The 57,671-nt window shown below is 36.2% G+C and carries 47 protein-coding genes and 1 tRNA gene (2 of these 48 running past the window's edge); 13 read left to right on the top strand and 35 right to left on the bottom strand.

The annotated features are described in order from the left end of the window. Positions 1-2,275, top strand: partial view of a chromosome segregation protein SMC gene (smc, locus tag L2B55_RS10010; RefSeq protein ID WP_237844609.1) — the 3' portion only. Its footprint begins 1,268 nt before the window's first position; the window shows 2,275 of its 3,543 coding nt (coding positions 1,269-3,543); its start codon lies off the left edge, out of view; the stop codon is at positions 2,273-2,275. Between the two features lie 78 nt (positions 2,276-2,353). Here smc and L2B55_RS10005 read toward each other — a convergent pair whose 3' ends face one another. The 5 genes from L2B55_RS10005 to L2B55_RS09985 form a co-directional block, all read right to left on the bottom strand. After that, positions 2,354-4,285: a peptide-N-glycosidase F-related protein gene (locus tag L2B55_RS10005; RefSeq protein ID WP_237844593.1), complete on the bottom strand. Its 1,932-nt coding sequence runs from the start codon at positions 4,283-4,285 to the stop codon at positions 2,354-2,356. 6 nt (positions 4,286-4,291) lie between these two features. After that, a complete protein-coding gene (locus L2B55_RS10000) occupies positions 4,292-5,761 on the bottom strand; it encodes an alpha-L-fucosidase (RefSeq protein ID WP_237844591.1) in 1,470 nt (489 codons plus the stop codon). Between the two features lie 189 nt (positions 5,762-5,950). Then, entirely contained in the window at positions 5,951-8,647 is a 2,697-nt protein-coding gene (locus tag L2B55_RS09995; RefSeq protein WP_237844589.1) for a glycoside hydrolase family 3 C-terminal domain-containing protein, read from the bottom strand. A gap of 202 nt (positions 8,648-8,849) precedes the next feature. Then, complete coding sequence (locus L2B55_RS09990) at positions 8,850-10,433, bottom strand: SusD/RagB family nutrient-binding outer membrane lipoprotein (RefSeq protein ID WP_237844586.1); 1,584 nt, start codon at positions 10,431-10,433, stop codon at positions 8,850-8,852. 32 nt (positions 10,434-10,465) lie between these two features. After that, positions 10,466-13,801 carry a SusC/RagA family TonB-linked outer membrane protein gene (locus L2B55_RS09985; protein ID WP_237844584.1) on the bottom strand — a complete coding sequence of 1,112 codons (3,336 nt, stop codon included), beginning with the start codon at positions 13,799-13,801 and terminating at the stop codon, positions 10,466-10,468. 279 nt (positions 13,802-14,080) lie between these two features. On the opposite strand from L2B55_RS09985, the gene L2B55_RS09980 reads away from it, so the two are divergent. Beyond that, the gene (locus L2B55_RS09980; RefSeq protein WP_237844582.1) at positions 14,081-15,319 is read left to right on the top strand and encodes an ROK family protein; all 1,239 of its coding nucleotides are present in this window, start codon (positions 14,081-14,083) and stop codon (positions 15,317-15,319) included. Positions 15,320-15,368: 49 nt separating this feature from the next. On the opposite strand, the gene L2B55_RS09975 is transcribed toward L2B55_RS09980, so the two are convergent. From L2B55_RS09975 to L2B55_RS09930, 10 genes are read right to left on the bottom strand one after another with little or no spacing between them, the layout of a single operon-like run. Continuing rightward, positions 15,369-16,700, bottom strand: a complete 1,332-nt coding sequence (locus L2B55_RS09975; RefSeq protein ID WP_237844580.1) for an alpha-L-fucosidase — start codon at positions 16,698-16,700, stop codon at positions 15,369-15,371. A gap of 18 nt (positions 16,701-16,718) precedes the next feature. Continuing rightward, the gene (locus L2B55_RS09970; protein ID WP_237844578.1) at positions 16,719-17,501 is read right to left on the bottom strand and encodes an L-fucose dehydrogenase; all 783 of its coding nucleotides are present in this window, start codon (positions 17,499-17,501) and stop codon (positions 16,719-16,721) included. 2 nt (positions 17,502-17,503) lie between these two features. Further along, entirely contained in the window at positions 17,504-18,337 is an 834-nt protein-coding gene (locus tag L2B55_RS09965; protein ID WP_237844577.1) for an amidohydrolase family protein, read from the bottom strand. 21 nt (positions 18,338-18,358) lie between these two features. Further along, positions 18,359-19,213, bottom strand: coding sequence for a fumarylacetoacetate hydrolase family protein (locus tag L2B55_RS09960; protein WP_237844575.1), 855 nt, complete (start codon positions 19,211-19,213; stop codon positions 18,359-18,361). 26 nt (positions 19,214-19,239) lie between these two features. Further along, positions 19,240-21,555 (bottom strand): beta-N-acetylhexosaminidase, encoded by a 2,316-nt coding sequence (locus tag L2B55_RS09955; RefSeq protein ID WP_237844573.1) that lies wholly within the window; start codon positions 21,553-21,555, stop codon positions 19,240-19,242. Between the two features lie 60 nt (positions 21,556-21,615). Beyond that, on the bottom strand, positions 21,616-22,380 hold the full coding sequence (locus L2B55_RS09950; RefSeq protein ID WP_237844571.1) for an SDR family NAD(P)-dependent oxidoreductase: 765 nt from the start codon (positions 22,378-22,380) through the stop codon (positions 21,616-21,618). A gap of 51 nt (positions 22,381-22,431) precedes the next feature. Continuing rightward, positions 22,432-24,639, bottom strand: coding sequence for an alpha-galactosidase (locus L2B55_RS09945; protein ID WP_237844569.1), 2,208 nt, complete (start codon positions 24,637-24,639; stop codon positions 22,432-22,434). Continuing rightward, positions 24,636-26,288, bottom strand: coding sequence for a UxaA family hydrolase (locus tag L2B55_RS09940; protein WP_237844567.1), 1,653 nt, complete (start codon positions 26,286-26,288; stop codon positions 24,636-24,638). The genes L2B55_RS09945 and L2B55_RS09940 overlap by 4 nt, the downstream gene beginning before the upstream one ends. Positions 26,289-26,296: 8 nt before the next feature. After that, complete coding sequence (locus L2B55_RS09935) at positions 26,297-27,547, bottom strand: sugar MFS transporter (protein WP_237844565.1); 1,251 nt, start codon at positions 27,545-27,547, stop codon at positions 26,297-26,299. Between the two features lie 16 nt (positions 27,548-27,563). Then, on the bottom strand, positions 27,564-27,896 hold the full coding sequence (locus L2B55_RS09930; protein WP_237844563.1) for an L-rhamnose mutarotase: 333 nt from the start codon (positions 27,894-27,896) through the stop codon (positions 27,564-27,566). A gap of 320 nt (positions 27,897-28,216) precedes the next feature. On the opposite strand from L2B55_RS09930, the gene L2B55_RS09925 reads away from it, so the two are divergent. Both L2B55_RS09925 and L2B55_RS09920 read left to right on the top strand, forming a co-directional pair. Next, positions 28,217-29,086, top strand: a complete 870-nt coding sequence (locus tag L2B55_RS09925) for an AraC family transcriptional regulator (RefSeq protein WP_237844561.1) — start codon at positions 28,217-28,219, stop codon at positions 29,084-29,086. Between the two features lie 141 nt (positions 29,087-29,227). Next, positions 29,228-30,634, top strand: coding sequence for a carbohydrate porin (locus tag L2B55_RS09920; RefSeq protein WP_237844559.1), 1,407 nt, complete (start codon positions 29,228-29,230; stop codon positions 30,632-30,634). A gap of 31 nt (positions 30,635-30,665) precedes the next feature. On the opposite strand, the gene L2B55_RS09915 is transcribed toward L2B55_RS09920, so the two are convergent. The 4 genes from L2B55_RS09915 to L2B55_RS09900 form a co-directional block, all read right to left on the bottom strand. Beyond that, positions 30,666-31,253 carry a Crp/Fnr family transcriptional regulator gene (locus tag L2B55_RS09915; protein WP_237844557.1) on the bottom strand — a complete coding sequence of 196 codons (588 nt, stop codon included), beginning with the start codon at positions 31,251-31,253 and terminating at the stop codon, positions 30,666-30,668. A 65-nt stretch (positions 31,254-31,318) separates the two neighbouring features. Next, entirely contained in the window at positions 31,319-31,948 is a 630-nt protein-coding gene (locus tag L2B55_RS09910; protein ID WP_237844555.1) for an endonuclease III domain-containing protein, read from the bottom strand. Between the two features lie 64 nt (positions 31,949-32,012). Next, complete coding sequence (locus L2B55_RS09905) at positions 32,013-32,525, bottom strand: DinB family protein (RefSeq protein ID WP_237844553.1); 513 nt, start codon at positions 32,523-32,525, stop codon at positions 32,013-32,015. Between the two features lie 126 nt (positions 32,526-32,651). Then, positions 32,652-33,692: an AI-2E family transporter gene (locus L2B55_RS09900; RefSeq protein WP_237844551.1), complete on the bottom strand. Its 1,041-nt coding sequence runs from the start codon at positions 33,690-33,692 to the stop codon at positions 32,652-32,654. Positions 33,693-33,888: 196 nt separating this feature from the next. On the opposite strand from L2B55_RS09900, the gene L2B55_RS09895 reads away from it, so the two are divergent. Together L2B55_RS09895 and L2B55_RS09890 are read left to right on the top strand one after the other, a co-directional pair. Next, positions 33,889-34,413 carry a DUF6452 family protein gene (locus L2B55_RS09895; RefSeq protein WP_237844550.1) on the top strand — a complete coding sequence of 175 codons (525 nt, stop codon included), beginning with the start codon at positions 33,889-33,891 and terminating at the stop codon, positions 34,411-34,413. Continuing rightward, on the top strand, positions 34,373-35,116 hold the full coding sequence (locus L2B55_RS09890; RefSeq protein WP_237844547.1) for a DUF6048 family protein: 744 nt from the start codon (positions 34,373-34,375) through the stop codon (positions 35,114-35,116). The genes L2B55_RS09895 and L2B55_RS09890 overlap by 41 nt, the downstream gene beginning before the upstream one ends. Before the next feature lie 52 nt (positions 35,117-35,168). On the opposite strand, the gene L2B55_RS09885 is transcribed toward L2B55_RS09890, so the two are convergent. Genes L2B55_RS09885 through L2B55_RS09875 form a run of 3 tightly spaced genes read right to left on the bottom strand, consistent with a single transcriptional unit; the run spans position 35,169 to position 37,680 of the window. Further along, positions 35,169-36,440, bottom strand: a complete 1,272-nt coding sequence (locus tag L2B55_RS09885; protein ID WP_237844546.1) for an aspartate kinase — start codon at positions 36,438-36,440, stop codon at positions 35,169-35,171. Positions 36,441-36,497: 57 nt separating this feature from the next. After that, positions 36,498-36,953 (bottom strand): GNAT family N-acetyltransferase, encoded by a 456-nt coding sequence (locus L2B55_RS09880; RefSeq protein ID WP_237844544.1) that lies wholly within the window; start codon positions 36,951-36,953, stop codon positions 36,498-36,500. A gap of 28 nt (positions 36,954-36,981) precedes the next feature. Next, entirely contained in the window at positions 36,982-37,680 is a 699-nt protein-coding gene (locus L2B55_RS09875) for a YggS family pyridoxal phosphate-dependent enzyme (RefSeq protein ID WP_237844542.1), read from the bottom strand. A gap of 82 nt (positions 37,681-37,762) precedes the next feature. On the opposite strand from L2B55_RS09875, the gene L2B55_RS09870 reads away from it, so the two are divergent. Both L2B55_RS09870 and L2B55_RS09865 read left to right on the top strand, forming a co-directional pair. After that, positions 37,763-38,347 (top strand): DUF4296 domain-containing protein, encoded by a 585-nt coding sequence (locus tag L2B55_RS09870; RefSeq protein WP_255696405.1) that lies wholly within the window; start codon positions 37,763-37,765, stop codon positions 38,345-38,347. An 11-nt stretch (positions 38,348-38,358) separates the two neighbouring features. Then, positions 38,359-40,722, top strand: coding sequence for an endonuclease MutS2 (locus tag L2B55_RS09865; RefSeq protein ID WP_237844537.1), 2,364 nt, complete (start codon positions 38,359-38,361; stop codon positions 40,720-40,722). 65 nt (positions 40,723-40,787) lie between these two features. On the opposite strand, the gene L2B55_RS09860 is transcribed toward L2B55_RS09865, so the two are convergent. The 3 genes from L2B55_RS09860 to rnhA all read right to left on the bottom strand — a co-directional run bounded on the left by L2B55_RS09860 (position 40,788) and on the right by rnhA (position 45,111). Next, the gene (locus L2B55_RS09860) at positions 40,788-43,067 is read right to left on the bottom strand and encodes a TonB-dependent receptor (RefSeq protein ID WP_237844535.1); all 2,280 of its coding nucleotides are present in this window, start codon (positions 43,065-43,067) and stop codon (positions 40,788-40,790) included. Between the two features lie 241 nt (positions 43,068-43,308). Then, a complete protein-coding gene (locus tag L2B55_RS09855; RefSeq protein WP_237844533.1) occupies positions 43,309-44,649 on the bottom strand; it encodes an MATE family efflux transporter in 1,341 nt (446 codons plus the stop codon). Next, positions 44,650-45,111 (bottom strand): ribonuclease HI, encoded by a 462-nt coding sequence (gene rnhA / locus L2B55_RS09850; protein WP_237844531.1) that lies wholly within the window; start codon positions 45,109-45,111, stop codon positions 44,650-44,652. It abuts the gene before it with no gap. A 180-nt stretch (positions 45,112-45,291) separates the two neighbouring features. Between rnhA and L2B55_RS09845 the strand changes: the two genes are divergently transcribed. The 4 genes from L2B55_RS09845 to L2B55_RS09830 all read left to right on the top strand — a co-directional run bounded on the left by L2B55_RS09845 (position 45,292) and on the right by L2B55_RS09830 (position 47,083). Then, positions 45,292-45,367: transfer RNA gene (locus tag L2B55_RS09845), tRNA-His, on the top strand. 133 nt (positions 45,368-45,500) lie between these two features. After that, entirely contained in the window at positions 45,501-45,764 is a 264-nt protein-coding gene (locus tag L2B55_RS09840; protein WP_237844529.1) for an ISAon1 family transposase N-terminal region protein, read from the top strand. Continuing rightward, positions 45,754-46,119, top strand: a complete 366-nt coding sequence (locus L2B55_RS09835) for an ISAon1 family transposase N-terminal region protein (RefSeq protein WP_237844527.1) — start codon at positions 45,754-45,756, stop codon at positions 46,117-46,119. The genes L2B55_RS09840 and L2B55_RS09835 overlap by 11 nt, the downstream gene beginning before the upstream one ends. Then, positions 46,097-47,083 (top strand): ISAon1 family transposase, encoded by a 987-nt coding sequence (locus tag L2B55_RS09830; RefSeq protein WP_237844525.1) that lies wholly within the window; start codon positions 46,097-46,099, stop codon positions 47,081-47,083. Before L2B55_RS09835 ends, L2B55_RS09830 begins: the two co-directional genes overlap by 23 nt. 209 nt (positions 47,084-47,292) lie before the next feature. On the opposite strand, the gene rplT is transcribed toward L2B55_RS09830, so the two are convergent. From rplT to thrS, 4 genes are all read right to left on the bottom strand, one after another. Continuing rightward, positions 47,293-47,637 (bottom strand): 50S ribosomal protein L20, encoded by a 345-nt coding sequence (gene rplT, locus L2B55_RS09825; protein WP_237844523.1) that lies wholly within the window; start codon positions 47,635-47,637, stop codon positions 47,293-47,295. Between the two features lie 116 nt (positions 47,638-47,753). Continuing rightward, the gene (rpmI, locus tag L2B55_RS09820; protein ID WP_237844521.1) at positions 47,754-47,954 is read right to left on the bottom strand and encodes a 50S ribosomal protein L35; all 201 of its coding nucleotides are present in this window, start codon (positions 47,952-47,954) and stop codon (positions 47,754-47,756) included. Between the two features lie 28 nt (positions 47,955-47,982). Then, entirely contained in the window at positions 47,983-48,510 is a 528-nt protein-coding gene (infC, locus tag L2B55_RS09815) for a translation initiation factor IF-3 (RefSeq protein ID WP_237844519.1), read from the bottom strand. A gap of 58 nt (positions 48,511-48,568) precedes the next feature. Continuing rightward, the gene (thrS, locus tag L2B55_RS09810) at positions 48,569-50,494 is read right to left on the bottom strand and encodes a threonine--tRNA ligase (RefSeq protein WP_237844517.1); all 1,926 of its coding nucleotides are present in this window, start codon (positions 50,492-50,494) and stop codon (positions 48,569-48,571) included. A gap of 207 nt (positions 50,495-50,701) precedes the next feature. On the opposite strand from thrS, the gene L2B55_RS09805 reads away from it, so the two are divergent. Further along, positions 50,702-52,678 carry a response regulator gene (locus tag L2B55_RS09805; RefSeq protein ID WP_237844515.1) on the top strand — a complete coding sequence of 659 codons (1,977 nt, stop codon included), beginning with the start codon at positions 50,702-50,704 and terminating at the stop codon, positions 52,676-52,678. Between the two features lie 12 nt (positions 52,679-52,690). On the opposite strand, the gene L2B55_RS09800 is transcribed toward L2B55_RS09805, so the two are convergent. The 6 genes from L2B55_RS09800 to L2B55_RS09775 all read right to left on the bottom strand — a co-directional run. Continuing rightward, positions 52,691-53,326 carry a phosphatase PAP2 family protein gene (locus L2B55_RS09800; RefSeq protein ID WP_237844513.1) on the bottom strand — a complete coding sequence of 212 codons (636 nt, stop codon included), beginning with the start codon at positions 53,324-53,326 and terminating at the stop codon, positions 52,691-52,693. A 69-nt stretch (positions 53,327-53,395) separates the two neighbouring features. Continuing rightward, a complete protein-coding gene (locus tag L2B55_RS09795; RefSeq protein WP_237844511.1) occupies positions 53,396-53,800 on the bottom strand; it encodes a DoxX family protein in 405 nt (134 codons plus the stop codon). Between the two features lie 32 nt (positions 53,801-53,832). Continuing rightward, positions 53,833-54,552, bottom strand: coding sequence for a (Fe-S)-binding protein (locus L2B55_RS09790; protein ID WP_237844510.1), 720 nt, complete (start codon positions 54,550-54,552; stop codon positions 53,833-53,835). Between the two features lie 43 nt (positions 54,553-54,595). Continuing rightward, on the bottom strand, positions 54,596-55,915 hold the full coding sequence (locus tag L2B55_RS09785) for an MFS transporter (protein ID WP_237844508.1): 1,320 nt from the start codon (positions 55,913-55,915) through the stop codon (positions 54,596-54,598). 120 nt (positions 55,916-56,035) lie between these two features. Further along, complete coding sequence (locus L2B55_RS09780) at positions 56,036-56,749, bottom strand: head GIN domain-containing protein (protein ID WP_237844506.1); 714 nt, start codon at positions 56,747-56,749, stop codon at positions 56,036-56,038. Between the two features lie 394 nt (positions 56,750-57,143). Then, positions 57,144-57,671 carry the 3' portion of a GIN domain-containing protein gene (locus L2B55_RS09775; RefSeq protein WP_237844504.1) on the bottom strand. The gene runs 168 nt beyond the window's last position, so 528 of the gene's 696 nt are visible here — the last part of the coding sequence; its start codon lies beyond the right edge, outside the window; it ends in the stop codon at positions 57,144-57,146.

Genomic DNA, 57,671 nt, shown 5'->3' with positions numbered 1-57,671 from the left:
CCAGCAAAAACAGCAAGAGCTTGATGAGTTTAACGCTGCTATAAAACGAACCAATGAGGCTTACGTTGGAAAAGAAGAAGAACTGAATAAAGCCATAGCGGAAGAAGAAGCTTTGCAGCAACGTATTGTTGAAACAGAAGCAGAACTGCAGACAACAAAGGATAAGATCTCACAGGAGGGTCGTACTTTAGATGCCAAGCAAAACGAATACAATCTAACCAAAAGTTTGGTTGATAACCTGGAAGGTTACCCTGAATCTATCAAGTTTTTGCGTAAAAATGCAAGTTGGGCTAAAAATGCTCCGTTGTTGTCCGATGTTTTCTTTTGTAAGGAAGATTATCGTATTGCCATTGAGAATTATTTGGAGCCTTATATGAATTATTATGTGGTACAGAACCATGATGAGGCTTTGGCTGCAATTAAATTATTAAGTGATGCAGCAAGAGGTCGTGCAAACTTCTTCATCCTGGATTCATTCAACAGCTTTGACGCTAATGAAAACCTTTTTACACCTGAAAACTGCCTTTCAGCACTTTCTATCATTGAATCAGAAGAAAAGTACCAAAAGCTTTGTACTTTTTTACTGAACAATGTTTTCTTGGCTGAAAAGGATGAAGAAAATACCATAAAGACAAATGCTAATAGTGAGTATGTTATTCTGAGCAAATCTGGTAAGTATTCTAAAACTCGCTTTAGCATGGCTGGAGGGTCCGTTGGACTGTTTGAAGGAAAACGTATCGGCCGAGCTAAAAACCTTGAAGTACTTCAAAAGGAAATTACCAAACTTCAGGCACTGATTACAGAATTAAAAGGCAAAACCGAGTTGCTGACTGAAGATTTACAACGTTTTAAAGCAAGTACCAAATCAGCTGTAATAGCACAATTAAGACAAGAGCTGAATAAGCTGAACAATGAACTTGTTACACTTGAAGCTCGCCAGGAGCAACATAAAAATTTCATCAGTAACTCCAACCTTCGAAAAGAAGATATTGAACAGAAAATTAACAGTTACCGTAAGCAATTGGCAGAAATAAATCCGCAAGTTGAAGAGTTAACTGTTCAAAAAGAAGAAACTTTAAAACGCTTAAATACCCTTCAATATGAATTCAACATCATTTCTGAAAGTGTAACCAAATATTCTAGCAATTTCAATAACCAAAACATTGCATTCCATCAACAACAAAACAAGCTTTCAGTAATTCTGAAAGATATTGAATATAAAAACAGTCAATCAAAGGTCGCTAGCGAACGTATTGAGAAAAACCAAACTGAATTAGCTGAGGCTAAACTTAAAATTTCCGAACTACTGCAAAATACAGATGAAGGAGATGAGAATCTTTTGGCTATGTATGAGCAGAAAGATGCTTTGGAAAAAGCCTTGACTGAAGCAGAAGAAGAATATTATAAATCAAAGGGCAAGATTAACGACCTAGAATCATTATTAAATGAGCTTCGACGAAAAAAAGATAATACAGAAGCTTTGGTTAATCAATTACGTGATAAGAAAACGCATTTAATGATTGACATGAATGCTCTTAAAGAACGCTTGTCTGTTGAATTCAATATTGAAATTGATGATTTGATGGAACAAGCGCTCCCTGAAGAAACCGAAGATGAGCTGAAACAGAAAACTGACAAAATTAAAAACCAACTAGATAATTTCGGTACCATTAACCCAATGGCGATGGAGGCATACAATGAAATGAATGAACGTTATTTGTTCATTATTACTCAAAAGCAAGATTTATTGGATGCTAAAAATTCGCTAATGGATACCATCAATGAAATTGACGGAACAGCAAAAACACAGTTCTTTGAAGCTTTTACTCAAATCCGAGATAATTTCCAAAAGGTTTTCCGCTCTTTATTTAATGAAGAAGATTCTTGTGATTTGGTATTGGTAGATCCTAATGATCCTTTGGAGTCTGACATCGACATTATTGCACGTCCTAAGGGAAAACGTCCATTAACAATTAACCAATTATCGGGAGGGGAAAAAACACTTACGGCCACGGCCATTCTGTTTTCTCTTTATCTGTTAAAACCTGCGCCTTTCTGTATTTTCGATGAGGTTGACGCGCCATTGGATGATACCAACATTGATAAATTCAATAATATCATTCGTAAATTTTCAGATCAGTCGCAATTCATAATTGTTTCACATAATAAACGCACAATTGCCAGCACCGATATTATTTATGGAGTAACCATGGTTGAACAAGGTATTTCAAGAGTTGTTCCTGTAGACTTGCGTAGCGTTGAAAATGTAGCGTAAGAACAAAATGAGCTAATAAATAGCAAAGGGCTGCTCTACATTTATAAAGCAGCCTTTTCCTTTTTTATGATAAAAAACTTATTCCTTTAAACGAACACGTTTTTTAAACCGTTCTTGTCCATTTACAATTACCTTAAGATAAAATCTCCCTTTAGGATATCTACTTAAATCATAATTAAATAAACCTTCTTTAAACTGTTGATAACGGTGTTCCTCTACAATTTTGCCTTCAGGATCAGTCAATAATTGCACTAATACGTCATCTGCTTTGTTTGCAAAGTAGTCAAGTGTAGTTTTATCTTTAGTTCTGGTTGGATACAAGCCAATTGTAGCTTGATCAGTGTTAATAGCATCAGGGTTAGATCCAACCTTAAAATTATATAACCAACCCGATCCGCAATCAGATTCAAATGCTTTTAGCATTTCATCTTTTAAATTCATCAAACGAGCAACTCCCCAGCCTCCTTTGCCATTAAACCAAAACTCCAAGCCATCACCTGCTGTATCAATAAGGGCTAAGGTATATGCACCTTCAGCCAACTTTATAGTATCTCTATAAATTGTATTAGCTTTTAATGTCCCCAGCTTTCGCTCCTTAACAGTTTTACCTTCACTGTTGAATAAAATATAGGCATTATGCTCGGGCTGATTATTCGTTAAAAAATAAAATACTACGGAATTATCATGAACAGGCACCCCATTAAAAGGCACCTTCAGGCTATTGTCTGCAACATATCCATCTTTTTTACCGTTGGTTTTAACCACTTCTGCTTTAAATTGATTTGCTCCGTTTTGAGACTCAATTAAGCCAGGCAGAGTTATGGTTTCCATTTTTCCTGGGGCAATAGCGCCTTTCCATTCAAACTGTTTTTTAGAAAAACCAACTGTACCATATTGAATCAGCAAACTTTCAATTTTATTCGATCCAACATTTTTAACAACTATTTGAGGGTTTGCTCCTACCGGATTTTGACGTTTATAAATTGCTTTAGAAGATGGAGCTATTACATCTTCTAAGGCAATATCGTTTTGTATACTTGGCTTTTTGTATTGAATCAAATAAGCACTAATTACCTCATTGGCACTAGGTTTTGACGAAATATAGTTTTGCATACTTGCTTTAACAGTATGTTGGCTACCTGGATGAACAATCAGATCAAACAAATCTGGTTGCATAAGGTTACCAGGACACCAATAAGCCCTATCAATTACCCATGTGCCAGCTTGGGGATACAAAGGGTTATCACCGCATTTTTTCCAGATTGAGCGCTTATCAATCAATTTACCATCGAACCACAACTCCCGGTATTTATTGCAAAACTCCGCACAGTTATCAGGTTCATCCATACCATGGCCGGTTTGAACAATTCTCAAACGGGCAAAAGCAGCATTTTCATTAGCAGTGAATGACACTGGTTTTAATGCCTTATTTATTGGATTATTTGCATCTCCATAGCTGAATGAATCATCGTAAATCTTCTGAATAGAAATTGGCTCTAAAACCGGCTTCCCCTTTACAATCTCAAAGTCGATAGTTACTGCCCATCCTCTGTCATTGTTAGGCTCATAACCGGTGTGTTTATATTCTACTTCAACACTATCACGTAAAAATAAGCTAAAATCTGTAACGTCAACTTCCCAGCTAAACGTCCAATCCTTCCCAAACGCCCCACCATATGGCGTAAGCATTCGCCCAATTTCGAAATCCAGCTCCTCTCCTTTTTTACCACCTTTACGAACTATACTTATACGATCCATATAGTCCCAATCAGCACATCGCAAACTATCGGGACAGCCAAATCTTACATGCATTGTTATTTTTCTAATGGGCAACTCTGCGGCTGGGAAGACTCCCCATTTTCTATATGGTTTAAACCCTTTTGCTGGGTCAGTTACTATTGTTGTTTTATTATGCGTAACTACATGGAGAGTGTCCGCTGACTTGGCAAACAATAGTGTAGTTATGCTGGCAAATAGTACAACAAGCAACGATGTAATAAATTTCCTCATTAACAATTAGTTCTGTTTTGTTGCATTAACGGTAACTCGGAATGTCCAGGCCGGTTGTCCTTTAAGTTTGGCAATTGCCTGTGTAGGTACTGTAATCAAAGTACCTTTTGTTCCCTTTTTCCATTTCAAAGGCTTATCATATCCTAACAAATGGATTGCACTATTATTAGAAGGTTGTATAGCAGGCAAGTTGATTTCTGTAGGAATTGTCGATTCTTTTTCATCTGCTAAATAAAATGCATATGCATAGTTATTCTGCTTACTTTTTGTGAATCTCCATTTATCAACTTGATAAGGACTAATTGGCTCTGTAGCATAAATACCCTCATTATTGATTTCCATCCATGCACCTATACCTTTTAAACGTTCATAAACTTCTGGCACTAAATCTCCTGATTTGTCAGGTCCAACACCCAATAATAGATTGCCGCCCTTAGCAACTATTTCAATTAAAGTGTGAATGGCCCAGTTAACTGATTTGTATCGCTCATTAGGCCCGGTGCTGTACCAACTGTCTCCCAAAGTGATGCAACTTTCCCAAGGATAAGCTGGAACGATAGTCGGAATTTGTTGTTCTGGTGTACGGTAGTTTTCAAAATCTCCATGAACTGTTCTGTCGACCATTAATATTCCCGGCTGATTTTTACGAGCCATTTCAGCAATACGCTTCATATTAACATCTTGAATCCAGCGCTTTTTTCCTAACCAAGCTTTTGTTTCTTCTGTTAATGATTCAGCAGGACGCACCTGTCCCCCATCCAACCAAAGAATATCCAATTTGCCATAATCCAAAGTCAATTCTTCTAGCTGATTGTAGGTATATTGCTGGAAATTTTTCCATCGATCAGGATATTTTGCAGGATCATAATTCACATTACGATCTAATGGAGGGAAGTATGGCCACCAATAGTTTTCACTATGCCAATCGGGTTTTGAGAAATAAGCACCTACTCCTAATCCCTGATTTCTGAATGCAGTAAATACTTCTTTGGCAATGTTGCTTTTAGGGTTCTTACTAAATACACTTCCCTTATCGGTTATCTTATAATCTGTATATTTAGAGTCGTACATGCAAAAACCATCATGATGCTTTGTGGTAAAAACCACATATTTCATCCCGGCATTTTTTGCTGCAGCAGCCCATTTTTGGGGATTAAACTGAACAGGATTGAAAACTGTCCGGATATTCTCATAAGCCTTTTTATATTCCTCATAACTTTGAGCATGAGGCCCCCTACGAATACACCAATCCTCATCTTCAGGGCAAAGGCTCCAACTTTCTACTACACCCCACTGACTATATGGCCCCCAATGAATGATAACTCCAAACTTCCAATCCTGCCATTGCTTTAAGTTTTTATTCACTAACGGATCAGCCGGCCATTTGTAAGGAAATTCTTTTTCCTGAGCAAATGAACTCGATGATGCCAAAATCAATATTGCCAAAAGCACTATTCTCAGTATACTTTTCTTCATATATTTTTAAATAAGATTAAATCATTTTTTCTAAGTAATTGACTATTACAAAGAAAGTTGAATTGACCAATATAAATTTTGTCAGATTGCCTAATTAATAAGCTATTTTAACACATGAACAAATAAAAACATTATCAAGTGTGTATATTTAATTGACTAAGAGTTCATTTTCATTAGAATCAATTCAGTTTACTTAACAACTGTAATGACATCTCTTAACCTAATATCTTTTGAAGAGGCCCCAATCATAATTCTAAACTCACCGGGTTCAACTACCCATTGCATATGTTCATTTAGCATTTTCAATAAATCAGGTGTAATTTGAAATGAAACCTCTTTTTCTTCGCCAGGTTTTAGATAAATACGTTGAAATCCTTTTAATTCTTTTATTGGACGCGCAACTGAAGAGATCAAATCACGAACGTATAATTGAACTACTTCATCACCTGCTTGTGATCCTATATTTTTAATGGTACAGTGAACTTTTGTTGATTCGCCTTTAGCTATATTCTTTGTATCAAACTTTAAATTTCCATATTCAAACTTGGTATAACTTAACCCATAACCAAATGGAAAAAGAGGTTGCCCAGTAAGGTTTAGATAATCATCAGTCCGACCTGTTGGCTTATGGTTATACACTAACGGTAATTGGGCCTCCTCAATAGGAAACGTTATAGGTAAACGTCCTGCAGGATTGTAATCACCAAATAAAACATCCGCGATGGCATTTCCACCTTCTTCACCAGGATACCATGCATCAATAACAGAGGATACATTATTAATCCATTTTGTCATTGTTATGGCACTACCACCAACTAAAACCACCGCGACTGGTTTTCCTGTAGCAGCAATTTGATTTATCATTTCTTCCTGGTGACCAGGTAAACTTAAATAAGCTCTGTCAAGAGATTCTCCTTCTTCAATACCTACGACAACAACTGATGCTTCAGCGTTTTTAGCTACAGTTACTGCATCATCAATTTTCTTTTGCCAATCATTGTCAACGCCAACATTCCAAACAAGTTTAAACCAGACAGAGCCTGAAGACTCAAAAAAATCCACCTTAATATCATACTCTTTTCCTTCTTCAAAATAATAATCAACTAATTGAGTGTGATAAGATTGATTTTTCCAATTATCTATTACTAATTTTCCGTTAAGATAAAGACGATAGCCATCATTACCATCTAGGCCAATTTTAAATTTACCTGAAGCAGGAGCTTTTAATTTACCTGTCCATTTAACAGAATAGAAATCATAATTAATATCAGGATGTGGGGAATACAACGTCCATCTGAAGTTCATTTCCTTATCAATTCGTGTAACAGCAGGTTTACCAGTCATGTTAACGTTATTAAAATATTCCCCCAACAAACCATTTTCCTTTTTCCCGTTTACAGTTACTGATAAATTTTCAGAAGGTATTGTAACCCATTCAACCGACGAACGTCCACATCCCGGAGCATAAGTTACCATAGCGGATTTTCCCAGTTTATTTTTAATACCGTCAAGCATATTAACTTTCCTATTACCTGGACCGCTATATCCTCCTAGCCGAGCTTCAACTGCGTCAACGCCGATAACAGCTAGTTTCTTTGTTGATTTTTGTAATGGCAAAAGATTGTTTTCATTTTTTAACAACACAATAGACTTCAATGCAGCTTCTTTTGACAAAGCTTTGTGAAGTGGATTCCCATTCCATTTACTAACCTCCTTTTCATCGACATATGGATGTTCAAAAAGCCCTAATTGAAACTTTACAGTCAATACTCTCTTTACGGCTTCATCAATAATTTTCTCATTTATTCGACCATCTAAAAAGGGTGGAATAAATAATTGGTAATGATCATATGCTGTTTGAAATATTACATCTAGTCCATTATTTATTGCGTTGGCTGAAGCTTCTGGATAATCTTTAGCCGTAAAATGTAAAACATTGGCTCCTCCTACCGCTGAAGCATCAGAAATAATAAATCCACTAAAATTCATTTGTTGCTTTAGCTTGGTATTTAACAACCAATTATTGGCAGTGCAAGGACTACCGTTTAAAGAGTTATATGAAGTCATCACACTACGCGAACCACCTCTTTGGAAACAAGCCTTAAACGGAGGAAGATAAATTTCTTCCAATAAACGTTCATTAATATCAATTGGGTAACTATCACGACCTCCGTCACCACTGTTTGCTAAGAAATGCTTTGGTGTTGTCACTACATCCATTTTTTCAAACGGAGTTACAAAAGCTACTCCCATCTCAGACGAAAGAAAAGGATCTTCACCATAAGTCTCTTCCACTCTCCCCCAGCGAACATCAGTAGCAACATTAACCACAGGTGAAAGTATTTGCCTGATACCTCGGCTTTTTGTTTCTCTTGCAATGGCGGTTGCCACCTGCCCCATCAATTTTATATCCCAAGTAGATGAAAGCGCAATAGACTGAGGGAATGATGTTGCTCCTTCCCTTACCAAACCATGCAATGTTTCATCAAATGCTATAATTGGAATACCTAACCGTGTTTCTTCAACAAAATATTTTTGAATAGAATTAATTTTTTTTGCTGTTTCAAGTGCTGTTGCTGAAGAACTATAACTTAATAACTGCCCAGCGGCATCACTATTACCTTTGGTACTTACCTGAAATCCAAAAATACCCGCCTTATATTTTTCATTTCCTTCCTCCAAATCACCAGGAATCATAAATAATTGCCAAAACTTCTCTTGAACGGTCATTCTGGAAATTAAGTCTTTTACTCTTTGATCAATGGAAAGCTTGGGATTCTTATAAGGAAATTGACTTTGAGCAGAACCGGAAAGTGATATAAATGAGAATGCAATTAAAATGGAGATGTTTTTTTTATTGATTATAAATGCATTTAGAAATTTCATTATAAAATAATATTAGTTAATCCCTCAAGAATCATAACATGAATTAATATGTTCTAATAATTCTTATTTAAAACTAAGCTGGCTTGTAATTGACATATTACAAGCCAGCTTAGTTTTAAAATAAAATCTTTGAGCAAGCAATACCTCCATTTTCATGGAGGTATACTAACACCCATTATTGTTTGTGAAGCTTTTCGCAATTTTAATTAACGTCCCAGAAAATTTTGGTTGTTAAATTATCTTTTGCTCTTACAGTTGAGTAGTTTTCAGTATTGTAAGTTTGTTCACTAGCTGCATACAACCATCTGTAAGGAGGTTGCTTTTGAGCGCTAGAGTTATCCATTTCAAAACTAAATACTGGCCCATTCAATCGTCTGATCTCAGACCAGCTTTCAATCGGTTGAACAACACTATAATGTATCCATTTTTGAGTGGCAATTAATTGCAATTTAGCATTATCGGTAAGGGCTAGGTCCCAATTCACTGCTGGTTTAGCCGCATAAGCAGCAATTTCAGCATCATTAGTTGGGGTAAGAGTACCTGCTACATTATTATTACTAAGTGCTCTCAAATCATAGTAGAATTTGATAGATTTAGCAATACCATCATTGTATGCAGTTTTGGCAGCAGCATTATTACCTGCTTTCAAGTATGCTTCACAAGCAATGAAGCTTACTTCGGCAGCATTCATCAATACACCAGGGAAATACTCATTACGGCTTAGTGTAGAACGATTATAGATGGCAATCTTACCTCCATCAACCAAGGTAGTTTGGGCTGAAGAACTAAGCATTGGATCCAAACCGGTGTACACCCCACCTGCATTTGCACCTGGCTCAAACATAACTCTCAAACGAGGATCAGAGTTAGTTGTCATATGATTAATCATTGCTTTACCAGCTAAATTACCATTCCAATCTTCTAAACCTGATTTGAAACCTGTTGAATTAAGAGGACTACTCAGATCTTTAACACTAATCTGAATGTTTTGTGTATTATCTGCAATTACAGGGTAAGTAGCAGAATTAGCTAAAATGGCTGCAATTTCTGATGCAGCTCTAGCTTTTAAAGATGCAACATCCGAAACTCTAGAAAGTAGTCTTAAGCGTAAAGAATTACAATACTTTTTCCAAAGAACTAAATCTCCTTTATTAACCAAATCTTGATTTTTAAAACCAGCTTGAACAGCAGCAGAAACGTTGATAGTATTCAATTCTTCTGCAAAGCCTTTTAAATCATCTAACATTTTAGTATAGATGGTTTCAGCATTATCATACTTAGGCAATGAAAGATTATAATTTCCCCCGTTAGCGCTCATTCTTCCTGCTTCTGACCATGGAATATCTCCATGTAAATCAACTACTTTTTGGGTATGATCATAGAAATAAATTGTAGAAGCAATCATGTAAATGCGTTTAGCTGCTTGATCGTTTGCAGACTGCTTATTATAAAGATTTTGAAACTCTCTAAATTGAGCCAAAAAATTATAGTAGTTATTCCAGCGATCACCAATACTTGCCGCTCCCGGAACATATTGATTAGGTGCGTTAACCCAACCTACTGCTTGTGTATAATGTGTAAGTGTTGGTCTTAAGACTACAAAATAATTCCAGTAACTAGGTAATACGTATTCGCGATTGGTTACCACAAAACCTGCAAATTGCTTTTCAACTGAAGAAGTTGAAACTTTTGAAGGATTAGCATAACTCTCTTCAAAATCAGCCTTATTACAAGCAGTGGATCCCACAGCTAATAACACAGCCAGTGTATATACTATTTTTTTCATAATAATCTTTTTTTAATTGAAATAAAAATACATTAGAAACTAGCTCTCAACATGATACCAAATGTTCTGGTCGATGGATTTGTACCTGCGTTTGTTAAAGTTTGCGACCATCTTGAACCAGCAGTAGTTTGCTCTGCATCCATATCTTTCAATGTTCTGTACAAGTAGAATAAGTTACGTCCAAACACTGAAGCTGTAAGATTTTTAGCTCCGATTCTGCCGGCAATCTTAGAAGGAATGTTATAGCCTAAAGAAACTTCTCTAAACTTCACATAGCTATTTTTCTGAATGTACAGTTCATAACGAGAAGCACTATATTGAGGGCCACCCCAGTTATAAGTATTCCAATAATAATAAGCCTGTGACATTACATTTGTGTTTTTCTGACCATCAGCAGTAACTCCATCCATCAACATACCGTCATTATACACTTTTTCTCCGTTTGGACCTTGAGCAGCATTTGTCTGAACACCTTTTCCTTCAGAATTAACGTAATAGCTTAAGCCACCATGTTCTTTATCCATGTATTTCAAACTTTCTTCCAAAAGACCACGGCTAACCATCCAGTTGATACCAGTTGGCATAACGTAACCTCCGAAACGGAAATCCAACATAGCATCTAAAGTAAATCCTTTGTAGCTAAAGCTATTCGATAAACCACCAATTACTTTTGGCATTGCATTACCAACCTTCACCATCTTGTCTGCATCTAACTTATACAAACCATCACCGTCAACAATTTTATTTCCTTTGGAATCAGTTGCAATTGGATGGGCATAAAAATCACCCATTGGCTGTCCAACAACTGATTTCAACTGAGCAGCGTTTCCATCAAAATCAGCATGTAATAATTCTGATGAACCGTTCGCCAATTTTTCAACTTTATTTTTATTCTGCGAGAAGTTAATCGCTGCATCCCACTTAAAGCTAGATGTTTTGATTGGAGTACCAGTAATAGCAACTTCAACACCTTTATTTCTCAAGGTTCCAATGTTAGTTAATACTGATGTAGCACCTGAGGTGGCTGGAAGAGTTAAAGGTAAAATCTGATCTCTGATTTGAGCATTGTAATAAGAAATTTCAAACCCAAGACGGTTCTGCAAGAATTTAGTCTCTAAACCCAACTCATACTCATGTTTTTCTTCTGGCTTAATTTTATCATTACCAAAATTAACAGGTAAGTTAGTGTATAAAACAGAGTTTCCTCCAGTTTGCTGAACCCCTAAATTATTTTGTTGATAGGCAATGTTTGCTGAATACATATCTGCATAGTTACCAACTATCCCCCAAGAGGCACGCACCTTACCATAATTAATGAAATTAGGTAATTGGAATGCTTCAGTAAACACAAAACTTGAATTTAATGAAGGGTAGAAGAAACTATTATGATCTGGATGCATGGTTGATGTTCTGTCATTTCTAACAGTTCCCTCTACAAACAAATAACCTTTATAGTTAGCATTTACAGTACCAATGTATGCGTCTTTTACAATCGCATTTCTAATAGTTGTTGCACCGTTTATAGGGTTAACAGAAGCTGCAATATCAAACCAATTTTCAACGCTCAATCCACCATTAGTTGAAATTCCAGTAGTTGTGCCCCTTTCTTTTGATGCAGTATAACCTCCCATTACACTCACTTCCAAATTAGAGGTTAATTTTTTAGCATACGTTAAAAGCACATCACCATAAATGATTGAATTCTCAAACGTATTTAAACCGAATCCACCTGAATTACCAAATGATAATGGTTGCTCTGTTGCTTGTTTATTTTCTGTTTTTTGAGATGTAAAATCAGTTGAAATACGTGCACGTAATTTTAAATCATTAATGATTTGCCAATTATTGGTCATACTTGCAATTACACGATTGCTTAATTCATCTGAATTGTGTTCGTTTACTCTCCAAACATAATCACCTATATCAGCTTTGAATCCAGGATACTTAATATTTTCACTAGGTGTAGTACTTTGATTTGATCCGGTAACAAAACGATACCCTTGACTTGTTTTATATTTATTAAGGTACCATGCTGCATTATCAAATCGTCCCATCATACCTGTAAAGTTGTTGATCATACGATCAATTGAATAAGGGCGATTATGGGTATTTTGGTTGATATAATTTACAAGAACATCAGTTGTAAAGTTCTTGCTAAGTTTAAAGCTACTATTAAGATTGGCAATATTTTTAACATTATTAGCACCTAAACTCACTCCCTGATTATCTTGACGAGTCAAAGAAAAACGCAGACTGGCATTATCAAATGCCTGTGAGATAGCAACGTTAACATTTGAATTATTTGCTGATCTGAATAAACCCTTGTAGTTATCAATTTGAGCTTCGTATGGTCTAATTTGACCATCCCAAGCTACAGTAGGTTTACCGTCGAATTTAGGCCCGAAGTTAATAGAATAGCCAAGAACACCTCTGGTTTCCTTAGTTCCATTTCCATCAAGGTCCTGATAAATAAAGCCCGTTTCATCCTGTCCACCATTGCTTACATTTAGAGGTGCACCAGGGCCTCTTACGTTTTGATATCTAGGTAAAAAAGCAACGTTATCAGAGCTATAATTAGCACTAAAATCAACACTCATTCCTTTTTTTCCTTTACCGCTTTTAGTTGTAATTAATACCACTCCATTTACAGCTTCCGAACCATAAAGTGCAGCTGCAGATGCTCCTTTTAAAATTGAAATATTATCAATATCCTCAGGGTTAATATCTAATAAACCATTACCTCTAAGGCGTTGATCATCCCAATAATTACCGTTATTAACTTCACCATCACGAATTGGAACTCCGTCCATTATGATCAATGGTTGATTTTTCCCTGTAATAGTATTAACACCACGGATTGTTATATTGGATGCACTGGTTGCTCCACCTGGGGTTGTAGCTATACGAACACCTGGGGCTTTACCGTACAATGCTCCTGCAAAGTTAGGTGAGCCTGCACGAGTAATTTGGTCAGACTTAATCGTTGATGCTGCATAACCTAAGGCCTTTTGTTCTCTCTTTATGCCCATAGCGGTAATAACAACTTCACCTAAGTCTTTAGCATCTGATTCAAGTGCGACATTAATAGTTGTCTGCCCCGTATAGGTTACTTCTTTGGTTTTATATCCCAAAAAATGAAATACTAATGTTGCTTTAGCCGGTACATTGTTTAAAGTATACTTTCCATCAACATCTGTGGATGCTGCCTGGTTTGAGTTCTTAATACTTACGACAACTCCTGGCATACCTAGCCCGTCAATTGCGGCTGTAACCGTTCCGGTTACTTTGCTTTGAGCCATAGTTACCACTGAGAACAGCAGCAACGTCAAAAGCGAAAAGCCATTTTTTAAAGTAAAGATTGATCTCATAATTAAAAATTAGATGATAAAAATTGAATGATAAATCGATTTAGCAGGTGTTTAAATGATTATTTAATGCATAACAGTTAAAGTTTTGTTTTGATGCTGAATCTGAAATTGACTAACAAAGAATTTTATTTTGATTTATGATGGTGAAATAAAATTTATCTATTAACAAAAGCTCACTTTCAGTATTTTTGTAAAACAAATAAAACACTTTTTAATTATTTAAAAAAGTTTTGTTAACATTTATTTTACTTTTTTATGTTTACCTAATTATTTAATTAAATGAAGGCGAAAATTAAAAATTCGAAGGATGTTGGATTAAAAAATAAAATTTTAAAGCAGTTATTTTTTAACAAATCACTTTCATGCCTCGATTTAAGTGAATTGATAAATAAGAGCATTCCATTTGTTACCAAAGCAATTCATGAAATGATTGAAGATGACATGGTAATTGAGCAAGGATATGCACCTTCAAGCGGAGGCAGAAGACCATTAATGTATACATTAAAACCAGATAAAATGTATGTGGTTTCAGTGGCAATGGATCAGTTGATTACACGCATTACTATTATTGACTCTTCAACTAATTATATTACCCCAGTTAGTAGTTTGGAGCTCCCCTTGTACAACAACACAAGTGCTCTTTCTCAGCTAATAGAATTTATTAGCCTCCATATAGAAAATTCAGGAATTAGAAAAGAGCAAATTGTTGGAGTCGGCATAGGTATGCCTGGGTTTATTAATACAGAAGAAGGTGCTAACTATACCTTTTTAAACGCAGGGGATCAAAGCTTACAAAAACATTTAAGTACTGCTTTATCATTGCCTGTATATATTGATAACGATTCTAGTTTAATTGCTTTAGCCGAATTTAAGTTTGGACTGGCTAAATCAAAAGATACCGCACTTGTCATAAATGTAGGATGGGGCATTGGCTTAGGGCTGATATTAAACGGACAATTATTTCGTGGTCATAGCGGTTTTGCAGGCGAATTCAGTCATATTCCTACCTCTGATAACGACAACCTATGTAGTTGCGGTAAACGAGGATGCCTGGAAACTGAAGCTTCCATGCTATTAGTTGCCAATAAAGCCTTAGAAGAGTATAAACAGGGGACAGTTTCGAGTTTGGGAGATATAAGTAACTTATCTCCGAGAGAAGTTGTATCTGCGATTATGGAGGCTGCTAATAAAGGTGATCAATATGCTGTTGAACTTATCTTAGATGCAGGTTATGCTTTAGGAAGAGGTGTATCTATTCTTATTCATATTATTAATCCAGAAGTAATCATACTTAGTGGCAGAGGGGCGGTTGTTGGAAAAATACTTTTAGCATCTATTCAACAGGCTTTGCATAAATATACCATTCCTAGGCTTGCTGAGAGCACTGAATTATGTGTTTCAAACCTTGGTTTTGAAGCTGAAATTATTGGTGCAGCTTCTCTGGTGATTGAAAATCTAGATAAAACTCCAGCAAAGTTAAAGTCAGCAACAGTTCCCAAAGGAGCTTTAATCTCCTAAAAAATAAAATAGTTAGCTGCATAGGAGTTTCTATGCAGCTAATATATAATTAATTCAATCCCCCCTGACCACGATATAGCTTTAAAGGCTTATCCAGCTTTAATTTTAAAACAGTCATGTAAGGATCTTTCATTTTTTCTGGTACATCAATAAACACTAAACCCGGTATCGGACTCCATGAAATTTTACCTACAACTTTATGCTGTAAATGTTCCGAAGTTCCAACAACCTGAATATCTTTTATCGCATTATCCAACCCTTTAATCATAACATTGCCGGTAGTTTGTCCTGATAGAAACAGATAAACCGTAGTTGAATCTTTTGATAACGTAGAAGCTCCGTAAAAATGTCCCTGTGGCAAACCTGCTACAGTACCAAAGATTGCTTCTCCATGCTTTTTATTCCATTTACCCAATTCTTTAAGGATGTTCACTTGCTCTGGAGGAATGGTTCCATCTTCCATTGGGCCAATATCCAATAGCAGATTACCACCATTACTAACAGCATCAACGAAAATCGTTATTATTTCAAATGGCGTTTTATAATTTTTATCATTTGGTTGATATCCCCAGCTGTTATTGGTTGTCATACATAATTCCCACCAATTAAATTTAGGCCTGCTTACAGGAAAATTTTGTTCAGGTGTATCATAGTCGCCATAACCCTGCAAACGACCGTTCAATATTGCCCCAGGTTTCAAGCTCAAAATATCAGTTCTAACTTTTTGGCTTTGCCATTCATCAGCACTGTGTTCCCAATCACCATCAAACCACCATAAGTCAGGTTTATACGCTTTATTCAATTCATTTATTTGTGCCTGATAAAAGCGTTGGAAACGATGCCATCGTTGAGGATCGTCAGCAACTTTGTAGCGACTGCTGTCTTTCAGAAAACCGGGATAATCAGGATAACTCCAATCAATTAATGAAAAATATGCTCCACGTTTAATACCGTATTTATCTAAAGATTCATAAAAAGGTTTAAGTAAATCTTTTTTAGCGGGAGTATTTTTCACTACACTATAATGTTTTTCCTTAGTTGGCCAAAGCGCTACTCCATCATGGTGCTTGGTAGTAATTACTGCATAACGAGCACCGCTTTCATTAATTAAATCAGCCCATTGTTGTGGATTATAGTTTTTAGCCGTAAAGCCTTTTAATTGCTTCATATAATCGGCGTAACTGATTTTTTTATTATGAAAACTCCAGCTCTCGTCAATTCCATTTACTGCATAAATACCCCAGTGAATAAAAATACCCAATTTAGCATCAGCAAACCATTGCATTTTATGACGAATCGAATCGGGATGAGTTTTTTGTTGAGCATTACCCTGTAAGATTACAAGGCAAAAAAAGCATATTAAGAGTACTATTTTCTTCATATAATTTCTGATTAACAATTATTCAATTGCACGGTCCAGGTGAACATAGCCACCATCTACATGTATTAATTGACCGGTAGTATGACTTGATTTTTCTGACAATAAAAAAGCGGTCATGTTGGCAATTTCCTCCATAGTAGTCATTCGTTTTTCAAACGGAATTTTATTCTGAATATGTGCCAATTTTTCTTCCGGATTAGATAGGGTTTGAATCCATTTCTGATACAATGGAGTAAAGCATTCTGCCACGATAACTGCATTCACCCTGATACCATATTTCAACAATTCTACAGCCCACTCACGAGTTAAAGCATTTCTTCCACCATTGGCCGCTGCATATCCAGACGTCCCACCCTGCCCTGTTTCAGCTGTTTTGGAACCAATATTAACAATGCTACCTTTCGATTTTTTAAGGTGTGGCAAAGCAAAATGGGCCATTAAATAGTAATGAACAACATTTTTATGCAATGAGTCCATAAACAACTCATAGTTACCCGATTCAAGGCCTACTCCGTCGTTAACTCCGGCATTATTTACCAATCCGTCAATGCGCCCAAATTTTGAAACAACTTCTTTTACAGCTTGTTCGCAATTTTCAGGAGTGGTCAATTCCGCAGTAACCTGAAAAGCTTTACCTCCCAGAGACGATATTTCATTAACCAATGATTGATTATCCGTCTCATTTCTGCCAATAATTACCGGAATCGCTCCTTCATTGGTTAATACCCTGACGATACCTTCACCAATACCTTTTGCCCCACCGGTTACAATAATTATTTTATCATTTAGTTTTAAATCCATTCTTAAGGTAATAAGTTATAAAATTGAGTTGCATTAGTACCCCATAATTTATCTTTTTCATTCGAAGACAAATGATGTGTTAAATTATGAAGTAACTCATAACATTGATCATAAGAAGCAGCTAGTAAACTCACTGGCCAGTCGCTTCCAAACATAACCCTATCTATTCCAAAACTTTCAAGTACCACATCAACATAAGGTTTAAAATCAATGGTCTTCCAGTTGCTCCAATTTGCTTCAGTTACCATACCTGATAATTTGCAATGCACATTGGAAAACTGGGCAAGCGCTATAATATCTTTCCTCCACTCATCAATCTTTCCTGATTTTATATAGGGTTTTGCTAAATGGTCAACCACAAATAACTGGTCTGGATACAGTTTGACAAAACTTAAAACATAAGGCAATTGCTTCGGGAACACTAAAAGATCATATGTAAACCTATATTTCTTAAGTGAACCTATTCCATTGCAAAAAGCTTTACCAAGCAAAAAATCCTCCTGTGGTTCTGCCTGAACTATATGTCTAAAACCTTTTAGCTTTTTAAAGTTGGAGAAATACTCCAAACGCGCATCAATATCCTCAGATCGAAAATCAACCCAGCCTACTACCCCTTTAATAAACTTATGTTCTTCGGCTAGATTCAACAAAAAATGTGTTTCATCTTCTGTCTGATCTGCTTGAACAGCCACACAGCCGTCAATCATATTAGCAGCTAGCAGTGGAATCAAATCGTCAGGCATAAAATCACGCTTAATAACAGACATTTCATCTGTTATCCAAGCATGATTTTTAGTATTATATTTCCAAAAGTGTTGATGGGAGTCGATAATCATGAGTTGAGATTTAAATTGCTGTTAATTAGAAAAAGCAACCACTTCTTGTTTTGAAGTGCCCAAGCCATCTATTCCTAATTCAACTACATCTCCGGGATTTAAATAAACAGGAGGATTGAATCCAAGTCCAACACCTGCCGGTGTCCCAGTTGAAATTACATCACCAGGCAACAAAGTCATAAATTGGCTAACATAGGAGATCACCGAAGGTATATTGAAAATAAAATTAGCAGTCGTTCCATTCTGCATCATTTTTCCATTTACCTTTAACCATAAGCTTAATTTGTGTGGATCGCTAACTTCATCTTTAGTAACCATCCATGGCCCCAAAGGAGCAAAAGTATCGCAGCCCTTTCCTTTATCCCAGGTACCTCCCCTTTCAATTTGAAACTCACGCTCACTCACATCATTATGTAAACAATATCCTGCAACGTAATCCATTGCATCTGCTTCATCTACATAACTGGCTTTTTTTCCAATTACAATTGCTAACTCAACTTCCCAATCTGTTTTCACTGAATTTTTAGGAATCATTATATTATCAAACGGTCCGCATAAGGCAGTTGTTGATTTCATAAACACCACAGGTTCTTTAGGCGGAGTTGCACCAGTTTCTTTAGCATGATCTACATAGTTTAAACCGATACAAACAATTTTTGAAGGACGTCCAATTGGCGATCCCAATCGTTCATTAGCGCCAATAACAGGTAAATTACCATCATTTAACTTAATAAACTCAGCTAATCTATTTACGCCATCAGTTTCAAAAAACTGTTCATTGTAATCTTCTCCAAAAGCAGACGTATCGTAATATTTATCATTGATAAACACTCCGGTTTTCTCCTTACCGGCTTCTCCAAATCGAATAAGTTTCATTTATATTATTTTTCTTAAGCTTAATATTATTCTACAATAACTTCATTAACAAACAACCAAGCAGGGCTTCCTTCACCAGCATTTCCTTTGGGAATAGGGCCATAGTTCGAAGCGATCACTTTAAGGAATCGGGCAGACCCGCTAACATTTAAAGAAATCAATTGCTCTCCATCATTTGGTATTTTGAAATCCTTTTGTTCCCCAATTTTTACAAAATCGACACCATTGTCTGAGGCTAAAACTGATATGCTAGAAGGCATATAAATCCAACTTGACGGCTTACTGAAAACACGCACAAATACTTTATTTATGGTCTCTTTCTTCATAAAATCAATAGTACCTTCAAAGTTTTGCCCACTCCATCCAAGCCACTCATCATCATTAAACCTGCTTTGACTACCCAAGATGCCATTATTCCAAGCGTGTTCACCACCTTTATTGTAATTTGCACTTGCCTGATTTGTAAGCATTGAGGGTTTACCAGTAGACTTGGTTAATAAGAAGGTCCGTTGCACCTTATCAACCAATCGATCATTATAAATAACTCCAACTATTAGCTGGGAACTTTTTGTAATGTTAATTGGCCCCCTATATGGTGTTGATTTTTTTGTGGGATTAGAACCATCTGTAGTGTAAAACACATCATAACCACTCGGAATTCCATTTACTGAAGCCATTAACGTACCTGAAACAGAATCAGTATAGGCATTTACTTTAATATCAAACAAATGTCTTGAGTAGTTAACCGAATGTTTATCCAAACGTTTAAGATGCGCTAACAATCTACTTAAAAACTGGTCATAGGGTTGTTTATTGGCTGACCAGATAACTTCGGCCAGGGCAATAGAACGTGGGAAAAACATGTATTCAGCTTGTTTATAGTTAGGCACATATTCAGTCCATAAATTACCTTGAGCACCATAAATCAATTTTCCTTCTTCTGCAGATAATTCAGCCGGAATCGGTTTATAATTGTACACCTTTGCCAAAGTTGATAAACCACCGAAAGCGGCCGGTTCAGCAGGATCATCAGACTGATAATGATCGAAATAGCAATAACCATCAGGTGTCATAATAACTTGATGTCCTTGTTTTGCGGCTTCAATACCTCCTTTTTCTCCCCTCCAGCTCATTACTGTCGCGTTAGGAGCTAAACCACCTTCCAAAATTTCATCCCAACCGATAACTGACCTACCTTTAGCATTAACAAACCTTTCAATTCTCTTAATGAAATAACTTTGCAATTCTTCCACTGAAGTTAATTTCTCGTCTTTCATACGTTTCTGACAAACAGGACATTTTCTCCAGTTAACCTTTGATGCTTCATCTCCGGCAATGTGAATATACTTGCTAGGAAATATCTCCATCACTTCAGATAAAATATCTGTCAGGAAAGTAAACGTTGAATCCTTGGTACAATACTCATCCTGAATTTGAGAAGGATATGAAAACGCCTTTCCAGTACTATCTAAACAAGTCAGTTCAGGATAAGACGCCAATGCTGATTTTGAGTGTGCCGGCATTTCAATTTCAGGAATAATGGTAATGAACCTTGATTGAGCATAAGCCACCAACTTTTTTAATTGCGCCTGAGTATAAAAACTGCCATAAAGCGTATCATTTTGTCTTGATTGATAATCATAAGTGGTATTCAATGGAGTTCCTTTACGATAAGCACCAATGGTCGTTAGTTTGGGATATTTTTTACTTTCAAATCTCCATCCTTGACTATCGGTTAAATGCAGGTGCAGGGTATTCATTTTTTGCATTGCCAATAAGTCTATTAGCTTCTCCAAAAATTCATACGGCATATAGTGACGTGCAACGTCCATCATCAATCCCCGATAAGCTAAAGCCGGTGCATCTTCAATTTCAACTGCGGGAACCTTCCATTGTCTATTACCAACGCGCTTTTCGTTTTCAATATCTGCCGGTAACAACTGTAATAAAGTTTGAACTGCGTAAAAAACTCCAATATCCGCTTTAGCTTTAATATGAATAACCTTAGGAGAAATACTAAGTTGATATCCTTCTTGCTGTATAACCTTTTCAGTTAATTCAACTTTTACTACATTGTTTTTAACAACTGCTGTCTCTTCCTTTAAAGAAATTCCTGCGGCTAATTTAAACTTGGTTACTAAAGGTTCGATTGCTGTTACTAACCCCTTATTCCTTTTATCGTAGACGATTTTTGTATGGGACGAAAAGACAAAGTTACCTTTACCGGTTTCAACTTTCTGAGGGTAGGGAATGATATTGATATTTTGACCAACAAGTTTATTAGAAACTAAAAACAGTGTCATCAAAATAAACAGTCCAAATCTGTACACTTTATTTGTCATATTGCTATTTATTAGAGCCAATTTAAATAATAATAGAATCGGGCTTGCGATATTTTGGTATTAGTTATTCAACTTAACGAAACCACCGTCAATTGGGTAATCACAACCGGTTACAAAACCTGCTTCATCCGAACATAGATACAAGGCCAATGCTGCAATTTCATCTGGAGCACCCATTCGTCCAATTGGCTGACTCTTTGATAATTTATCAAAAATCAGTTCCTCTTGTCCAGCATAATTTTTAGCTATAAATCCATCCACAAATGGTGTATGTACGCGAGCAGGAGAAATACTGTTACAACGAATTTTATCTTGAATATAATCGCGTGCAACTGACAAAGTCATTGCATAAACAGCACCTTTACTCATTGAATAAGCAAAACGATCAGTTATTCCCACTAAAGCCGCAATAGATGCCATATTTAAAATAGCGCCTCCACCATTATTTTTCATATGTGGAATAGCCGCAAACAAACAGTTGTAAGCACCTTTTACATTCACATCAAATACTTTATTAAAATCAGCCTCACTTGTAGTATCTGCTTTGCCAATGTGTGCAATCCCTGCATTGTTTACCAAAATATCAACATTGCCAATTTTATCGAACACATTAATTACTTCCTGCTGATTAGCTACATTACACGAATGCCCAAAAGCTTTACCTCCTACTGCTACTATTTCTTCAATGGTTGCTACGGAATTTTCTTCACTTAGTTCTAAAATATGAACCGTTGCACCTTGCTTTGCAAATAATACACTTATTGAACGTCCAATTCCGCTACCGCCACCTGTAATAACTGCTATTTTGTTTTGTAATGAGAACATCGAATTTTTATTTAAAATTTTCTATTATTTGAGCTTTAAAATTTGGGATAATTACTCTATAACAAACCATGTACAACTCTCTGGTTCCATGGTACAGCTTAGTTCAATTTCATAATTTCGGTTAAGCTGATATGATCTGCTTACCCCTCCCTTTTCTTTTAGATTGGCTGAAGTTGTTAACCCGGTATAATACAAAGGAACATTTATCACTCTTGTAATTTTTTCCTTCATCGGATTGTACAACATCATTAATCCCTTTGTTTTTAAATTAGGATTCACATGTAAAATTCCATCCCAATCCCTTCCATCAGCTCTACGTAAATGGATAATGTCTGAATTAAGAATTTCACGGTGTTTTTTATACCAACTAACAACATTTACTACGGTTTGCTTTGTGGTTTCTGTATCATACAATCGTGGACCGCGGTAACAAGCTTGCACTCCTGCACCATAATATTGCATCATGAGTTGTTCATAATCTTTCAAGTGTTCAGAGAGTGGTTCCAACACCGCCTCTGAGCCGCCACCCTGATAACGAGTAAGTGGAACAAAACCCCAGCCCATTGAAGGTGTTTTTTCCCAGGTACCATCAAATATATTTTGACGATTTAAAATTTTCTGATTCTCCCTTGGTAAAGAAAAATTCACTTCCCGATAGCCAATAGCTATTTTATTTGTACCATCCAAAAAATACCAATCGGGTGCATTGATATAAACACCCCTTTCATTCAGCCAGCGATACAATTCCTTCTGAATTTCCATTTGCCGCCATTGCGAATCACCTAGCCCTTTATGTCCAGGATGTGTAACGGAAGCACAAACATCACCAGGATAAGGACCGTCATTTTCCCAGATATCAAAACCGGTTTGTGTGAAAAAGTATTTTATCTTATCACGATAAGACAATCCCCATTTACTCCCAAAACATGGTGCATTGCCAAAAAAAGCGCCGCCTGGTTTTCCTGTTTTGGCACTTATTACATCATCTTCAGCACTAATTTTCCTACTACTGAACAGTGAGTAACCGCCAATCTGGACTCCTCTACTATGAGCATAATCAGCTAATGTTTTCCATTTTGCTATATTAGTCGCAGATGAATCTTCCATATCCAAGTGACTTCCGAAACTGAGAATCAATGCTTCATAGCCAGTGGCAGCACATTGATCAATTGCAGTACGAACCTGATCATCATTTCTACTTACCAAATGCATAAATATTGGATTGGCTGTAGTCCAGGGTGCCACTGTTCGATACATTTTGCGAATAGCCAATCCTCGTCTTTCCCTGTCATAACTATCCATCAGTAATTCATATGAACGAACTGAATTAAAATTTTCACCAGGCATTAATTCAATATCAGGTGCATTTTCAGGATATACTTCCAACAAACAAGGAGTTTGATAATCATAATTTACCTGGGAAGTGTATGCTGAATCTATTTTCCAATGTGTGGTTTGATCACTAATACTATACCGCATTGCATTGTTGAATGCATAATTAGTTTCAACATAAATCCCTTGTGGTTTTTGCATAACCTGCGGTTTCCCCACCACAGCACTTTCTTCCTCTACAGTTCCTAGTATTTCATTTACTACACGATTGATTTTAAATGAAGAGCTACCTTTATTTTCTATTGTAAGAGATTTTACGATTAAAGGAATACCATCATATAATTCGTAATTGACTTTTACCGACAAACCCATTAATTCAGTAGCCCCAGGCCTGTACAAAAATGAAAGCATCTTTCCGGATGGTTGTTTTTCATTGGCCGCCCAGAATTTATTGTTCCATTTTATGTAAGGCCTAATTGGATTTACCTCAATTGAAACAAACTGAAAGTCTGCCGCCGAACTGGTAAACTTATTCAACCATTCTGGCAGAAGATAAGCATTCTCCTTTTGACCAATTAGCCCCCCGACATTATATTCCTTTCCATTAATGGTCAGTCTAGCTTCAGCTTTTATTGAACGGAGCAGTTGTTGATTATTAACCAGATTAGTATAATCAATACAAGCTACATTGGGTGCAATAATGAAAGCTCTTTTAACCAAACCATTACTCAGAATAAGCTCTTTGTTGCTATCATTCTTATAAACAGCTGCCTTGTATGGCTTTGCATTTAGTAACCAATCTGTTTGATTTGAGTCATGAACCTTATCATCGAAAACAGGTAATTGCTGAATGCTTGTTTGTGCCTGCGACTGAAATACAGAAAACGACAGAAACAACAGGAATAGCTTATTCAATCGAGTAATCATAATGAAACACCTCTTTTCCATGGAATAAAGTCGTCTTGCCCTAACAGTACTGATTTAGGCAAAATCTCTCCACTTGCAGCCTTAATGCAATACTCCAGAATCTCCTCTCCCATTTGCAATAATGATTTTTCGCCAGTAATTACGCCACCGCAATCTATATCAATTATATCACTCATTCTGTTGGCAAGCGTTGTATTTGTTGACAGCTTAATGGTTGGACAAATGACATTGCCGGTAGGAGTTCCCAAACCTGTTGTAAATAAAATCAGAGTAGCACCACTTGCTGCTTTACCAGTAGTGGCTTCAACATCATTGCCTGGGGTACAAACCAAATTCAATCCCGATTTTATTACAGGTTCCGTATAATCCAATACATCAGCAACAGGGGCAGTACCGCCTTTTTTTGCTGCTCCTGCGGATTTTATAGCATCTGTAATTAAACCGTCCTTAATATTTCCAGGAGATGGGTTCATATAGAAACCACTGCCAACAGCTCTTGCCTGAGCATCATAGGCTTTCATTAATCGAGTGAATTTTTCAGCCGCTTCATAAGTTATGCAGCGATCAACCAATTCCTGCTCGGCACCAAAGAGTTCCGGAAACTCAGCCAAGAGAACTTGCCCGCCTAATGCTACTAATAAATCAGAAGTAACACCAACGGCTGGATTTGCTGAAATACCCGAGAATCCGTCCGATCCACCACACTTAACACCAATACAAAGTTTACTCAACGGTTGAGGAGTTCTTACAACCTTATTCGCTTCAATTAAACCAGTAAACGTTTGCTGAATAGCCTCGGCAATCATCAATTCTTCAGAAACAGCCGATTGTTGTTCGAAAACAAACAGAGGCTTATCAAACGCAGGGTTACGTTTTTTAATGTCCTGCTTTAGTAAATCAACTTGTAAATGCTGACAACCTAAACTTAAAATGGTAACCCCTGCCACATTAGGATGATCAGCGTAAGCAGCCAAAAGCTTGCTTAGCATTTCGCTATCTTGGCGAGTCCCACCGCATCCTCCTTCATGATTCAAAAACTTAATACCATCCACATTCGGAAACAAGCGATCATGGATAATTATGTCTTCCTCCCTCAATAACTCTTGCGCAGAAACAGCCGAAACGTTTTTATCGTCCTTATAAAGATTTATTAGCTTACTAACTGTATTACGATACTTGTGCGAAGGAGCATAGCCCAATTGGTGCAGTAAGGCATCCTTGATATAATCCAGATTTCTGTTTTCACAAAACACAGTTGGTACAAACAGCCAATAATTAGCAGTTCCTACCCTTCCATCACTCCGTAAATACCCTTTAAAGGTTTTGTTTTGCCATTTGCTTACATCAGGAGCATTCCAATGGATATCCTTTTGTTTTTTGTAGTTTTCGTTAGAGGCATGTTTAATATTATGTGTATGAATCAATTCACCTTTTAAAATAGGTTGAGTTGCCTTGCCAACCAAAACCCCATACATAATAATCTCATCACCAGCACTTAAATCCTGCATTGCAAACTTGTGCTTAGCCCCAATATTGTTCTGCAATACGTAATATTCATTCTCAAACTCAACAGACTCGTCTTTAAGCAAGTCCGTTAGAGCAACCAGCACATTGTCAGTCGAATGAATATGTAATACTTTATTTGACATACTTATTTTTAAACCTCAGTAGTTTTATTATTCAATTTAATTTTATAACCATTCCAACCATACCAAGCCACTACAATAAAGCAAGCCAATGGAACAACATAGGCAGTAGCTATTGAATATTTATCGGTTAAAAGTCCCATTACATATGGAACCAAAGCACCTCCTACGATCGACATAATGATAAAAGAAGATCCTTTTTTGGTATGATGACCTAAATCCTTAATTCCTAAAGCAAAAATGGTTGGGAACATTATTGACTCGAAAAAGAAAATTGCCATTAACGAATACACCGAAAGCCAGTCGTTAGCCCAAACCACCGCACCACAAAGCAGTATATTAATCAGAGCATAAACTGTTAGGAGCTTATTAGGAGCTATTACTTTCATTAAACCGGTACCCGCAAATCGGCCTGCGGTAAACAAAATCATAGCAACCGAAAGCAAGTAGGAAGCCTTAGTGTTATCGATTCCGCTTCCAACTTTAGTGCAATAGTTGATAAACAAAGCAGCAATACCAACTTGAGCAGCGACATAGAAAAACTGAGCAATTATTGCATTGGTAAAATTAGAATGTGCAAACAAAGGTTTTTTATCCTGTAGCTCGGAAGAAACAACTTCACTTTCCTTGATTTCAGGCAACGGCGTGCGGAAAAACAATGCTGCAATTAACAACACTACTCCAGCAATTAGAAGATAAACAAGTTGCACTGATTCCAGACTGCCGGTATTGGTTGTACCAAAAAATAAATTTGCACCTATAATTGGGCCGATAAATGAACCTACTCCGTTAAAGCACTGGGAAAGATTTAAGCGAAATTCAGAAGTTTCTGGCTTTCCTAAAACAGTAACATATGGGTTTGCTGCTGTTTCTAAGCAGGTTAAACCCGATGCTAAAATAAATACTGCTAACAAAAAGAAATTAAAACTCGATTGCTGGGCTGCCGGGTAAAACAAAAATGCTCCAAAAGCATACAATAACAAGCCCAAAATAATTCCCTTTTTATACCCAAACTTATTCATAAACAAACCCGCAGGTAGTGCTATTAAAAAGTAAGCTCCAAAATAGGCCGCTTGTAACAAGGTTGAACGGGCAGTAGTAATGTTAAGCGTTTCTTGAAAATGTTTGTTCAGTACATCTAATAATCCATAAGCCATGCCCCATAAAAAAAATAGGCTGGTAACCAAAATAAGTGGTAAAACAAAGCTTTTTGCGCTTCCTGTATCGCTTTTTACTTTTAAGGTTTGAGTTGATAATTCCATAAATAATTGGTTTAAGTTATAGTTGAAATATTTTTCTCATTTCAATCCATTTTTGTCCAGGATTAGCGGTTGGTAATGCTTGCTGATAATTCCACATTAATGTTTCCCATTCCTGCACTTTGGGATTATTATTATCCATTGCGCTCTTTTTCTCAAATGAAAACTGTTCGTTAGCTTCCAAAATCATAAACAATCGGTTTTCGATACGATAAATTTCCAAACGCTCAATTCCTGAAGAAGTGATGCTATTCAAAATTTCAGGCCACACCTGTTCGTGATACTTTTCGTACTCAGCTATTAAGGATTCATCGGGTTTCAGGTCGAGAGCTAAACAATGTCTTTTTAACATCTTATTAAAATCGGTTATTACAGATAATTAAAATACCAAGCAACAAAATTTCTGTCAGGGGTAAAACTTTAGTTTGTTTCAAAACAACAAATATTAAACTACTACCACATCAAATTACCAAACAGAATATCTGCTTTATTTAAAGCAGCAAACTATAAGTTGGCAATCACAAAGAAAACCGATTTAAGCGGAATAAATTTTATCATTTTGCCTAATGATTAAGCGATATTAACATGCCTGCTTTTGTAAAATAGTAAATTGATGTATATTTTATTGATTAACATTTTTTACTTTAACGGCCGCAAAACTTCAAGACATATATGAAACCGCAATTATTGAAAGTAGCCGTTAATCAAACCAACTCGTTTAGTGCCCGTCACGATACAGTACCCTACATGAATAATCGATGGCATTATCACTCAGAAGTTGAGCTCATTTATTTTAGACAAGGCAATGGTACTCAGTTTATAGGTGATAGTATAAAGCGTTTTCAGTCAGGAGATGTTGTGTTAGTAGGAGCATATCTTCCGCACTACTGGCGTTTTGATGATATATATTTTGAAGAAAACTCAAATATTACCGCAGATGTGCAGGTAATTCACTTTTGCGAAAACTTTTGGGGTGATCAATTCTTAAATCTGCCTGAAAATAAACTAATAAAAACAACCCTTGATAAGGCAAAGAGGGGAATTCAGATTAATAATAAAACTAAAGCGGGTGTTGGCGAACTCATTAACCAGATACTTAACACAGAGGGCCCAAAAAGAATTATGCTATTAATTGAAGCCTTGATGAACATTGGTAATAGTAACCAACAAACATTATCATCCATTGGTTTTCGTCATGATTTTGAACAGGCTGAAAATGACCGCATTCATGCCATTTATGATTACTCTCTGACTCATTTTAAACGCAAAATTCAACTGGAAGAAATTGCCAATATTGCCAATATTAGTCCTAATTCATTTTGCAGGTATTTTAAATCTAGAACCACCAAAACTTATTCTCAATTTTTAAATGAAATACGAGTTGGTTCGGCCTGTAAACTTTTGATTGAAAATAAAATCAATATAAAACAAATTTGTTTCGAAAGTGGGTTCCACAACTTTGCAAGTTTTCATAAGCATTTTAAGCTGATTACCGGAAAAAGTCCGTTAAGCTATCAGAAAGAGTTTCTGTTGAAGGTGTAGTTTTCATCCCAATTGTGGTCACTCCTTCCCCCTTGTCCCTCTTTTTTCTTATTTACAATTATCTAGATTGACGATGCGACTATTGATTAATTAACTAATTTTCAATAAATTATTAATTAATTAATAGTTATCGAAATTATCATGAAGTTACGTCTATCTAAAATTCTGCTTGCCTATTTATTTTCCCTTCTGGCAAATACCTCCTTTTCCCAAACAGTTACTAACAAATATTTTTCAGTGGGCAGCTATGGAAGAATAGGAGTTGGATTCTCCCCTGCAATTGCCGGGAATGTAGGCAGGTCACTCAATTTAAACGGAATGGGAAGTATCGGTGGTAGAATGGAAGAACAAGATTATTTGGAAATGATTGGTGCGCTACATTTCGCCCCTAAAATTAATGATCAAAAAACCCAAATAAATATTCAAACAAGATTAGCATTATACACCACCCAAGGACAGTTTATGGGAAATGTAACGAGTCAGAGCTTTGGTGGAATTACCTTTTCTTTACCCGAAATGTATGCAGAGGCAACTAACATTATGGGAAGCAAATGGTCAGTATGGATTGGAGCTCGGTTACTGCGTTATAATGATATTCACATTGCCGATCATTTTTATTTCGACGACCATTCATCACAAGGATTTGGCATTCAATATAAAAACACTTCCCTATCGTTGTTATTTCCCGGAGCTGTAGATACTACAAGTTCACTACCCCCCTATTTCTATTTAAACATTGTAAATGGCACTCCAACTTTAGGGCTAAGGCAGCGCACTGTCATAATTGGAGAACATGAATTTAAACTCAATGAAAAAAATACACTTAAGCTGTTAGGAGAATACCATCATTTAGCTGATGCAACACTTGAAGATAAAATAACACCACTAAACTATCCATCCGACTATGGTTGGGTTATCGGTCTCAAACATATCGCAACTTTGAATACACCCATCCCAGGTTCCTTTAATCAATTTGCCATACGTTATGGAAATAGAATTGCCAATGGAGGCGACGGTGGTGGCTCCAAAACCTGGCTTACCTATGGTGCTCCTAACTTGGGCACTAATAATTTTCATGAAGCTTATTCTTGGGCACTTATTGAACATATTATGTTTAATCCGGGAAATAAATTCTCTATTAACGGCTACGGACTTTATACCAAAAGCCGTGGGGCCGCCGATAGTCTCAATAAAGCCCCAGATTATTTGGGAAGATCACTGTTTAATCGTAAAACCGATTTTGCAGTTGGGGTTAGAACTTTTGTTTATTTAAAGGATTGGTTTCATTTAATGAATGAAATCAGTTTCGCCTCAAGAAAAGATGGAACACAAGATGCGGCACAAATGATAAAATTTGGAATAATTCCCACTTTCGTTCCTACGGCTAAGCGCGATCCATGGGCGCGTCCCCATTTACGATTGGTTTATACGGTAGCACATTATAATGATTTTGCTAAGAACAACTTATATTCACCCTACTTGCAACAGATCGGTAATAAAAGCTGGGGACATTACATTGGCATTAAAACCGAATGGTGGTTATATTAAATTTCCACTCTAAGATTCAATTGGACTTATCTTAAATTTTGACCGTATTCATTAGTTTACTAAAATTGGTTGGATCGATGCCTAAGTAATTGGCAAGATATTTATGAGGGACGTGCTTTAAGACATGAGGACTCCGATTAAGTAGTTTTTTAAACTTTTCCTCTGAAGAGAAACTCTGAAGCTCAACCATTCGTTCCAGTAATCCACTTAAAACATAGTGAACAGCTTTTTGATTGAACATTTCAAAGGCTGGATGCTTCTTTTGAACCGCCTGAAATTGTTCATACGTTGTTTTTAATAACACTGAAGCAGTTATAGTTTCAAAATAGTATTTTGATGGCGATTGAAGCAAGAATGAATCCAAAACGCCGGCAAAGGAATAAGGATAAGTAAAAACCAATGTTGCCTCCCTGTTTTGCTCATCGAGATAAAATACCCGCTGAACACCTTCTGTTACGAAATAAAGGTTACGTTCCGTTTCTCCAGCTTCTGATAAAATTGTTTTCCGTTTTACGTTTTCAACTTTCCAAATTCCCTGAATATCCTTCCAAGCTTCTTCCGATAAATTTACTTGCTGACTTAAAATAATGTTTTTAATATACTGGGTAAGTTCAGTCATTAATGTTTAAATAAAGTAATGCAATGTTGCCTCAAACATGACTATAGTGAAACCATGTGCTACGCTCACCTGTTGTTTTTATAATAATTACAAACCGGGTTCATTAGGCACTGCTCACATTTAGGATTAGTAGGACGACATAACTCTCTACCTAAAAAAGAAATAGCCATCCCTGCATCCCAAAGTTCAACCGGAAGAGTATCCATTATTTGCTTTTCAATTTTCTTTGGATCAGTCCCTGAAGCAATTCCTAACCTTGGCGCAACTCGAACAACATGCAAATCAACTATTACACCTTCAGCCGGTTTGCCAGCTTCTCTCAATATTACGTTTGCAGATTTTCGTCCAATTCCTGGCAATTTTACCAACTCCTCAAGGGTTAATGGAATATTATTATCCTCTTTAATAAGCTGAGAAAGTTCCATTAACCATTTAGTTTTATTGCCAAAATTGCGCACCCCGCTGATAAATGGAAACAATGCATCGGCATTGGCTCTTGATAAAGATTGCATATCAGGAAAAGCCTCAAATAGCTTTGGAGCAATATTATTGATATTCCTATCGGAGTCTTGCGCAGATAGAACAACCATTACCACTAACTGATAGATGTTTTTATATTCAAGTGGATGTTGTTTGTTTTTGTATTTATTGATTAAAGGTTTAATCGCCTCAACCCAGTCGATATTTGCTGACATAGTGGTAATATATGCTAAAAGAATTCACCTCTAAACTAAGAAACGAATTTTAAATATTGGTTGCTTATTGGTATTTCATAGGAGCATAATTTAGAAGTCTGCGCCATAATCCAATTTGGCCAATGCAATATGCTTCACGATGAGCCATATACGTAATAAGTTCATAATAAGGTATTGTCATTTCAGGCATCTCAAACAAGCTGTTCAATTTTTCCGTAGAAATATTTTCCAGTAAATCCTTCAAAACAGGAGTTACGGTTTCCCAATCTTGACGATAATCACTTAATGTAGGATAAATTTCATTATCCTGAATTCCTTTATAGCCCTCAAATAGTTTGTATGAAGCCTTAGTAATTAGCTTCTTTTCACTATCTCCACTAAATAAATTAACCATCTCTAATCTTTCATTTACCAAACTTCCGGCTAGCCAAGCTACATGATTTGCTTTGGTGTTTAACCTGTTGTGCGCATCGTTGTCGGAAATACCTTCAATAACGTTCCGATAGAGTTTAGTATGTATGTCATACAAAGAAATAATGGCATACATGCGGCTATCTTTAACTGATAAAGTTTCCATAATTATTTCGATTTGAATTTGTTAATCAATAGCTAATTTAAACACCCGTGAACCAAACCACAGGGTGCAGATACGGCAAACTAAGGTATTGCTTACGACAGATAATCTATCAATAACAAAAATTGTCTACTTACTTATCAAAACATTAAAGGGTTTCCATTCTTCAATATGATCACTAACTAACTTTAAAATTCCAAGAATTGGCAGTGATAATACCATACCTGAGGCACCCCAAATAATTCCTCCAATAATAATTGCAATTAATGAAGCCCAAGTATTTATCTTTAATTGGGCCCCTACTACCATCGGAAATATCAAGTTAGCTTCAAGGTATTGTACAAATGAAAAAATGGCAATCACACCTATTGGATACCAAATGGAATCAGTGCTTAACCAAGCTATTGAAATTGGCAATAATGAACTTATAATTATCCCAACATAAGGTATAATGGTCATAATTGCAGTAAGCATACCAAAAAGAATTGCATGTTCTATGCCAAGTAGTAATAAACCAATACTGTTCAATACCCCCACAATTATATAAACTACAATCATTCCTTTTACATAATTAAAATAAGTTTTAATTGTGCTATCTAGAATAAAGTAGAGCTTTTCTTTGAATACATCACCTGTCAATAGCTCAAGCGCTTTAACGAAGGTAGCTCGGTTGTATAGAAACAAAGCCGTAAACACCGGAGTAATGAACATCGAAAAAAACATTCCTAAAGTTGAAGAAATTGTTCCGCTTAAAAATGACCCAACGTTTTTGCTGATATTATCCATCATATTCTCCAGCCAGTTACTTTGCATATCAAGAGTAATGCCCCAATGAATAACTAACCATTGTTGCACCTCGTTAACAAGCGATTCCATTTTTTCCATAAATGCCGGTAGTGATTCATTAAATGCCTGAGCTTCCAAAACCAATATCCATACTAACATGCTTGACAAAATGAATAAAATTAGAAGTGATAAAGCGATTGCCAAGCTTCTTGGCCAGTGTCTTTCTTCTAACAGGCGACAAACTGGAAGTAAAATGAGGGCAATTAACAACCCGAAGCACAGCGGTATAAACAGTGCTTTTCCTAAATAAAGTATCAAACCCACTAATACACTTATCTGCAAGTATTTCAGTATAGTAGATGTATTAGTATTGGATGAATGCATGGAACATGTGTTAATTAACCCTAATCATTATTTAATTTAATGAAAATCAATACAATTTATCACTAAACCTCATTTTTTTATTCCAATAACAGATTCATTTTTCTCATCCTCTACTTTGTTTTAAAGCCTTTTTTTGCTTTAACACCAACGATATACCTTAAATTTCCTATGTTTGAAGTATAATCTAACTTCTTTGATGAAGCACATTACTATTTATCTTATTCTAGCAATTTTATTTAGTATAATTTCGTGTACGCAAGATAAAATCTGCAGTGATACAACTCCTAGCCCTGGAATGGTTGTTGAATTTTATTCTGATACAGCATTGCCTAAACAACCCGGAAAAAGAGACACTTTTAAATACTTTCTTCCAGACACCCTAACTATTTATGGTATTGGAGCAGTTGATAGTGCGTTAAAAAAACAAACCAATGTTCAAAAATTTATATTGCCTGTCAACTTTGATGCTACTGCTTCTGATTACGTTTTGGTTATGAAAAGTAAGGCCACTTCAACAGCGCCTAGCACCTTAAAAAGAGATACTCTGAAAGCAAAATATGAACTAAAGCGTGAATTTGTCTCGCAAGAATGTGGGTTTAAAAATGTGTTTCCGAACGCTGAAATTACCACTTCAAAAAATCGTATCAAGAACTACTCACAATTACAAAAGGACATTGTTAATGAAGCATCGACTACTCTTAGGATTTATTTTTTGTATTAGTACTTGTTTATTTTTTGAAAAAACCAGCATAGCTCAGGATGCTATTAAAACTAGAGTTCCTAATAATGACACGTTGACTTATAAACTTCCTCCTTCCTTTTCGTTTGGAATTGATATAAGTTATCCTATTCGTTATGCTTTTGACAATGATATTAAAGCATTTGAAGTTGTTGCAGATTATAGGTTAAATAACAAATGGTTCCTTGCCGGTGAAGTCGGTTATGCCGATGCTACCCACATTAACGATTACTTATCGTATCAAACTAAAGGGCCATATTTAAAGCTTGGTGGCAACCTTAATATTGTAAAATTTGAAAAACCGACCAATAATTCAGTATTCTTGGGAGCAAGAGCAGTTTTTAGTAATCTATCGACTGATGTAAATAATTATACTATTAATCAACCTAGCTGGCCTGCCCAATCAAACGGTTCTTTTTCGGTTGAAAACACCAGCGTTTACAGTTTAGAGTTCCTTTTTGGTGTAAGAATGGAATTGTTTAAGAACTTTTTAATGGGTTACACAGTTCGAGGAGCATTTCCAATTGTAAATAATAAACCGGAAGGATTTGATAATCTTTATATCCCTGGACTTGGTTTTAAGCGTAACTTCATGTTCAATTTCAATTATACTTTGAGTTACATGTTGCCATTGGGAAAAATTCAGCATAATGTACCTCTTCCTAAAAAGAACCGAAAAAAGTAATAATGAATCTAAAAGACAGGTCCCTTCTGTTACGAAAGGACCTGTCTTTTGTTTAGTTTCCTAAATCTTTAACAACCATTTGAATGGTATGTCTGCTTCTCACCTCCAATAATACATCTTTATTGATAAGAACCCTGTCTATTGTTTCTTGGTTATAATGTCGAATGGTGATCAGTTCTAGATTATCATTGTATTTTACCTTATAGTTTTTCTTCAAGGATTCAATCAACCCTAGAGTTTTACGCTCATCAAAATCAACACTCACTGAAAAACTAATTGCCGAATTATGCATAGTGTTTATTTTAACTCCGGTTGCATGAAATAGCTCAAATATATCGCTGAGGTTTTCTTCAACAATAAACGAAAAATCAAGTGGGGAAATTGAAATCAGAACCTGCTTTACTTTAAAGATAAATGACGGAATTAGGGTTTCAGGCAACTCATTGCTAATAATCGTTCCACTTTCTCCCGGCTTAATAAATGATCGAACATGCAACGGAATTTGTTTATTTTGAAGCGGCTTAATGGTCTTAGGGTGAATAACAGTAGCGCCATAATAAGCCAATTCAATTGCATCCAAATAAGAAAGCTGATCAAGTTTTTGGGTATTGTCAAACCACTTAGGATCCGCATTTAAGACCCCGGGAACGTCTTTCCAAATGGTCATTCTCTCTGCATCTAATCCATAAGCAAAAATAGCTGCGCTGTAATCAGACCCCTCCCTGCCTAATGTTGTAGTAAAATTCTCAGAAGTCCCTCCTATAAAACCCTGAGTTACAACAGTATAATCTTTTAATATATTGGGTAATTGTTCTTTAATCAATGAAGTTGATAAAGCCCAGTCAACCTTACCTTCACGATAAGTATTATCTGTTTGAATATAACTACGTGCATCAACCCACTTTGTATTTAATTCCGTTGCATTGAGATAAGCAGCTACAATTTTAGTTGAAACAACTTCCCCGATTGAAACAATCTGATCATACACATAATCAAAATCATCATGTGGTTCATCTTCTATAATCCAGTCAATCTCAACAAATGTATTTGAAATTTCATCAGTTACTTTCTCAAGACATTTTCCGTCAAATAACCCCTTAATTATATCAAAATGATATTTCTTAATTTCTTCAAAAATAGCATGTGTTTCATCTGCCTTATTAAAAAATGCTTTAGTTAAACGTTCTAAAGCATCAGTTGTTTTTCCCATTGCAGAAACAACTATCAACAATTCCTTGGGGCCATATTCTTTTACAATTTTACTAAGGTTTCTTACTCCGTTTGCATCTTTTACCGATGCTCCGCCAAATTTGAATATTTGCATTTAAGACTATTTTGTTTTATTTAAAAAACTGAGTGAAAGAATAAAAATGGATTAATTTTATGATTCTACTTCCAGGCTGCAATTTATCCATTCAGGGTCAAAAGCAGTATTATATTTCTTATAAAAGTTAATTGCGGGTTCATTCCAGTTAAGTACCTGCCAAACTATTCCATTAAAAGCCTTTTCCTTAGCTTCAACGATCAACCTGTCAAATAAAAGTTTACCAATTCCATTGCCACGCATCTTTTCAGTTACCAAAACGTCTTCCAAATACATGCGGGCACCTTTCCAGGTTGAATAACGGACATAGTACAAAGCAAAACCAACAACCATTCCATCCCGGTCTGCAACAAAAGCTTTCCAAACAGGGTTAGGTCCAAAACCAGTCTCCTCAAAATGAGCAAGAGTTACAGTTACCTGATCTGGAGCTTTTTCATAGACAGCAAGTTCTTTAACTAGTTCAAGTAAACGAGGACAATCAGTTATAAGAGCTTCACGTATTATTATTGACATTATTGATATATATATATGAGGTCCCAAATTAATTATTATTCTGCCCGGTAAGAGGCTTCTTACTGCGCTCACCAAAAATGGCGCTACCAACCCTTATCATTGTACTACCCTGCTCAATTGCAGTAAGGTAATCGCCTGACATGCCCATTGAAATTTCTGCAAACTCGGGTTTGTCTCTAAAAAAAGCTTGTTTTAGCCCTTTAAAAAGAGTGGCTAATTCATAAAACTCCTCTTTGATTTGCTTTTGATTATTGGTGTTGGTTGCAATTCCCATCACTCCTACCATGCGTATGTTTTTTAGTTGAGCGTATTCATCCGACCGCAGCAATTCAATCAGCTCATCATAACCCAAGCCGTATTTTGTTTCTTCATCAGCAATATAAACCTGAAATAAACAATCAATTACTCGGTTATTCTTTTGGGCTTGCTTATTAATCTCTTGCAAAAGTTTCAAACTGTCAACCGAATGAATTAGATTTACAAACGGGGCAATGTACTTCACTTTATTGGTTTGAAGATGTCCAATTAAGTGCCATTCAATATCTCTTGGCAGCAATTCGTGTTTTTCAACCATTTCCTGCACCTGATTTTCACCAAATATTTTTTGGCCCGCATCATAAGCTTCCTGTATTTTTTCAATTGGCTGCGTTTTAGAAACAGCTATTAGTTTGACATTTACAGCGCCTAATTGCTTTTTAAAGTCGTTGATGTTGGCAGAGATGCTCATTATATATAATTTTACGGATTCATAAAATCAAAAAACATTTCCGAATGACGGCTGTTTTTTTGATGGTTTGCAAATTTACAATATGGAAAGTGCTTGTTCAACATCATTGGGTATATCGTTAAAAAAGAAAGTAAACTTTATAACCCCTTTTCAGGTTAATTTAGTTAAGCTTGGTTCAGGTTTGCTATTGATTCTTACAATCTGGAGCTGCTCAAACAAAAACAAACCTTCTGATTTAATTCCAAAGGAAAAAATGAAAAATATTCTGATGGATATGCATTTGGTTGAGTCGAGGTCATTTAGAATTTCAAATTCTGATTCTGCCAAAAGGGTAACCAAAGCTTCCTATCAGTTCATCTTTAAAAAGTATAAAATTGATACAGCCCAATTAAGAAGTAGTTTAGAATATTATTTAAGCGAACCTGAATTGCTCGACAATATGTATGAGCAAATGATCGACAGTCTCTCAAAACGACAAACCAAATTGGTAAAAGAAGATCGTAAAGACATGAAACCTGCTGTTGATTTAAAACTTGATTCAATTAAAAAGGATTCTATTAAGCTTAAAAAACAGCTTAAAGAACGACAATTAACTAAAGATTCTATTAAAAGGGATGCCGAAAACATTAAACGGAGATTTAATGTTAAGAAGCACCCAGTAATGTAAATATTTATAAAGTGTTATACCCCGAGAACGTAGGAGAAAAACTAGGATTTAACGAAATAAGAGAGTTATTGCGCCATGAATGCCTTAGCACAATGGGTAAAAATCTGGTTGATAAAATTCAGTTTATTACCAATTATGAACTGCTTAAGAAATTGCTCTCTCAAACTGCCGAATTCAAAGAAATCCTATTGAATGACGCCCCGTTTCCTTCATCCAATTATATCGATATTCAATATCTGGTCAATAAAATAAGAGTTGAAGGAACTTTTTTATCTGAAGAAGATTTTTTCTCACTCACCTTAGTACTCACCACCGTTTTTCAAACCATTAGGTACTTTAAGGAACGTGAAGAGTTATATCCTCATTTACAGACTTTATTGGAAGGACTGGTAGTTGAGCAAAAAATTCTCAAAGAAATCGATGCTGTTATTGACCCGAAAGGAAAAATAAGGCCCAATGCTTCTCCAGAACTGCAAAAGATTATCAGAGAAATAGCTTCTGCAGAAAGCGAATCGAGAAGAAGACTGGATGCCATTTTCAAAAATGCGATTAAGGAAGGCTGGAGTGCTGATGGCAGCTTGACCATTCGTGACGGTCGATTGGTGATTCCTGTTCTTGCTGAACATAAGCGCAAAATGAAGGGACTCATTCATGATGAATCAGCAACTGGGCAAACCATTTATTTAGAACCTGCCGAAGTTTTTGAGCTAAATAATAAGGTTCGAGATTTAGAATTTGAGAAACGCCGGGAAATCATTCGTATTCTAACATCGTTAACAAATGAAGTTCGCCCCTACTCATCTTTGTTATCTACATATCACAACCTTCTGACAAAAATTGATTTCATTAGGGCTAAAGCTTCATTAGCGATTAAGCTTGATGCAAGCATGCCTATTTTGAAAAATGAACCCTATTTCAAATTAAGTAATGCCCGTCATCCGCTATTATACCTTAATTTTAAACAAAGTGGTCAAACGATAGTACCATTAAATATTAAAATTGATCTAAAGGCCCGGATAGTTTTGGTGTCAGGCCCAAATGCAGGTGGCAAGTCAGTTTGTATGAAGACCGTAGGCTTGCTTCAATTGATGCTTCAAGCAGGAATGCTTATCCCCGCCGATAACTTCTCTGAAGCGGGCATTTTTAAACGAATTTTGGTAGATATTGGAGATGACCAGTCTATTGAGAGTGATTTGAGTACCTATAGTGCGCACCTAACCAAAATGAAAACTTTTGTTGAGATGGCCAGCTATCATTCTTTGATCATGATTGATGAGTTTGGAACCGGCACTGACCCTCAGTTTGGCGGTCCAATAGCTGAAGCCGTTTTACAAGTACTCAATCAAAAAAAGGCAAAAGGCGTAATTACAACCCATTATTCAAATCTTAAACTGTTTGCAAATAATACCGATGGGCTAGAGAACGCATCCATGTTATTTGATAATACACATATGCAACCTATGTATGTATTACAAATGGGAAAGCCAGGAAGTTCCTATGCATTCGAAATTGCACAAAAAATTGGTTTGCCTGAACAGGTTTTAAAATTGGCCAAGGTGAAAATTGGTGACCAACAAAAGAAAGTAGATACGCTTTTAGTTGACCTGGAACGTGAGAAAAAGCAACTTTACGACACCAAGATTGAAATAGAAAGACGGCAAAAACGCTTAAATGAACTTCTGGAAGAAAACAAGAAACTGAAAGAATACTACGAGGAAAATCGTAAAAAACTGGTTAATGATGCTAAAATCCAAGCTCAAGATATTCTTAAGAATGCCAATAAGCTTGTAGAAAATACTATTGCCGAAATCAGAACTACAAAAGCTGAGAAAGAAGCAACCAAGCAAGTGCGTCAGAAGCTTGTTGAGGAGCAACAAAAACTACAACTGAAACCTGCAAAACAAATTAAAAAGAGAGAATTAGAGCCTATTGCTGTGGGTGATTGGATAAAACTTATAGATTCTGACACAACAGGAAAAGTAATAGAACTAAACAAAACCAATGCTGTTATAGCCATTGGAGAATTGATGTCAGTAGTAAAACTTAATCGCTTAGAAAAGATTCAAAGTAAGGACAAGGTACAAAATACCAAATCAACTTATGCTGAGTATCAAATTCAACAGCGGAGTAATTTTAGCCCTGAAATTGATGTGAGGGGAATGCGTGGTGAGGAAGCTTTATATGAGATCGAAAAGTATCTTGATCGAGCCGTAATGATGAGCCAAAGCTCATTACGAATTATTCATGGCCGTGGAGACGGTATTTTGCGTAAACTAATCCGGGACTACCTTAAAAAATACTCTGCTGTTAGTCATATTGAAGATGAGCATCCTGATAGAGGTGGTGATGGAATTTCGATAGTAAACTTAAAATAACCATTACTATTGTCAAGTAGTTAAAAAGTCCGAAATGCAGATTGCATTTCGGACTTTTATTTTATTTATTTAATTGTGTATCTGATTCCTAAAAACGCTTTTATACCTTGCAACGGAGCATAATTATAAGACGGATCAAAAGCATAACCATAAGGATTCGTTATCGGATTGGGTGTACCATTTTGGAGATAATACTTTCCTCCTGGCCTATCAAACGGATCATCCGGGTGTAGAATTGGATCTTTAGGAACAAAATTAAGCAAGTTTTTGCACCCTCCGTAGATCTCTAATCCATTTTCCATTTTTTTAACAAGCTGCAAATTCATCAAATTGTACATTGGTGATTTTGCCGAACGATAATCATTAGGTACTACAGGAAGATACATTGGCCCGTTTACTTTGCCAGTAATATCAATAGATAGTTGCCAAGGATTTATAGTATAGCTTATAGCATAAGTTCCTGAAATTTTGGGTGCAAATAATTGAGGTGCCCTTACTTTGTTATTACTTTGATCCACATTCGTTTGATAAACATCCATGTAAGTTGCTCCAAGCATAAATTTAAGTCCATTTGTAAAACTTAAATCCGTATTTAATGTAATACCTTTTGAAACAGCATAACCATTTAAGTTGTCATAGATAATTTTATTAGGGTCGGTTAAGAAATCACCTGTAATTTTATTGGTAAAATAGGTATAAAAAACACTGCCGTCTAAACCAATAAATCCACTTTTATGATTAATGATTGTTGAATAATTAAGATTCACATTCCATGAACGTTCAGGTAATAGGTTATTCTTAATTTGAACTTCACGGGCACCGGTTAATGCAGCATGGTCTTCAGTAAATAAGTTAACAACGCGGTAGCCATTTCCGGTACTTAGACGGAAGGTATTACGATTGTTAGGTGAATATTTGAAACTTAACCGCGGAGTAAAAATGCTACCATGTTCATTGTGATGATCATATCGTAAACCGGCCAAAATGCTTAGTTTTTCACTGGATTTCCATTCATCCTGGATAAAAATCCCGGGTAAAAAGGATTTTGACGGAGCGTTAATGCCACTGAGTCCTTTGGTTCCGGTTGTATTATCATCGTAATAAGTGTAACGGAGTGGTAGCCCTGAAAGAAGTTCATGTTTGCCAAATGTTTTCGACCATCGTAATTGCATAAAAGCTACCTGCTGATTAGCATAGAACTTAGTGGTACCGTAATAAGAGTCTTGCAAATGATAATTGTACGAATAATCCAAAATGAAATGCCTGGGGAGTTCAATATTTCCCAATAGCTCAAAGCGATTAGTTTTTATTGATTCACCGTAAATACTGTCACTCCCTCGAAAGACTTCACTCCAGTTAGTTTCTCCACCCCATCTGTTTTCATAAACGTAGCGTGTTGCTAAATTAGCAGAGCGGTTGGATTTTAATGGAATGGTCCATTTGTTAAAAATTGAAGCACGGTTCTGCAAAGTTACATCTGTAAAACTGTCATTATTCTCATCATATCTACCGGAATAATTAAAATAATTGAGCCCGATAAGAGTACTTGCTTTCCCCACCTTTAACTTGGTTGCAATATCTGCATTGTACTCTCCATACCCAGTACCCGATAAATCGGTATTTAATTTAGGTGATGACTGAGGGTCTTTGGTGATAATGTTAACCAAACCACCCACCGCTTCAGAACCATAAAGTGTAGAAGCAGGCCCCTTAACAACCTCTATCCGTTTAACCATGCTATTGGGTATTCCAGAAAGCCCATATACAGTAGCTAAGCTACTTACAATTGGCATCCCGTCTATCAAAATCATGGTATATGGACCTTCCATTCCATTTATATGAATATCTCCGGTATTGCATACGTTACAGTTCAATTGAGGCTGAACACCATTAATCATTCCCAATGATTCAAAAATGCTTGGAGTAGGATTTTTCTTAAATAATGCAGGTGTATAAACCTCAACTGGAATTGGGGATTTTAACTTCGATACTTCTTTCATTGTACCGCTTACCACTACTTCATCCAACATTTTAGAAGTAATGGGGCTTAATTCAATATTTAGCGTAATAGTATCATTTGGTTTTAGATTGATTTCTTTAACAACCTCTTCGTACTCAAATAAATTAAAGTATAATTTTTGTTTCCCTACAGGAAGGTCAGGAATTAAATAGTTCCCGTTGGCATCGGAAAAATATGCATTATTAAGCCCCAAAACATTGATTTGGACTCCTTCTAAGGATTTTTTATTTGATTTAACAACACCCCTAATGCAAGCTTTTTGAGCAAATAAAACTGAAGAGCTCAAGATCAGGATAGAAGTGATTAAGTAAATGTGTTTATTCATTCTGTGAAAGACCAATAATTTGTTTACGCAAATGTAAATAAATTATTGGTTCGACTAAAATATAAATTTAGATTAGTCTAAAAATAAAATTGAACACATAAGTCTTTACAACATACCCATCAAAGTTTAAGGGTCACCATTTAACTTAATTTATTAGTAAAGAATGGGGAATGACATAACGTACGATTATATTAATGGCAGTTATGAATTGTTAGTAAGCTAACATTCGACTATCACATCTTTATGCTAGATACTTTGATTTAAATTTCCAGATAGAGCCTAAGCAGCGATATAGCATGAAAAGTGTAAACGCAGCCCATATACCATAAAGCTTCATATCTAAATAATCGAACACCCAAAGTGATGGAATAAATGCCAAAAAGGTAGAGCCAATCAATAAATTTCGGAGGAATACAGCCTCTCCCAAACCTTTAAAAATAGCGTCGTATGAAAAAGCTAAAGCATTAATTGGGAGCATCAATATAAGTATCCAAAAAGTTTGGTAAAACACTTTTAAAACACTGGGATCACTTGTAAACACCTTCCCAATAAGGAAGTAACCTATACCACATACGGCCATAATAAATAGAGCTATACCCACAACAATTTTAGACAAATCAATCCCCAAAAGCCATAACTTTTTAAAGTCCTTAGATCCTAATAATTTTCCAGATATTGCATTTCCGGCATTACCGTAACCATCAATTACAAAGGCAATAAACAAAAAGAGGTTGGCAATGATAGCATGAGCAGCTATGTATTGCTTACCATATCCTGTTGCGTATCTATTTGCCAGATAGAACGAAAAGTTTAGTGCAGCTGCCCTGAAAAACAAATTAACACTTAAACGTATTAAATGAAACAACTCAGGATGAACAATACGACCTGGTATTAATTTGAATGGCGTTTTAGTAATAAAGAAATAAAGTGCTACCAAAAACATAAGCACCTGTGTAATTAAACTGGCATATGCAGCCCCTTCAATGTTCATTGGTTGAATAATACCTCCCACCCCAAACACAAGAACAATATCAAGGAAGATATGTAAAACCCCTCCAAATAAGCCAATATACATTGACCAGAGTGTATTTTGCAACCCTCGGAATACTCCATAAAGGGTAAACGTAATTAAACTGAATGGAAAGCCCCAAACCCTTATTTTAAAGTAATCAACGGCGTAACTTAGTATTTTACCATCGGCATTATATAGTTTAAATATGTCAACGGTAAAATATTTGGTTACCAATGTAACTGTAGAACTAAGTAATAAGCTAAAAATAAACGTTTGTACAACCAGGCTATCCAGTTCGTGCAAACGCTTAGTTCCTAAATATCTCGAAACAATGGAAGAGATAGCTGAACTGGTTTGAGCCAAAATCCATGTCATTGCAGCAATTAATGAACTGGCAACACCAACCGCCGCAATAATTTCTGTTTTATCAAAGGGGATGCGGCCAACAATAACCAAATCAGTGAGGGATAATACGGGCTCTACTACACCAGCTAGTAAAGCAGGAATAGCTAAGCGATTAATTTCTCGAAAACTAATTTTATCAGCTACAGAATTGATATTTGCTTTCAACTAAAGAGAGAGTTTTTCGTCACGTTCAAAAATAGTATCAATAAACTGTGGATTTTTTGCTGCTGCAACAGCCAGCTCATCACAACGTTCATTTTCCGGATGACCAGCATGCCCTCGTATCCATTGGAATTTAACTTGGTGTTTACGATAAATCCTTAGAAAGCGCTCCCATAAATCAGGGTTCTTTTTGTCCTTATACCCTTTCTTCTGCCAGCCAAATACCCATCCTTTTTCTACTGCATCAACTACATATTTTGAATCAGAGAAAATAAGCACCTGTTGATTGTCGGCTTTAAGTGCTTCCAAACCCACAATCACAGCTAACAACTCCATACGGTTATTGGTAGTTTTACGAAATCCTGCAGATAGTTCCTTGTAGTGTTTACCTGAACGAAGAATCACTCCATATCCGCCAGGACCGGGATTACCGCTTGATGCCCCATCGGTAAATATTTCAATCATGTATTAAATTTGGCTGCAAAAATAAAAGGAATAATCAATTTTGAGTGAATGAAAAAATACCAGAAAATTAAAGTAACTCATTACATGGGATTTAGGAATAACATTAAAAAAAATCCTATTAATATTTTGGATAAATAAATCTGATTGCTACTTTTGCAGTCCCAAAACAAACAAACACACGGTGGATGTAGCTCAGTAGGTTAGAGCACCAGATTGTGGTTCTGGGGGTCGCCGGTTCGAGCCCGGTCTTCCACCCGAAATTAATGGCAGCCTCAAAGGCTGCTTTTTTCGTTATAGCTCCCATCAAAACAATCACGGATCAAGGGATCAAGTACAAAAGTTGGGGAGTAGGGAATAAAAGTTCATTTTTGTGCATCCTAAAAAACACCATGCACGAGTCCTATAAAGCCCTGATCCCACTGATCCTTCCTGAATCCATTGAGGAATATTTTGAATTAACCGAGGTGGAGAAAAAAGACGCCGCTATCCATATCTATTTAAAGGAAGTCAACAAGACCCCTGAAGAGTATTCGGCAAACAAATTGCACTCCAAAGGCTTTTTTGAGCCCATCACTTTGCAGGATTTTCCGGATCAAGCGGAATTGTTGGGGGAGAATGAAAAAACTATTTCCTTTGCAACTTATGCAAGGTGAAGATTTCAGTTTAATCCAATTAATACTTCCTAGCGGGATCCTGGATTATTTTATCATTTCCAAGGTTGCTCACTCGGAGAAAGCAATTCATATTCATTTAAAGGAAAAGAATGAAGTACCGGATGAATTCCGTCATGAACGTTTAATTTCCAAAGGTTTTTTTGATGAAATTCAGGTGCAGGATTTCCCCATTCGCGGCAAAGCGGTCTATTTGTTGATCAAGCGTCGAAGATGGATCAATGAAAGTACCGGAAATACCGTGTTCCGCAATTGGGAACACGTTGCCAAAGGAACGCGAATGACCAAGGAATTCGCGGCTTTTTTAAAAGTTATTGCTCGACACCAAGCCCGTTAGCTGTAAAAGCCTGGGAGATTATTATCATGTGGATGGAAAGCTTTTAGAGGAACAATATGTTCATTTTTTAAGCGATTATATGACCTGGGATCAGCGGGAACACGCCGAAGAATGGATGTTGTTTGAAGAGAACCTGGGGGAATACATCAGTATTGATGAAACGGCCCTGTCCCAAGGAGAACTGTACACGGTCATTACCAATAAGGCTGCCAAAGGCAAAAAGGGGGCTTTAATAGCCATGGTAAAAGGCACCAAGAGTGAGGATGTCAGGAAGGTTCTGGAACGCATATCGGCTCGAAAAAGAAACAACGTCAAGGAAGTGACCCTGGACATGGCCCCTACCATGGAACGGATTGCCAAGCATTCATTTCCTAAAGCAAGTTTGGTAACCGACCGCTTTCATGTACAAAAACTGGCATATGAGGCCGTTCAGGACATGCGGATTCAATATCGTTGGCAAGCCATTGAACAAGAAAATAAGGAAATCGAACTGGGAAAGGAAACAGGAATGCGGTACATCCCCGAAGTGCTGGACAACGGCGATACCATCAAACAGTTGCTTGCCAGAAGCCGGTATCTCTTATTCAAACCGGAAAGCAAATGGACGCCCACCCAAAGGAGACGAGCTGAACTTTTATTCGAAAGATACCCTGATTTAGAAAGAGCCTATGAACTGGCCCTTCAGCTTGGAAGGGTTTTCCATTCCACCAAAGACAAAGGGCTGGGCTTTACAAGGCTTGCCCAATGGTACGATAAAGCGGAGAAAGCCGGATTTAAGTCATTCCAAACGATAGCCAGGTCCATACAATCCCACTATTTAACCATCCTGAATTACTTTGACAACCGAAGCACCAATGCTTCAGCCGAGTCATTTAATGCCAAGATCAAAGCCTTCAGATCTGCCTTTAGAGGCGTCAGAAACAACAGCTTCTTTCTTTTTAGATTATCGAATATTTATGCTTAAAAATTTATCCCCCCAGATTTTCCGCTTGATCCACAATCACTTCAAAAAACATAATAGACTATTCTATTTTCTTCAGAGGAAGGGTTGATTCTGATTCTTGCAAACGAATAAGAATTAACCATGATGAATTTAAAAAAGCACAGCAGCTTAACATAAAAAATAAAAGGCCGTCTTTTTGAGACGGCCTTTATAGTAATTTTAAACTTGACTTATTTCACAGCGTCAACAACTGCTTTGAAAGCTTCAGGGTTGTTCATAGCTAAGTCAGCTAAAACCTTACGGTTTAAACCGATGTTTTTAGTATGAATTTTACCCATGAAGGCAGAATATGACAAGCCATGCTGACGAACACCAGCGTTGATACGCTGAATCCATAATGCACGGAATTCGCGTTTTTTAACTTTTCTATCGCGGTAAGCATATTGCAAACCTTTTTCTACGGTGTTTTTTGCAATGGTAAACACCTTACTTCTTGAACCCCAGTAGCCCTTGGCTAGCTTAAGGATTTTTTTTCTGCGACGGCGAGCCGCAACAACGTTAACCGATCTTGGCATTTTTTACGTTTTTTAGTAGTCAGCGTCCTTGTGGGAACTTATGAACCGATTTCAATCGGGTCGTGCTGAATCCCTGGTTAATTAATTAATTTGATAACTCTCTGTTGATAAGATAATTATTTACCAATACAAAGCATTCGTTTAACGTTACCCATATCAGCTTTATCAACTAAAGCAGCTTGAGTAAGGTTACGCTTTTGTTTTGTGGTTTTTTTGGTCAAAATGTGGCTTTTGAAAGCACATTTTCTTTTAATCTTACCGGTTCCAGTTAGGCTAAAACGTTTTTTAGCGCTGGAGTTGGTTTTCAACTTAGGCATTACTCGTCTTTATTTATTTAGTTTAAAATTATTTCTTATTCTTCGGAGCAACGATTAAGAACATACGCTTACCTTCTAATTTAGGCAGTTGTTCTACCTTTCCTACTTCCTCTAAAGCTTGCGCAAATTTCAACAAAAGTATCTCACCTTGTTCTTTATAAACAATGGCACGCCCTTTAAAGTGAACGTAAGAACGCACTTTTTCACCTGCCTCAAGGAATTTAATAGCATGTTTTAACTTAAACTCAAAATCGTGGTCATCAGTATTCGGTCCGAAACGAATCTCTTTGATAACTGTTTTTTGAGCATTGGCTTTAATTTCCTTTTGTTTTTTCTTTTGTTCGTAGATGAATTTATTATAGTCAACTACTCGACAAACAGGTGGCTCAGCATTAGGCGAAATTTCAACCAAATCCAAACCCAACTCCTCAGCAATTTCCATCGCCTTTGCCAATGGATACACACCTTGTTCAACATTCTCACCTACCATACGAACGGTATCTACACCGCGAATAAATTCGTTTATTCTGTGTTCTGCCTGTTTTTTGGTTGGCATAGGCCGCGGTCCACGTGGACCTCTGCCAAAACTTTGCTGTGCTATAGTAACCTCCTAATTAAATTGCTGTTTCATTTTTAATTAATTCGACAAACTGATTGATGTTCAGCGAGCCTAAATCTCCGGCTCCGTGACGACGAACTGAAACTGTATTTTCTTCCTGCTCTTTTTCGCCAACAATCAGCATATAAGGAATCTTTTTAATCTCGGCATCTCTAATCTTCTTACCGATCTTTTCATCCCTATTATCGATCAAGCCGCGAATATCGTAAATATTTAAATCTTCTGAAAGTTTTTTTGCATAATCAGCATATTTTTCACTGATAGGCAAAATAATGTATTGCTCTGGTGTTAACCACAATGGGAAATTTCCAGCGCAATGCTCAATCAGTACGGCAACAAAGCGTTCCATCGACCCAAATGGAGCTCTGTGAATCATTACCGGGCGATGCTTTAGGTTATCGCTTCCTGTATATTCCAGCTGAAAACGTTCTGGTAAGTTATAATCAACCTGGATAGTTCCTAATTGCCATTTCCGACCCAATGCATCTTTCACCATGAAATCAAGCTTCGGCCCATAAAATGCAGCCTCTCCCAATTCCACAACAGTTTTTAAGCCCTTCTCAGCTGCAGCTTCAACAATAGCCGCTTCTGCACGCTCCCAGTTGTCATCAGAGCCAATGTATTTATCCTTATTTTCCGGATCTCTCAATGATACTTGCGCTATATAGTCTTCAAAACCTAATGCTTTGAAAACATACAACACCAGATCAATTACTTTTTCAAATTCTTCTTTTACCTGATCAGGACGACAGAATAAATGCGCATCATCTTGAGTAAACCCACGAACGCGTGTCAACCCATGTAATTCTCCACTTTGTTCATAACGGTATACCGTACCAAACTCTGCATAACGTACCGGCAGATCCTTATAAGAACGAGGTTTGGACTTATAAATCTCGCAGTGATGCGGGCAATTCATTGGTTTTAAGAAGAACTCTTCATCTTCATTTGGGGTACGAATTGGCTGGAAAGAATCCTTACCATATTTTTCATAGTGCCCTGAAGTTATATAAAGTTCTTTTTGGGCAATATGAGGGGTAATCACTTGTTCATAACCTGCTTTAACCTGAGCCTTGGATAAAAACTGAATTAAACGCTCTCGCAAAGCCGCACCTTTAGGCAACCATAAAGGCAAACCCACTCCTACTTTCTCCGAAAAGGTGAACAACTCTAACTCTTTGCCCAACTTACGATGATCACGTTTTTTGGCCTCTTCAATTAAAGTCAAATACTCTGTTAATTCACTTGCTTTAGGGAAGGTAACCGCATAAACACGGGTTAACTGTTTATTCTTTTCGTCGCCACGCCAGTAAGCTCCTGCAACACTCATTAATTTAGCTGCTTTGATAAAGCCGGTATTAGGAATATGAGGGCCTTTACAAAGATCAGTAAAGTTACCTTGCTGATAGAACGTAATATTTCCATCCTCAAGACCATCAATTAGCTCCAGCTTATATTGATCGCCTTTTTCGGTGAAGTACTTAGTTGCATCATTTTTTGATACATCAGAACGTTTATATTCCTCTTTGGTTTTAGCAAGTTCTATCATTTTCTTCTCAACTTGTTCAAAGTTGTCAGAAGAAAATTGATGATTACCAAAATCAATATCGTAGTAAAATCCGGTTTCAATTGCCGGACCGATACCTAATTTTATTCCAGGATATAACGCTTCCAATGCTTCAGCCATTAAATGCGCTGAAGAATGCCAAAAGGTGGATTTACCTCCCTGATCATTCCATGTTAATAATTTAATGGTCGAATCATTGTCAATAGGACGAGTAGCATCCCAAATTTCACCATTAACTTCGGCAGCCAAAACATTACGGGCCAATCCTTCACTAATGGATTGAGCTATCTGTAAGCTGGTTACCCCTTGTTCAAATTCGCGGACTGAGCCGTCGGGAAGTGTGATTTTAATCATTAGATCTTTCTTAATTTACCTACAAACGTAATTTTTGAAGCAAGGCAAATTTAACTTTTCATTACCGTAATCAGAAAATAATTAGCCGGTATTATTATAGCAAAAAACCAATTTTGACTTTTTGGCAGAAAATTTGCGCTATTGAAACAGATACGCTCCTATAACCCAATTCTTTCTTAATTTACATTATCCAAAAACCAGCCGGTTATGAGCCAATTAACCTTTCCGCAATTTGATATAGAAAGAATCATGATTGCAAAACCAAAGTTACTCAGCAATTCGCAAAAGGAGGTTTTGGATCAAATTCCGTTCGCAATTTATGATGTTGATGAATTGGGCATTTGTCACTATGTAAACTCTGAATGTGAACGATTGACTGGTTATCCAAAGCATGCATTATTGTTCAATAATTGGCGCAATATTATTCATCCCGATGATTTGACTTACGTATTATCAACCTTATCATCCAGTGCACAAAAAAAGACAGATTATAATTTATCGTACAGAATAATACATCCTACCGGTCATATTAAATATATACATAATGATATGCGTATGGTGGCCGAATCAATCAGCGGACGAGTACATTATTTAGGAACAGCAACAGACATTACAGATCAAAAAACAACAGAGGAGAAAATAAGAAGAAACGATGCGCAATTACAGGCCCTTATACGTTCCCTAAATGATATAGTTTTTGAAATAAACGATCAGCTTGAGTATGAAAATGTTTGGGTGAATGATGAATCCATCTTATTTACATCTCGAGAACAAATATTACATAAAAAAATTAGCGAAGCCGTGCCCAATGAATTTGGTCGTAGAATGGAGTCAATGGCTAAGCATGTACTTGATTCAGGCGAAACAATTAACTGTGAATATCCGACCCACCATCATGGACAAAATTTATGGTATAATGCTAAAATCTCATTAATCCATGATGATGTTCAACAATCAAAACGTTTATTGATTACCATACAAGACATAACAATACAGAAAAACTTTGAGAAAGAGCTAATCAGGGCAAAAGAAGCAGCTGAGCAAGCAGCAAAAGCAAAAGAAGAGTTTTTATCCGTAATGAGTCATGAAATTCGTACTCCAATTAACTCAGTTATTGGAATTGCTCATTTGTTACTTGATGAATATAATGATACCGCACAGCATGAGTCACTGATGATCTTAAAATCCTCCGCGGAAAATTTATTGGGTTTAGTCAATGAAATTCTTGATTTCAACAAAATAGAAACCGGTAAAATCGAACTGGAAAAAGTTAGTTTTAACCTTAACGAATTAATAAAGAATGCATCAAAACCCTTTGATTTAAAAGCGAAAGAAAAAAACATTTATTTCGAGGTATTTGTTGACGAAAAAATACCGGGAGTTCTTATTGGAGACCCTATTCGAATTAATCAAATTTTAAATAATCTATTAGGCAATGCTTTAAAATTCACAATTGAAGGCGCTGTAAAATTAAATGTAAGAGTGCTTTGTGAAACAGAAAATGAAGTCGATATTCAATTTGATATTTGCGATACAGGAATTGGAATTGCAGAAGCTGATCTTGAACGAATTTTTGAAAGCTTTACGCAAGCAGAATCATCAACTACGAGAAAATTTGGAGGCTCAGGTTTGGGCTTAGCTATCACCAAACGCTTATTGTTACTTCACAACAGCCAAATAAGCGTTAACAGTAAGCTTAATGAAGGGTCTGTTTTTAGTTTTAACATAAAATTCCAGAAACTTTATTATGCACTATCTCAACCAACCGGCCAATCCAGAAATATATCTAAAGTTTACAATTTACAAGGAATGAAAGTTTTATTAGTAGAAGACAACCAAATGAATGCCTTGGTTGGACGTCGTTTTTTAACCAAATGGAATATAGAAGTTGATATGGCTGAAAACGGTTTGATTGCAGTAAACAAGTGCAGGGACCAACATTATGATATGATTATAATGGATTTACAAATGCCTGAAATGGATGGATTTCAAGCAAGCAGAGAAATCCGGAAATTTAATCCCAATATTCCGATTATTGCTTTTACAGCTGATGTAATGCCCCATATAACTGAAAAAATTAAACAATGTGGCATGAACGATTACTTATCCAAGCCCTTTATGCCGGATATCCTCTTCAATAAGATTTCTAAATATTATAGTGCCAATAATGCTATAATCAAATAACCAAAGTACCTTTTAGTTATCAATCAAGTAAGGCTCGGGATCCACATGTCTATGATTGTGGTTCTTACTTAATATTTTTTGTCCAACGTGACTTAAATAGGCAGAGGATGCTCCCACTAAGGCTCCAGCCAATACATCGCTGGGATAATGCACACCTAAATAGCAACGAGAATAACCAACCAATGTTGCCCATGTATATACAGGTACAATAACCTGCCATTTGGGATAACTAAGACTTAATGAGGTAGCGGTTGCAAAAGCTGCAGAAGTATGACCTGATGGGAAAGAGTAATTCCCTTGTACACTGGCAGGGGTAATAAACGGATAGCTTTCATAAGGCCTATTTCTATGGACGATACTTTTCAAAGAATATGTAATTCCTTCCGAAACAGCTAAGGAAACACCCATTTTTAAGGCAGCTTGTTTTTGACTATTATCTTTAGAAATCACTCCTGAAATAAACAATCCGGCAGGGAGTGCAATGCAAATTGGACCAGCGGTATTAGTAATAAATGTAAGCCCTTTTTGTTCTATTGGATTTCTGTGTTCTTGTAACTCCAGCAAAGTCTCAACATCAACATTTTGAGCAATAGAAAATCCTGAAATCAATACAAACAAAAAAATAAGTATTGAAACTTTTATATACATGGTGCTGTTTTTCCAAAATTAGCAATTAACTAAACACCAATCAATTTCGATACTTATTTTACTTGAATATTATTTCAAATTGGCATCAATAGAATATTTACCAGGTCCAGTAAAAAATAAGGTTCCAAAGGCTACCAAATAAAGTAATGACATTTCCTTTGTTGCTAATGAATCTGCTTTTTGAACTATAAAAAAAGCAACGCCCATTGTTATAATTAGAAAGATAACTGCCAATCTACTGGCAAGCCCCATTACTAATAATATTGAACAGAAAACCTCCGCAAATATTGCAGCTAGCAATGAGTATTTCGATCCAATCTTTAATATATCAGGAAATTTGGAGGCATATTTAGAAAAGTTCATCAATTTGGGTAAACCATGCAATAAAAACATGCATATACCAAAGCCTGCTCTAAATAAGAGCAAACCCAAATCGAGAGCTATAGGTTTTACTGAAAACAAAAATTTCTTCATTAGTTTATGTTAAATTATGGATGTACCTAAGTCTACCAGCCGCTTGCAAGTACGTCGGCTATATGCATGGTTCTTATTGGCAGATCATTTTTCTCAATGTAACCTTGCAGATGCATTAGACAGGAAGTATCAGTTGAGATAATATAATTGGCACCTGTTGCAAGTGCATTGTTTATTTTTTGTTCGGCCATCGCCGATGAAATGGCTTCAAACTTAACAGAGAATGTTCCACCAAAACCACAACAAACCTCCACATCATTCATCTCAACTAACTCTAACCCCTCTACATTTTTCAACAACTTACGTGGTTCATTTTTAATTTTACATTCTCTTAAAGCTCCGCATGAATCATGATAAACAGCTTTTCCGGGTAGCTTCGCTCCTACTTCTTCCTTCTTTAACACATTAACTATAAAATCGGAAAGTTCATAAATCGAATTTTGAACTGCCCTACATTTATTATGAGAAAGCGCATTGGTAAATAAATCATTATAGTAATTCTTCACCATACCTACACAAGATCCAGAAGGCCCAACAATGTAGTTTTGAGCTGTAAAATCATCTAAAAATTTGCTTCCTACTTCTTTAGCTTCATCCCAAAAACCCGAGTTAAAGGCTGGCTGACCGCAACATGTTTGATTATCATTATAAGAAACCTTGCATCCCAGTTTTTCTAAAACTTTTATTGTGTTAAAGGCAGTTTCGGGATGTATTTGATCAATAAAACAAGGTATAAAGAGCTCAACTTTCATTTTACTTTGAACAATAATTTTTAATCGGAGAGGGTAATTAAACTTAATTCATTGAGGATCTTACTGCTTTTGAAATTGCTTGCAAGACAGGCACTTTTACTAAGCGGGTCAACAAAAATAATCCAACGATAAATATCATGGTGAAAAATAATACCGATCCACGCATACTACCTGTAAGAACTTCTATATAACCATACAAAAATGTTCCAATAACTAAAGAAACTTTTTCAGTTACATCATAAAAACTAAAGTATGAGGTAGTGTCAATCGTTTCAGGCAAAAGCTTTGAATAAGTTGAACGAGACAATGCCTGAATTCCTCCCATAACCAAGCCCACAAAAATGGCTAAAAGCATAAACTGAGTGGCAGTTTGTATAAAATAAGCCATTGATCCAATGCCTATCCAAACAATTACAGCCAAAATTAACGTTTGAATATTCCCAAATTGAGCGGATAACCATGAGAATAAATATGAACCACCAACGGCAACCAACTGGATTATAAAAATAGTCGCAATAAGTTGTGAATCTTGCATTTTAAGCTCTTTGGTTCCGAATAACGTGGCAACATACATAATTGATTGTACGCTCATGTTATAGAAGAAAAATGCCAATAAAAACTTTTGCAAACGAGGCAAATGCTTTAATTCATTCCACACTTTTTTTAATTCCCTATAACCATTAAAAAGTTTGTTTTTAGTAACTTTTTCTGTGTTAGGGGATTTAGGCATATGAGCAAAAGTAATTTGTGCAAACCCAGCCCACCAAAGTCCGACCATTAAAAACGATAGTCGTGCCGGAAAATCACCAGAAGGAATATGAAACACATCAGGAAACTGAATCATTGCCAGATTAATTACCAAGAGCAGTACGCTTCCTATGTATCCGTAAGAGTATCCCTTTGCAGAGACTGCATCCTGTTCATGAGGCAAAGCAATTTCCGGCAAATAAGCATTATAAAAGACAATGCTACCCGCATAGCCAACACATGCAAGAATGCTACAAATAATACCTAATTCAATCGTATTACGATCAAAGAAAAACAGTCCAACACATGCTAATGAGCCCAAATAACAGAAGAATTTCATGAAACTTTTCTTACTTCCACTATAATCTGCAATACCTGAAAGTAGCGGGCTTACTAATGCAACAATTAAAAAAGCAAAGGATATGGAATAGGAATAAAGAGCTGTATTTACAAAATCGATCCCAAAAAATTGAATAGTATCATTACCATTGTGGGTAGTAACAGCATTGTAATATACCGGAAAAATTGCCGAAGTAATTGTTAATGAATAAACTGAATTGGCCCAGTCATACATTGCCCAGGCTCTAATCGTTTTCTTGTTTGATTTAGTCAACATAATGTTTGACTAAAGTAATAATATTTAAAAAATATACAGCAGTTATATTAAAAAAGCAGTCGATAATCTTCCAATTTTGTTAGTATAATGATAATTATAGACTGCTTTTTCTATTTCAATTTATTCTGCTTTCTCAACTGAAGACGCTCCCTGAGCTTGCTTATTGATTTTAGCTGGATTGCCTTTATAACGCACTTTACTTGCTCCGCTTGCCGAAACATTTAATTCAGAAAGTACATTTACTTCTGTATCACCTGCGCCACTAATATCTATTGTACATTTATTTGTAATCAGGCTAAATGCTCTTATTTTAGCAGCCCCTGAGATAGCAATATTACAATCAGCTGTTTGTCCTTTAAATTCGATTTTACCAGCCCCACTTATTTTCGCATCAATTGATTTTGTATTAACATTTAATATAGAGTTTGTCGCTCCTGAAGATTTAAAATTAAGATGATCAACTGTAAATTGATTCATCATTTTAACGTCTACAGCGCCAGACACCTCAACGTTTGTCAATTCCTTTAAATGGATTTTCACAATTACTTTATCATTTATGCAGAAATTCTTGTCGTTATAAACGCTGAGCCGGTCACCGCTTACAGTTGTTTTTATGTATTCCTGTATGTTATCATCTGCAATAACTTCAACCTTTTGCATGGAATCTTGTGTGAGTTCAACAGTGTAAGCACCACTTAATTCAAGTTCATTAAAATGGGTTAACAACCTATTGTTAATTATAACATTACCAGAGCCTTTAACACAAGGCCCCTTACAGGCTGATAGAAAAAAGACAAATGCAAAGAATAAAACGGTAGTAATTCTCAATTTCATATTCTAAATAGTGTTGTATTATATTAAGGTGTAAGACGAAGGTAATTCTTTAAAAGTTACAATTCTAAACCTATTAAATGCTTTTTATTATTTAAAAGATAACCTTTATTAAAAAACATATTTTTAAATATCCTGGATTGAAATTCTATTTACCAATTAAAAACATAAAAAATCAACTAAATCACTCTCTGCATGAATTGGCTTATTACCACTTTGTTCGCTTTAGCTACGGCTCCTACTGAATGATGGGCCTGTAGTACTGATTGAACGAGTTTCAATTTAAACTCAAGTGAATACTTTGTTTGCTTGTTCATAAAAATGCCCCCAATAAGTGTCTAACTTTTTGGGGGCATTCTATAATTCAACAACCCTTTCTTTATTAAGCACATTTATTTTAATACAGATATTGATTAGTTGAAATTGAAACGCTATTACCGGCAAAAACGATTTTAGATGCTGTGTTATTAATATAATTAAATTGTTCTTTAACAATGGCTTTAAAACTACAAATACCATTAATTTCAGCATTGTAGTTATTCACTATAAAGGACGACCCATCCACACAAGCGCTTCTATCAGTTCTGATATCATGAGAATTTGCCCAACCTTTTACATTCAGACTTGAACAATCCATTAAATGCGAAGATAATTCAAACACAGCTAAACTTAAGTTTGCCACACTTGCACCTTCAAGTTTAATCGACAAGCTTAATGCTGAAAAAGTTGTTAACGATTCAATTTGAGCATTATCTGTTAAGCTTATATCGCTAAGATCTTTTGCAAAAACTAAAACTGAAGGTGTTTCGGCTGTGGGGTCAACTAATGATTTGATAACCAATTCACCATTCTTTAGTGCAAAACTTACCTTTTGAGCTTTGAATTCTTCTTTTGATAAAATGGTAATTTGATCCTTCTCTGCATT

It is taken from the genome of Solitalea lacus, from assembly GCF_022014595.1.
Lineage (GTDB): Bacteria > Bacteroidota > Bacteroidia > Sphingobacteriales > Sphingobacteriaceae > Solitalea > Solitalea lacus.
Note: the sequence above shows the minus strand (reverse complement) of the source record. Positions and strands in the feature narration are given on the sequence as shown.

Bases quoted from the DNA above. Each gene is read 5' to 3' on its own strand.
- L2B55_RS10005 (WP_237844593.1), bottom strand. From the start codon at position 4,285: ATGAGGAAATTTATTACATCGTTGCTTGTTGTACTATTTGCCAGCATA.
- L2B55_RS10000 (WP_237844591.1), bottom strand. From the start codon at position 5,761: ATGAAGAAAAGTATACTGAGAATAGTGCTTTTGGCAATATTGATTTTG.
- L2B55_RS09995 (WP_237844589.1), bottom strand. From the start codon at position 8,647: ATGAAATTTCTAAATGCATTTATAATCAATAAAAAAAACATCTCCATT.
- L2B55_RS09990 (WP_237844586.1), bottom strand. From the start codon at position 10,433: ATGAAAAAAATAGTATATACACTGGCTGTGTTATTAGCTGTGGGATCC.
- L2B55_RS09985 (WP_237844584.1), bottom strand. From the start codon at position 13,801: ATGAGATCAATCTTTACTTTAAAAAATGGCTTTTCGCTTTTGACGTTG.
- L2B55_RS09980 (WP_237844582.1), top strand. From the start codon at position 14,081: ATGAAGGCGAAAATTAAAAATTCGAAGGATGTTGGATTAAAAAATAAA.
- L2B55_RS09975 (WP_237844580.1), bottom strand. From the start codon at position 16,700: ATGAAGAAAATAGTACTCTTAATATGCTTTTTTTGCCTTGTAATCTTA.
- L2B55_RS09970 (WP_237844578.1), bottom strand. From the start codon at position 17,501: ATGGATTTAAAACTAAATGATAAAATAATTATTGTAACCGGTGGGGCA.
- L2B55_RS09965 (WP_237844577.1), bottom strand. From the start codon at position 18,337: ATGATTATCGACTCCCATCAACACTTTTGGAAATATAATACTAAAAAT.
- L2B55_RS09960 (WP_237844575.1), bottom strand. From the start codon at position 19,213: ATGAAACTTATTCGATTTGGAGAAGCCGGTAAGGAGAAAACCGGAGTG.
- L2B55_RS09955 (WP_237844573.1), bottom strand. From the start codon at position 21,555: ATGACAAATAAAGTGTACAGATTTGGACTGTTTATTTTGATGACACTG.
- L2B55_RS09950 (WP_237844571.1), bottom strand. From the start codon at position 22,380: ATGTTCTCATTACAAAACAAAATAGCAGTTATTACAGGTGGCGGTAGC.
- L2B55_RS09945 (WP_237844569.1), bottom strand. From the start codon at position 24,639: ATGATTACTCGATTGAATAAGCTATTCCTGTTGTTTCTGTCGTTTTCT.
- L2B55_RS09940 (WP_237844567.1), bottom strand. From the start codon at position 26,288: ATGTCAAATAAAGTATTACATATTCATTCGACTGACAATGTGCTGGTT.
- L2B55_RS09935 (WP_237844565.1), bottom strand. From the start codon at position 27,547: ATGGAATTATCAACTCAAACCTTAAAAGTAAAAAGCGATACAGGAAGC.
- L2B55_RS09930 (WP_237844563.1), bottom strand. From the start codon at position 27,896: ATGTTAAAAAGACATTGTTTAGCTCTCGACCTGAAACCCGATGAATCC.
- L2B55_RS09925 (WP_237844561.1), top strand. From the start codon at position 28,217: ATGAAACCGCAATTATTGAAAGTAGCCGTTAATCAAACCAACTCGTTT.
- L2B55_RS09920 (WP_237844559.1), top strand. From the start codon at position 29,228: ATGAAGTTACGTCTATCTAAAATTCTGCTTGCCTATTTATTTTCCCTT.
- L2B55_RS09915 (WP_237844557.1), bottom strand. From the start codon at position 31,253: ATGACTGAACTTACCCAGTATATTAAAAACATTATTTTAAGTCAGCAA.
- L2B55_RS09910 (WP_237844555.1), bottom strand. From the start codon at position 31,948: ATGTCAGCAAATATCGACTGGGTTGAGGCGATTAAACCTTTAATCAAT.
- L2B55_RS09905 (WP_237844553.1), bottom strand. From the start codon at position 32,525: ATGGAAACTTTATCAGTTAAAGATAGCCGCATGTATGCCATTATTTCT.
- L2B55_RS09900 (WP_237844551.1), bottom strand. From the start codon at position 33,692: ATGCATTCATCCAATACTAATACATCTACTATACTGAAATACTTGCAG.
- L2B55_RS09895 (WP_237844550.1), top strand. From the start codon at position 33,889: ATGAAGCACATTACTATTTATCTTATTCTAGCAATTTTATTTAGTATA.
- L2B55_RS09890 (WP_237844547.1), top strand. From the start codon at position 34,373: ATGAAGCATCGACTACTCTTAGGATTTATTTTTTGTATTAGTACTTGT.
- L2B55_RS09885 (WP_237844546.1), bottom strand. From the start codon at position 36,440: ATGCAAATATTCAAATTTGGCGGAGCATCGGTAAAAGATGCAAACGGA.
- L2B55_RS09880 (WP_237844544.1), bottom strand. From the start codon at position 36,953: ATGTCAATAATAATACGTGAAGCTCTTATAACTGATTGTCCTCGTTTA.
- L2B55_RS09875 (WP_237844542.1), bottom strand. From the start codon at position 37,680: ATGAGCATCTCTGCCAACATCAACGACTTTAAAAAGCAATTAGGCGCT.
- L2B55_RS09870 (WP_255696405.1), top strand. From the start codon at position 37,763: ATGGAAAGTGCTTGTTCAACATCATTGGGTATATCGTTAAAAAAGAAA.
- L2B55_RS09860 (WP_237844535.1), bottom strand. From the start codon at position 43,067: ATGAATAAACACATTTACTTAATCACTTCTATCCTGATCTTGAGCTCT.
- rnhA (WP_237844531.1), bottom strand. From the start codon at position 45,111: ATGATTGAAATATTTACCGATGGGGCATCAAGCGGTAATCCCGGTCCT.
- L2B55_RS09840 (WP_237844529.1), top strand. From the start codon at position 45,501: ATGCACGAGTCCTATAAAGCCCTGATCCCACTGATCCTTCCTGAATCC.
- L2B55_RS09835 (WP_237844527.1), top strand. From the start codon at position 45,754: ATGCAAGGTGAAGATTTCAGTTTAATCCAATTAATACTTCCTAGCGGG.
- rplT (WP_237844523.1), bottom strand. From the start codon at position 47,637: ATGCCAAGATCGGTTAACGTTGTTGCGGCTCGCCGTCGCAGAAAAAAA.
- rpmI (WP_237844521.1), bottom strand. From the start codon at position 47,954: ATGCCTAAGTTGAAAACCAACTCCAGCGCTAAAAAACGTTTTAGCCTA.
- infC (WP_237844519.1), bottom strand. From the start codon at position 48,510: ATGCCAACCAAAAAACAGGCAGAACACAGAATAAACGAATTTATTCGC.
- thrS (WP_237844517.1), bottom strand. From the start codon at position 50,494: ATGATTAAAATCACACTTCCCGACGGCTCAGTCCGCGAATTTGAACAA.
- L2B55_RS09805 (WP_237844515.1), top strand. From the start codon at position 50,702: ATGAGCCAATTAACCTTTCCGCAATTTGATATAGAAAGAATCATGATT.
- L2B55_RS09800 (WP_237844513.1), bottom strand. From the start codon at position 53,326: ATGTATATAAAAGTTTCAATACTTATTTTTTTGTTTGTATTGATTTCA.
- L2B55_RS09795 (WP_237844511.1), bottom strand. From the start codon at position 53,800: ATGAAGAAATTTTTGTTTTCAGTAAAACCTATAGCTCTCGATTTGGGT.
- L2B55_RS09790 (WP_237844510.1), bottom strand. From the start codon at position 54,552: ATGAAAGTTGAGCTCTTTATACCTTGTTTTATTGATCAAATACATCCC.
- L2B55_RS09785 (WP_237844508.1), bottom strand. From the start codon at position 55,915: ATGTTGACTAAATCAAACAAGAAAACGATTAGAGCCTGGGCAATGTAT.
- L2B55_RS09780 (WP_237844506.1), bottom strand. From the start codon at position 56,749: ATGAAATTGAGAATTACTACCGTTTTATTCTTTGCATTTGTCTTTTTT.